Origin of the sequence: Kushneria marisflavi (genome assembly GCF_002157205.1) — a bacterium.
Classification (GTDB): domain Bacteria; phylum Pseudomonadota; class Gammaproteobacteria; order Pseudomonadales; family Halomonadaceae; genus Kushneria; species Kushneria marisflavi.
The window spans coordinates 2,304,096-2,360,538 of the sequence record NZ_CP021358.1 but is presented as its reverse complement, the minus strand read 5'-3'; the positions used below and the strand labels follow the sequence as shown (position 1 = coordinate 2,360,538).

Here is a 56,443-nt window from a genome sequence, read left to right as displayed (position 1 = left end):
CTGGCCGAGAGCACGATGGTCGGCCCCGACGCCACGCCGGTATGAAAGGAGATGTTGAGCCCGATAATGCCGGCCAGAAAGGCCACCAGCATGGCACTGAACATCATGCCCGGCAGGCTTACCGCCCAGAAACGCGCGGCCACGGCCGGCAGCATCATCAGCCCCACCGCCATGAGTGTGCCAAGCGACTGAAACCCCGCCACCAGGTTGAGCACCACCAGCAGCAAAAAGAGCACGTGATAGAGGTGGCCTCGCCCGCCGACGGCCCGCAGGAACCCGGGATCAAAGCACTCCATGACCAGCGGACGATAGATCAGGGCCAGCAACACCAGCGTTAACGACGAGATGCCGGCAATCAGATACAGCGCGTTCTGATCGATGGCCAGAATGGTGCCAAAGAGCACATGCAACAGATCCACGCTGGAGCCCTTGAGCGACACGATCAATACGCCCGCGGCCAGTGAGGTGAGATAGAAGCTGGCGAAGCTGGCGTCCTCGCGCACCGCCGTCGTGCGGCTGACCAGCCCCGACAGCAGCGCCACCGCCAGTCCCACAATCAGACCGCCCAGCCCCATCGCCGGCAGCGACAGCCCGGCGACAAGAAAGCCGACCGCAGCACCCGGCAGCACGGCGTGGCTCATCGCGTCCCCCACCAGACTCATGCGACGCAGCATCAGCAGCACACCAACCGGGCCGGAGCCCAGCCCCAGCGCCATGCAGGCCACCAGCGCCCGGCGCATGAAACCAAATTCGACAAAGGGGGCCAGCGTGGCGTCATAGGCCATGGTCACAAGGCTCATGCCTGCTCCTCATGCAGTTCACAGGTATGGGCATCCTCGATCCACGACTCTTCCATCATGTTGGCCCGACGCAGGTTGTGCGGTTGCAGCACCTCCTCGGTAGGTCCCCAGGCAATGGCCTCACGGGCCATCAACAGCGTCTGAGGGAAGCACTGACGTACCTGAGACATGTCATGCAGCACGGCAATCACGGTGCGACCGTGCTCGTGCCAGTGGCGGATCAGGGCCAGCAAATCGCGGGTGGTGCGCTCATCAATGGCGTTGAAGGGCTCGTCCAGCAGGATGACCGGCGCGTCCTGCAGCAGCAGACGGGCGAAGAGCACGCGCTGAAACTGGCCGGAGGAGAGCTCACTGATACGCCGCTGTTCAAAGCCGGCCAGGCCGACCTTGTCCAGGGCATCGAGCGCCCGGGCCACATCGCGACGCTTCATGCCGCCAAAAATGCCCAGACGATGCCAGTCACCCATGGCGACGGTATCAAACACACTCAGGGGGAAACTGCGGTCGACCTCGGCGGCCTGGGGCAGGTAGCCATAGCGGCTGGCCGACATGCCGGCGCGGTCGATGCGGCCTTCGGATGCCGCCATGGTGCCGGTCAGCGCCTTGATCAGGGTCGACTTGCCGGCCCCATTGGGGCCGATAATGGCGGTCAGACTCCCGGCCTCGAAACTGCCGGCCACATGGTGGACGGCCGGATGGCGCTGATAGGTAATCGTCAGATTATCAAGATGAATGGGCGCACCCTTGAGGTCATCGCAGCTCATGGGACGGCCACCGCCCAGTGCACCATGGCCCAGAGTCCGACCAATCCGACCGCCGCCAGCAACAACCGCCAGCCCACCGATGAGGCCAGTACCGAGCGTCGGCAGCGGCTTATGACATTGTCATCGCGCACGCGCGAAGCGTTTGGCGAATCATCCCTGGTAGAAGAGTGATGAGAGAGTTGACGAGACACGATGTGATTCCATGACGATACGGTGCCGGGCAAGCAACTGCCCGGCACCTTGGATGTTATAAAGTATCATCACACGTGGTCTACGCCAGCGCAATCACGCAGCACCCCGCGATCGTCTGATGCTGCCAATCAACGCCCGGTGATTCTAGTCTTCGAGTCGCGCCAGTAGCCGCTGCCCACGTCGTGATCGGCGGGTACGACGCATGCCGGCCGAGGCTACTTTCCAGCCCACGATGCGGGCAGCACCCACTGCCATGCCGCTGGCCGCCCCCCAAAGGAGTGCCTGGCGCCACTCGACGTCGTCGCGATCGGGATTGATGGGCGGCTCAAAAACGCCATGGCGGAAGGTCTTTTTCATGGCCTGACGCATGGCGATTCCGGTCGCCGCCGCCGTAGCGGTGCCGACGAGGGTCCAGAGGGTTTGAGATTTCATGGCAGTATCCTGTTGATTGATCAGTGACAGCCCTTCAAGCCTGGCCGATCCCGTTTGATGCCACCAGTACCCATGGACAGCGCCACCGCACTCGCGCACCATCCGGTGATCTTCACTAGACCATCTCAGGACATGCCATGACCGAACAGCCCCCCGTCGTCATCGAACCCGAACACACGCCGGCCACTGCCGTGGTTATTATCCTGCATGGTCTTGGGGCCAGTGCCCACGATTTCGACCCGCTCATTCCGGCGCTGTCACTGCCGGACGACCTGGCGGTGCGCTTTGTCTCGCCCAGCGCCCCCATGCTGCCGGTCACCATCAACAACGGCATGACCATGCCGGCCTGGTATGACATCACCAGCATGGCGCTCAATCGCGAGATTGATGAAGCCCAGCTCAAGGCCTCGGCACAACGCATTCATCAATTGATCGATGAGCAGATCGCCAGCGGCATCGACAGCCGGCGCATCGTGCTGGCCGGTTTCTCTCAGGGCGGCGCCGTCGCCTATGAAGCGGCCCTGACCTACCCCGAGCCGCTGGCCGGCGTGCTGGCGATGTCGACCTACTTCGCCACGGCCGACAGCATCAAAACGGATGACGCCAATCGCGGCACACCGATCGAGATTCATCACGGCACCCAGGACCCGGTCGTGGACGAGACGCTCGGCCAACGTGCCGCCGAACGCCTGACCGACATGGGCTACGACGTTGAATATCGTACCTGGCCGATGGCACACACGATCAGCGCCGATCAGGTACCGGCCATTCGACAGTGGCTGATCGAACGACTCGGGGAACAGGGCTAATCCGGCAATAGAGTTACTTGAGGCTTTCCAGACGTACGGCCGCCGGGCGCGCGCCCGGCACGCGATCGATGCTTTCCTGCAGCAGGGTCATAAAGGCTTCTATAACAGGTCCTGGCTGAACCGGACGACGCCACAAACAGCCTAGCTCGCGTGACACGCCCTCGACCCGGTACGTGGTGACCTCACTGCCCAGATTGAACACTTCGATGCACGACGCCGGCAGCAGGGTATAGCCAAGCCCTTCTCTCACCATGGCAATGGCGCTGCTCATCTGAGCCAGCTCCCAGCCCGGCACCAGTGACAGGCCTGCCTGCTTGAGCGCCCTGTCTGCCAGTGGACGAATGCTGGTGTGGGCGGTCAGGGCGATGTAGGGCAGTGCCTGCGAGCAGGTCTGCCAGTCCCGGCCAGCGCCTTGGCCTGCCGGGACAACGGCGATGAGCTCGTCCTGCCAGAGCGGCTGAAAATCCAGCGCGCTGTCCGCCTCGGGTCGAGACGTCAGGCCAATATCCACACTCGCATCACATACCCATGTCTGTATGTCTCCTGCCAGACCATCCCGCACGCTAATGTCCACCTGGGGATGGCGCTCACAAAAGCGTGCCATCACCCCGGGCAACAGGGAGGACGCCACCGACGGCAGCACCGCAAGGCGCAGGCGCCCCTGACGCAGATGCGCCATGTCCCGGGCATCCTCCAGCGCCTGATCCATGTCGGCCAGAATCCGTTGAGCGTGACCCAGAAAATGTCGGCCACCCGACGTCAGCGTCACGCTTCGCGTATCCCGCGTAAACAGGGCAATGCCCAGCAGTGTCTCGAGCTTTCTGATGGAAGATGACAGGGCCGGCTGGGAAAGGTGAACGTATTCAGCAGCGCGAGTGAAGCTGCCCAGCTCCGCCACGCTGACAAAGGCCTGCAACTGCCGCCGTGCGAACATGAGCCGCTCCATAACCATTGCCGATAGGCTCATAAAATAAAGCAGCTGGTCATGGCAGCGGCACTACACCATGGTCAAAGGCCTCCTGATGAATGGATATGAGGCCCATGACGGACGACCATTCGGATCAAACGACACTGCATATCGGTTATGGCGCCGGCTTTGCCGGTGATCGGCCACAGGCGGCGCTGGCGCTGGCCCGGGACCTGGCCACCCGCCGTGGTCCTCGCTATCTGGCGCTTGAACTGCTTGCCGAACGCACGCTGGCCCAGTGTCAGCAAAGGCGCCATGACGATGAGACCTCAGGCTACGCGCTTAGACTATTTGACTTCCTTGAACCGATTCTTCCCACCTGTCTGGCAAGCGGTATTCCCGTCATCACCAACGGCGGGGCGGCCCATCCGGTCGCGGCCGCCCATCGCCTGAGAGGCTGGCTGGACGACCAGGGCTTTCACAATGCCCGCATTGCCTGCGTGCTCGGCGATGATCTTGTCGAGCAGCTGGGCGCCCTGCCCACCCCGGACTGGCTGCCAGAGAATGTGGTGCTCGATGAAGTGGTGTCCTGCAACGTCTATATCGGTGCCGAGCAGATCCAGCAGGCGCTGGAAGAAGGTGCCGACATTGTTCTTTGCGGTCGTGTGGCCGACCCCTCGATGGCCGTCGGTGCCATTCGACACGGGCTGGGATGGTCAGCCGAGGACCCCGAATTGACGGCCATCGCGCTGGCAACCGGTCATCTGCTGGAGTGCTGCACACAGATCACCGGAGGCTATTTTGCCGACCCGATCACCAACCCCGTCCCTGACCCGGCACATCCGGGCTGCCCGATCATCGAGCTGGGGACAGAGGGTCAACTGATCGTCACCAAAACTGCCAGCACCGGCGGCATGGTCAGCGCTCGCACCGTCAAGGAACAGCTGCTGTATGAAATTCATGATCCGGCCGCCTATCTGACGCCGGATGGCGTAATGGACGTCAGCCGGGCACAGGTCATCGATCACGGCAACAACCGGGTAGAAGTCCGCGACATTCATGGTTACCCGCCCCCGGCCACTCTCAAGGGCAACCTGGGGCTAACAGGTCTGTGGTTCGGCGAAGCCGGAATCTCCTATGCCGGCCCTCGCGCCCTGGCTCGAGCGCAACTGGCACGGGAGATCGTGATGACCCGCGCCGCCGAACTGACCCCGAATCTGGCACCGCGACTGGATATTGTCGGCGTTTGCAGCGTGCTCGGCGACGCTGGAGGAGAGGTGATCAGTCAGCGCCTGGACACCGGGGATGGCGTTGAGGACGTCCGCCTTCGCCTGGGAGTAGTGGATCGCGACCGCGGGGCCATTCAGGCACTGCTTGACGACTTCGAATCCCTCTATACCAACGGTCCGGCCGGTGGCGGCGGTATTCGCACCCATCTGGTCGAATCACTGCGCACCGAGGACTTCATGATCGACCGTCACGCCGTTTCCACCTTCCTTGCCTGGTATTAAGGAGCCTCGCCATGTCCTGCGCAGCCAACGCCCTGTCCTCCTCGGTGCTACTGGCGGATTACGCTCATGCCCGGGCCGGTGACAAGGGCAATCATCTCAATATTGCGGTGTTTGTCTTTGAGCCAGGCCACTACGACTGGCTCGTCGCCATGCTCACCCCTGAACGTGTCGCGGATCACTTTCATGCCCGACGCTCCTCTGCCGTGCACTGTCATGCGCTGCCGATGCTCGGTGGTCTCAACATCGTGCTGGAAAACGTGCTCGAAGGCGGCGTCAACCAGAGTGCCGGCCTGGATCGTCACGGCAAGACACTGAGCTATCACCTGCTGGGGCTGTACCTGCCCGCCCCCGCTGCCACGTCGCATCAACAATAAAAGCCATCGATGTCCCGGAGGTAGAATGCCATGGTAACCCTGCTCGGCTTCGTGATGATGGGGTCCATCATCGCCCTGATTCTGGCCAGACGTCTCAGTCCCATCGTGGCCTTTGCCACCATCCCGATTATCATCAGCCTGATGGCAGGGTTTTCAGCAACGCAGATCGGCGAGTTCGTCAAATCCGGACTCACGTCGGTAACGCCGACCGCCACGCTGTTCATTTTTGCCATTCTCTATTTCGGCATCATGCGCGAACGCGGACTGTTCGACCCGCTGGTGACCGTATTGCTGCGCGGCACACGCGGCCAGCCGGTGAGGGTCACCATGGCGACCGTCCTGATTGCCGCCGTGGCACACCTTGACGGCATTGGCGCCGCCACCTTTCTGCTGACCATTCCGGCCCTGTTGCCGCTCTATCAGCGTCTGAACATCAGTCCACTGGTGCTGGTGTGTCTGGTGGGGCTGAGTGCCGGCGTCATGAACATGATGCCCTGGGGCGGCCCCACCGCCCGTGCCGCGGCCGTTTCGGGCATTGATGCCACCGAGCTCTGGATGCCGCTACTGCCGGTGCAGCTGTTTGGACTGGTATTGATGCTGGGGCTGGCCTTCATGTTCGGACGGCGGGCGCTGCAACAGCTTCATCATCAGGGCATCACCGTGGATGAGACCTTCGTGACTCAAATGGCTGCCCGTGAAGGGGGGCTACCCACCAGCCACTGGCGCTACTGGGGCAATCTGGCCCTGACCCTGCTGGTACTGGCGGCACTGTTTACCGGACTGTTTCCGCTCTATCTGACCTTCATGATCGGTCTTGCCATTGCCCTGGTACTCAACTTCCCATCCCTGAAGGATCAGGCGGACGCCGTCGCCCGTCATGCCAGCGATGCGTTGTCCATGGCACTGGTGATGCTGGCTGCCGGCGTACTGCTGGGCATTCTGGCCGGCACCGGCATGTCCGATGGCATGGCGCATCGGCTTCTGGATCTGTTGCCCGGCGGTGCGGTGAGCTCCCTGCACATTATCGTGGGCGTGCTGGGCGTCCCGTTGCAGATGATCTTTTCACCGGACGCCTACTATTTCGCCCTGATGCCGATCGTGCGGGATGTGGCCCAGGCCGGTGGCGTGTCGGTAGAAGCGATCGCCCGCGCCATGTTGATCGGGGAAAATACCGGCTTCAGCGTCAGCCCGGTGGTGCCCAGTGTGTACCTGGCGATTGGCCTTGCCGGTGTCGACCTGCGTGCCCATATCCGTTTTTCCTTTCTGTGGGCATGGGGACTGAGCGTCATCCTGCTGCTGTTTGCCATGCTGATCGGTGCCGTCGCCGCCTGAGCCGGCAGACATCAAAAGGAGGCAAAAAAAGAAGAGGCGGCATGGTCTGTACCATGCCGCCCCTGTTCTCATTCACTCTTTCATTCGCTGGAGCCGTCAGGGCCGCTCTACGGCCATGGCCACTCCCTGACCACCGCCCACACAGAGTGTGGCCAGTCCACGACGAACCTCCCGGCGCCCCATTTCGTGGATCAGACTGACCAGAATTCTCGCCCCGGACGCGCCGATGGGGTGTCCCAGCGCGATGGCACCGCCGTTGACATTGACCCGATCCAGCGACCAGCCCATTTGCTGTTGTACGGCCAGTGCCTGAGCGGCAAAGGCCTCATTGGCCTCAATCAGTTCAAGATCGCTGACAGACCACCGGGCGCGTTCAAGACAGCGCTGCGTGGCCGGTACCGGCCCAATCCCCATGAAGGCCGGATCGACGGCCGCCTCACCGTAGCCTCTGATGACGGCCATGACGGGGAGCCCCAGCGCGTCGGCGCGCTCGCGTGACATGACCAGCACGGCAGCGGCGCCATCGTTGAGCGTGGAAGCATTGCCGGCCGTGACCGTCCCGTCACGGGCAAATGCCGGCTTCAGACGCGACAGTGACTCGGCCGTCACGCTCTCGCGCGGCTGTTCATCCCGATCAAGGGTCGTGGTCTCACCACGCCGGCCCGACACTTCGACCGGAATGATTTCAGCCTCGAAGCGGCCGGTCTCCCGCGCGGCGCAGGCACGACGCTGGGATTCGACGGCCAGATCATCCTGCGCCTGACGGGTAATGCCATAACGCTCGGCCAGATTCTCCGCGGTAATGCCCATGTGATAATCATTGAAGGCATCCCACAGACCATCATGCAGCAGGCTGTCCAACAGCTCGGCATGCCCCATGCGCAATCCCGTACGGGCTTTGGGCAGCACATACGGCGCCAGGCTCATGTTCTCCATGCCACCGGCCACCACGATATCGGCATCACCGCAGCGAATGGCCCGTGCCGCCATCGTCACGGCGCTGAGTCCGGAGCCACAGACCCGATCAATGGTCATGGCCGGCACCGTTTCGGGCAGACCGGCATGAATGGCGGCCTGACGGGCCGTATTCTGTCCGGCACCGGCACGCAGTACGTGCCCCATGATGACCTCATCCACCGAGGCCGGATCAACGTTTCCCAGTACGCCACGAATGACTGTAGCGCCCAGCTCGGCAGCAGGCACGGTAGACAGCCCACCCTGGAAGGCCCCAATGGCGGTGCGTCCGGCTCCTGTGATCACGACCTCACGCATGGTGTTTCTCCCGTTGATCGATCAATTCACAGCCGGTGGCCTCGCGAATCTCGTCCAGCGTCACGTCGGGTGCCAGCTCGACCAGCGCCAGCCCCTCGTCGGTCACATCCATCACCCCCATGTCGCTGATGATGCGATTGACCACACCGACCCCGGTCAGTGGCAGGGTGCATTCAGGCAGAATCTTGTGTTCGCCTTTGGCCGTGTGTCCCATCAGTACCACCACGCGCTGCACGCCGGCCACCAGATCCATCGCGCCGCCCATGCCCTTGACCATTTTCCCCGGGATCATCCAGTTGGCCAGATCACCCTTTTGCGAGACCTGCATGGCCCCCAGGATGGCGAGGTTGATATGCCCACCTCGAATCATGGCAAAGGATTCGGCGTTATCGAAAAAACTGCCGCCGGGCAGCGAGGTTACCGTTTGCTTGCCGGCATTGATCAGATCCGGGTCCACGGTGTCTTCGGTGGGAAACGGGCCGATGCCCAGCATGCCGTTTTCGGATTGCAGCCACACATCCATGCCCGACGGAATATAGTTGGCCACCAGCGTCGGCTGACCGATACCAAGATTGACGTAGAAGCCATCCTGCAGCTCACCGGCGGCGCGTGCCGCCATCTGTTCGCGGGTCCAGGCCATGTCAGCTTGCCTCTCTCAGGGTACGTTTTTCGATGCGCTTTTCCGGTGTTTGGTTGACCACGATACGGTCGACAAAAATGCCCGGAAGATGCACATCGTCCGGGTCGATCTCGCCGGTCTCGACGATCTCCTCGACTTCCGCCACACAGACCCGCCCGGCCATCGCGGCCAGAGGATTGAAATTGCGGGCCGTTTTGGCAAAGCGCAGATTGCCGGCGCGATCTGCGGTCTGTGCCTTGATCAGGGCAACGTCCACCGCAAGCCCCCGCTCCATGATGTAGTGCTGGCCTTCAAATTCGCGGACCTCCTTGCCTTCGGCCACCTTCGTGCCATAGCCCGTGCGGGTGTAAAAGGCTGCAATGCCGGCGCCTCCGGCCCGAAGACGCTCGGCAAGGGTACCCTGCGGGCAGAACTCAAGCTCCAGCTCGCCGGAGAGATACTGACGTTCGAACTCACGGTTTTCACCGACATAGGAAGAGATCATTTTCCGGACCTGTCGTGTGGCCAGCAAAAGCCCCAGCCCGAAGTCATCCACACCGGCGTTGTTGCTTGCAATGGTCAGACCGCGACAGCCAGTCTCCCGCAGCGCCATGATCAGCGCTTCGGGAATGCCACACAGCCCGAAGCCGCCGACGGCCAGTGTCATGTCATCGGTAATGATGTCGGCCAGAGCCACATTGGCACTACCGTACAGCTTGTTCATGTTCTGCCCTCGAGGTCGAAAGGGGGAAACGTTCACTCTGGTGACTCAACCCACACCGCACCAGAAGATTTGTTGAATAGGCTGATTCATATTGATGATGGCCTCTTTTGACACAATAAGTCGAAGGCCCCGAAGGTAGCTGACAGGTTCGCGGCGGCATCCGCGTGACGGTCATTTTTGGTCGGCAAATGATCAAGCGACTGAAATCATCGGATTTTTCATCACGGGCTGATCAGGGGTATCAGCCAAAAGAAACAGGAATTCAGGGATGCCTGCTCATGCCCGTCACCAGAAAAACCATGCTCGCCATGCCAGCGTGATTAAACAGGGCGCTGCCCGGGCTGATCGCCTTTTACGGCACGGATATGAGCCCGCACCAACGTCATCCTTGGGACATCGCTTTCATCGTCTTTCAAGGTGTCGACATGTCCTTTGCCCAGTCCTCGATCATCGAACCCGCCAACGGCCGCCCGGCGGATGCCTGCGTTATCTTCCTGCACGGTCAGGGTGGCAGCGGCTATGACTTCGAACCGCTGTTTCATGCGCTCGCCCTGCCGGCCGGCAGCAATGTGCGCTTCGTGCTGCCCGGCGCCCCGATGCGTCAGCTCGAATGCCGTCAGGGGGCTCGCGCCAGTGCCTGGTATGACGCCGCACCGGGGGAGAACGCCGGCGGTCATGCCCAGCAGCAGATGGTGGATGCCGTGCGTCAGGTCGAGATGCGCATCGAAAGCGCCCTGGCCGAGGGCATTGATGCCAGCCGCATTATTCTGGGCGGGTTTGGTCAGGGGGCCGATATCGCCGCGCAGACCGCGCTGGGCTATCGCAAGGGTCTGGGCGGGCTGATGATGCTTTCCACGGCGCTGGGCACGATGCCTTCCAATACCCATGACGCCAACCGTCACCTGCTGATCACCATGCACCACGGTCGCCAGGACCCGGTGGGGGGCGAAGCCTCGGCACGTCAGCGCGCGGATGCCTTTACTCGCATGGGTTACAGCGTCGACTACCACGCCCACGCCATGGGCAACGAGTTCTGCGCCGATGAACTCTCCCAGCTGCGCGCCTGGCTAGTCACGCGCCTGATCCGCACGCGTCTGGTCGCCTGATGGCCCGTATCGGACAACCCCGCACCTGATAAAAAACGCCGCCCATTGGGCGGCGTTGTCATTACCGGGATCTGCTGTGCTGACGGTTGGCAATCTGCATGAACCGTGCGCCGTCACGAGGCGGCCGGGTCACCAGACTGGCCCCAAGATACAGGATCGTGGCCATCGGCAGCCCCCAGAGCCCCGCCGGCAGTCCCAGCGGCTTGATGCCGGTGACAAAGCTTGCCAGCACCAGCGCCCCGGCACCGACAATGCTCACCAGCGCGCCGGTCGCCGTTCCACGGCGCCAGAAAAAGGCCCCCACGATGGCCGGCACGGCCACCACCAGCCCGCTGGAGGAGGCCACCGACAGCACCGCGATCAGATCAAGGCGCAGCTCGGCAAAGCCCAGCGCGATCAGCGCAATCACGGGCATCACCCATTTACCCAGTTTGAGCTGAGCCTGTTCGCTGCCTTTTGAAGATGAGCGCAGATCGCGTGCAATCATCGATGCCAGCGTCAGCATGATCGAATCAATGGTCGATACCGCCGCGGCCAGGATGCCCACCATCACGATCACCCCCAGCACGGGCGGCACATGGCTGGAGGCCAGAAGCGTCGGCGTGGCCAGATCGGCGCTTTCAAGCGAGGGAAAGGCGACCAGCGCCGAAAACCCCCACAGCACCGACACCAGCGTGTAGATAAAGCCGAACACCAGAAAGCCCAGCAGCATACGCCGCATGGCGGAGAGATCCTTCGGCATGAACAGCCGCTGGCTGACCTGAGGGTTGGACAGGCTGAAAAAGAACCACGGCAGGGTCAGCCCCAGAAAGTTGATCAGGCTGAACACACCGTTGCCCGGCACCACCAGCGACTGCGGATGCTCACGGGCCAGCCGATCGAAGAGGACACCAAACCCGCCCAGCTCATGAACCACCAGCAGCGCGACCAGCGTTGAGGCCACAATCATGAACAGCGCCTGGAGCGAATCGGTCCAGGCCACCGAGCGCATACCGGCAATCCGCGAGAAAAGAATCGCCAGCAGCGTGGCCACCACCACGCCGGTGGTAAACGACACCGCCCCGCCGCTCATGCCGGAGAGCAGATAGCCGACGCCTGCCAGCTGCACCGAGGCATACGGAATCAGAAACAGACAGCTGGTCAGCGTCACCGCCACCGCCACGCCGCGGCTTTCATAGCGATGGCCAAGCATTTCCCCGGGCGTCACAAAACCGAAGTGGCGGCCCACCGCCCAGAAGCGCGGTCCGAAGATCGCCACCAGCGATACGCCGGCAAAATACAAAATCTCGAACCCCAGCGCGCCCACACCGCCGGCGTAGGTCAGTCCAGCCAGCCCGACCATCATGAAGGCACTGTAGGTGGTGGCACTGTAGCTCAACGCCGAGACCATCCCGCCCATCTGACGGTTGCCCAGAAAGTAATCGGCCATGCCAGTGCCCTGCCCCTGCCGCGAACGCCAGGCCACCACCAGTGACACCACCAGATAAAGCGCCACGGCACTCCAGATCAGCAACTCACTCATGCCCGGCACCCTGGTCATCGGCCTGTGCGGCGTCATTGAAATGGCGCGTGGCCAGCGCATTAAGCACGATGACCATTAGCCCCAGTACGCACCAGAGCAGAAAGCTGCCATACCAGGCCTGCACCCTTGAAAGCAGCGTAAAGGGCAACACAATGGCTGGAATTACCAATAGCCATACCACTCCGATCCAGCGCACCGTGGTCATTTTCGCCTTGCTCCCGGGATTAATAGAGGGCCGTCAGCATAGCGCGCCTGACTTATGCTCGAAATAAGCAAATAGCGTGAAATGTGAAAAAAAACCGGGCCCGCCAGGCCCGGCTTTTTGAAAGCACCTTGGATCAGCGCAGCTGGCTGTCCTTGCTGCCGCGACGATTGAAGCCCGAGGTCCGACTCGTGTGGCGGTCCTCCTCGGCCTGGCAGTTCACGCATAGCCGAACGCCCGGCACCAGCTCACGCCGGCGCTCGGGAATGGGCGCCTCGCACGCTTCGCAGTGCGTCAGGCTCTCGCCCTTGTGTTGCAGATGACTGCGCGCCCGTGCGACCCCCTCTTCCACGGTATCGTCGATTTGATCCTGTACTGCGCCATCTCGTGTCCAGCCGCCGGCCATGATGCTCCCTCCTGACGATAAAAGACGTCGCGATAAAGCGTTGCCATCAAGCACGTCGCCATGCCCGCGCCAGCCAGTCACCGGCTCGGGCAATGTCCTGCTCATGACTTCCAGCATAGCCCAGGACCAGCCCGGCCTGCGCAGGTGGCCCTGTAAAATAGCGTGACAGCGGCGAGAGCTGGATGCCCTGGGCGCGACCGGCCGCCACCAGTGTCTGCTCGCAGGCCACACTCTCGAGCCCGGCCAGCAGATGCATACCGGCGTGCCCATCCGAGAGCGTCAGCCCCTTATCAACGGCCGGTGCCAGCGCCCGGCGCAGCGCTGCCTGTCTGGAGCGATAGGCCCGACGCATGCGCGCCACATGTCGGGAAAAATGACCCTGCTCGATAAATTCGGCGAGTGCGGCCTGCACCGCATACTGCCCCTCCCGGTTGATCCGGGCATTGGCCCGCTGGAAGGGTTCGACCAGCGCTTCGGGCAGCACCAGATAGCCGAGCCGCAGCCCCGGATAGAGTACCTTGCTGAACGTTCCCACATAGATGACCGGCGCCTGATCCATCAGCCCCTGAAGCGAGGCCAGCGGTGGCGAGCTGTAGCGAAACTCGCTGTCGTAATCATCCTCGATGATCCAGCTGCCCTGCGCACGCGCCGTTTCCAGCAGCGCCAAGCGCCGCGACAGGCTCAGCGTTACACCCCTGGGGTACTGATGCGACGGCGTCACGTAGATCAGCTTCGGCGGCGCCCCCTGCGGGGCGCGCTCGATATCGATGCCCTCGGCATCGACAGGCACCGGCACCAGCGATAACCCTGCCGCTTTCAGGGCCACCTGTGCGCCAACATAGCCGGGCTCTTCGATCCAGGCGCCGTCACCGGGATCGGTCAGCATCCGCGCGATCAGTTCGAATCCCTGCTGTGCGCCCTGGGTGATCAGAATCTGTTCAGGCGTACAGCGCACCGAGCGCGACAGCCGGAGATAGTCATACAGTGCCGTCTTCAACGCTTTAACGCCGCCGCCACTCTGGTAGGCCAGCCACGACTCGGGGGCACGCTGCTGATGACGGCGCAGCAGGCGCTGCCACTGCTCGCGCGGAAATAGATCCAGCGCCGGGATGCCGGGGGCAAAGGCGCGATGATGTCCGCCCGACAGGGCACAGTCCGCCAGCAGGTCATCACCGCGTCTGGAGAGCTGCCTCTTTTGTGGGGCAATCGGTGCCTGATGAATCGCCTCGGCCAGCGCCAGCCGCGCCACGAACAGCCCCGCTCCCGGTCGGGACACGACAAACCCTTCCGCGGCCAGTCGATCCAGCGCCGAAAGCGCCGTATTGCGGGCAATGGAAAGTTCACGTGCCAGTTGCCGGGACGACGGCAGCGCCTCGCCCGCGGCCAACTCTCCGGATTCGATCCAGCCGCGCAGGGCGACATAAAGCTGTTGACCCAGCCCCTGATCGCGATGACTCGTCAAACGGATGGCGAGCGCTTCGCTCACCCAGGCAGTGCGTGCAAGCCGGCTCAACCGGTTCTCCTGATTTTCCTGAAACTGGCCCTTATGGAAGAACCAGTATGCGGTCACGATGATCGAACGTCATCACCTGCCTGGAGCGATCCATGTCCCCTGTTCGAACGGCCACCCTTTCGGATCTCGATGCCCTGACCACCCTGCTGGACGGTTATCGTGTTTTCTATCAGCAGCAAAGCGATGAAGCGGCCTGTCGCGGCTTTCTTCAGGAGCGCCTTGAGCGCGGCGACTCCTATCTGCTGGTTCACGACGCCGGCCACGGCCCGGACGCTTTCGTGCAGCTCTACCCGGTGCTCTCAACGGTAAGTCTTGCCCCGCGCTGGCTGCTCAATGACCTGTTTGTGGCTCCGACTGTGCGCGGTCGCGGTATCGGCCGAGCATTGATGCAGGCCGCCGCGAACCTGGCCCGAGAGCACGGCGTGGCGTCACTGACGCTGAGCACCCAGATCCACAACCACGCGGCAAAAGCGCTGTATGAATCGCTGGGCTGGGAGAAAAACGAGGCCTTCGACACGTACCTGCTCTCCGTTCCGGGGTCAGGGTCATGACACTCTCTTCATCATCCTCTCCCCCAACAGGCGCTCTGATCCATGACTGGCAGCCGCCGCCAATGCCCGGTCACGACACGCTGAAAGGACGCTATTGTCGGGTGGCACCGCTGAACGTGGCGACACACGGCGAGGCGCTGTTCAACGCCTGGCAGAAGGATGACGCCTCGCGCTGGGTCTATCTCGGCGGGCGCCCCTTCCATGACCGGGACAGCTGTCTTGAATGGCTGGCCGGTCGGGCCATCTCGCGCGACCCGACGTTTCTGGCGCTCATCGACCGGGAGCGTGATCAGGCGATGGGCGTGGCGGCCTGGCTTAACATTGCCTGTGAACACGGCACCCTCGAGCTGGGTCATCTAAACCTTTCCGGGCAGATGGCACGCACCCGTATGGCAACAGAAGCGCTGCATCTTTTGATCGCTCACGCCTTCTCACTGGGCTATCGCCGTGTGGAATGGAAATGTGATGCGCTCAATGCACCGTCACGACGGGCCGCCGAGCGGCTCGGCTTTCGCCATGAAGGCCTTTTTCGCCAGCATCGCGTGGTCTGCGGGCGAAATCGCGATACGACCTGGTATGCCTTGCTTGATCACGAGTGGCCACCTGTCGCGGACGCGCACAGGCAGTGGCTGATGCCGGATAACTTTGACGACACGGGCTATCAGAGCGTCGCGCTATCGACGCTGACCGCGCCCCTGCGACAGGGAGAGTAAGCCATGTATTTACCCCGTCACTTTCGGATGGACAGCCTCGAGGCGCAGCATGCCCTGATGGCGCACTACCCCTTTGCCACCCTTGTCACCGTCTCAAGCGGCGACATCGAGGCCAATCCGTTGCCCCTGTTGCTCAACCCTTATCAGGGAGAGCATGGCGTGCTCGAAGGCCATATCGCTCGCGCCAACCCGCTCTGGAAAACGCCGGCGGCACAGGCCATGGCCATGTTTCATGGGCCTGACAGCTACATTACTCCGAGTTCGTATCCCGCCAAACGCACGCATGGCCGGGTCGTGCTCACCTGGCATTATCTGAGCGTACAGGCACACGGCACGCTTCGATTCATCGAGGGCCCTGACTGGCTCAAGGCACACGTCGCCAGGCTGACCGATCGATTTGAACAGGGCCAGGCCACGCCCTGGTCCATCGGCGATGCCCCGCAGGCGTACATCGATGGGCTGTGTCAGGCGATTGTGGGAATCGAGCTTTCCATTGAGCGCCTGATCGGCAAGCACAAGGCCGCGCAGCACAAGGATGAGGCGGCGCAGCAGGCGGTGTGCAGCGCCCTGAAGCAACAAGGCATGAGCGACTCGGAAGCCGGCTGGCTGAGTGGCGCGCCCTTTACCCGGCATGGGTGAGGGTTCACCGGATATCCATTTTTATCGTTTTTTCCAACACGACTGGCAGGGGGCGTCATGTATCGCGTTTACGGCGATCAGCACTCGGGCAATTGCTACAAGGTCAGGCTCGTCCTGCAATATCTGTCACTGCCTTATGAATGGATAGAGATGTCCATCCTGAACGGGGATACCCGAACGCCGGCCTTTTTACAGCGCAATCCGAATGGCAGGATTCCCGTGCTGGAACTTGAAGACGGCACCTGTCTGGCAGAGTCCAATGCCATCCTCTGTTTTCTCGCTGACGGCAGCACGCTGATCCCGACGGGTCGGCTGGCGCGGGCACGCATGTTTCAATGGTTGTTTTTCGAGCAGTACAGCCACGAACCTTCCGTGGCGTCGGCACGATTTATCGTGCGCTATCTAAACACCCCGGCCGAGCGGCGCCAGGATCTGGCCGATCGACAACAGGAAGGACACGCAGCCCTGGCCGTCATGGAGCAGCAGCTTGTCACCGCCGACTTCCTGACAGGTGAGCGTTTTACGCTGGCCGACATCGCCCTGTATGCCTATACCCATGTGGCGCCTGAAGGGGGTATCGATCTGTCCGGCTACCCGGCCATCAATGCCTGGCTTGCACGAGTGGCATCACAGAAGGGTCATGTCGCCATGGCGAGCTAAAAGATGTCTTGTCGGAGAAATCCCTGGATCATGCCTCCCGCCCAAGGTCCGAATCGGTGGGTATAAGGTCGTTGTCGACATCGCCGTCTGACCGCACACTCTCTACTGTTTCCCTGCGGAAAGCCGGCGATGCACCATACCCTCGATCTCTTGATCCATCCGAACTGTCCGCGATGCCATTTGTTCGGCTCGGGAGGCACATCATGAATCAACCACGTCGATCAACGCCGCTGCCGGCTACGGTCTGGTGGCTGGCCCTTTGCCAGGCACTGCTGGTCAGCGGCAATATCATGCTGATCACCATCAATCCGTTGATCGGCGCGCACCTGTCGCCGTCGACCGCGCTGATCACCCTGCCGGTGGCCGCCCAGATGCTGGGCACGACCTGTGCCACCCTGCCGGCCGGCTGGTTGACCGAGCGCCTTGGGCGACGGCGCACCTTTATCATGGCCAATCTGACCGGGCTTTCCGGCATTGCTCTGGCAGCGCTGTCGCTGGCCGGGGAAAGCTTTGTCGGCTTTAACCTGGGCGCTTTCGGAATCGGCGCCAGCATCGGGGCCGGCATGCTCTATCGCTTTGCCGCAGCGGATGCCGCGCCCGAGCAGCGTGATCGGGCGCTTTCGATGGTGATGGCCGGCGGCGTGCTGGCGGCGCTGTTCGGCCCCTGGCTGGCCGGTATCTCTCGCCATCTGTTCGCCGTGCCCTTTCTGGGGACGCTGGCAGGGCTTGCCGGTCTGTACCTTGTCGCGCTGTTGATTGTGGCCAGCCTGAATCTGACCGACCCGGTGCCGCGCGGCCGCCGGGGCACATCAATCTCAAGGCTTGCGCTGTTGCACCGCCCGCGACTGGCCGCCGCGATGGTGGCCGCCGCCCTGGGTTATACGGTCATGAATCTGGCCATGACCGCCACCCCGCTGGCCATGGCCCACCATGGCCACGGTTTTGAAGCCACGGGACATGTGATCAGTGCGCACGTGCTGGCCATGTTCGCGCCGTCCTTTGTCACCGGCCATCTGATTCGACGGTTTGGTCACGTCCGCATGATCGTGACCGGGGCGATGCTGCTGGGGCTGAGTGCGCTTTGTGCCCTGCTGGCACCGGCTCTGTCCGCCTTCGGCGTGGGGCTTTTGCTGCTGGGACTGGGCTGGAACTTCACCTTTATTCCTGCCAGCGCCTGGCTTGCCAGCACCCATACTCCGGAGGAAGCCCCCCGGGTACAGGCACTCAATGACTGTGTGGTGTTCAGCATGGTGACGCTTTCAGCGCTGGCAGCAGGACCGCTCAATGCGTGGCTGGGCTGGCAGGCGCTCAACCTCTGGCTGCTGGTGCCCGTGGGCGTGATGGCACTGGCCGTGATGTGGCTGAACCGTCGGTCCCACGTGTCCGCTTCGGCCCGCACATCTGCCTCGTCATGAGGCAGAGGTCTCGACCCGACTCAGGGTGATGGCGGAGCGGTGTCATCCTGAGTGCGCTCATCGGGAACCTCGGCGCTACCCTGCGGCGTTTTGGTGGTGTTGTCGTCGTTCATGCTGCCCACACCCTGCTTTTGATGCTGGCGCTCCATTGCGCTGGATGATTCATGAGAATCCTTGAGCTGTTGCTGGCGCTCGCGCTGCATGCTGCCGCTTTGATCCTCCATACCGCTGGCGCCGCCAGGGCGGGAGAGCTCATCAGTATTCTGCACAGACGACACGGAGGGGGATGACTGGGTCGATGACCCGTCCTCTTCCGACGGCGGAGACGTGGCCAGCGCCAGCACGGGCACCAGTGCCAGGCTCAGTCCACAAACCACGATTCGCAATGTCTTCATGACGCTGTTCTCCAGGGCGTGATGCCAGATCCAAGCATAGTGGGCGCACCAGCTTTTACGGCTGCTGCTTTGGTCATGTGACAAGGCCGCTGACGACGATTGGCGTGGCGGCATCTAGACTGACATCATCAGTGTGCCGTCATGTTGACGGTTGCCTGCATCCATCCCTCATGCCCGTTCGTTCGAGATCCCGACCCATGTCCATGTCTGACCACCATTTTTCTCCCGCTCATGGCGGCCGGCGCGCCCTTCACTGGCAGTGTCTGGCGCTGCTGTGTCTGTGTTTGACGCTCTCCGGCTGTGGCATCAACAAGATTCCGACTCTGGATGAGAAGGTCAAATCGGCCTGGTCACAGGTCGAGAACCAGTACCAGCGACGTGCCGATCTGGTCCCCAATCTGGTCGAGACGGTGAAGGGGTATGCCAACCAGGAGCGAGAAACCCTGACGGCGGTCATCGAGGCGCGCTCGAAGGCGACCTCGATTCAGGTCGATGCCGACACGCTCAACAACCCCGAACAGATGCAGCAGTTCCAGCAGGCCCAGCGCCAGCTCAGCGGGGCGTTGAGTCGTCTGATGGCAGTCTCGGAACGCTACCCGGACCTCAAGTCGAATCAGAACTTCCTGGCGCTGCAGTCCCAGCTCGAGGGCACGGAAAATCGGATTGCAGTGGCACGACGCGACTTCATCCAGGCGGTTGAGGCCTACAACACCGAGATTCGTACCTTCCCGGGCAGCATCTGGCACAAGATCATGTACAGCGATCTGCCGATCCGCGAAAACTTCGAAGCCACTGCCGAAAACGCAGAACAGGCCCCACAGGTGAAATTCTGATGCCGCAGGTGATGACGTGAGACGACTGACACGCTCGCTGGCCGTCGGCCTTGTACTGCTGCTGTGTACGGCAGCGGTCCAGGCCGCCCCTGACTTTCCCGAGCTGACCGGGCGCGTGGTAGATAACGCCCAGCTGCTCGATGCGTCTACCGAAACGCAGCTCTCCGAGACGCTGGCGGCCCACGAAAAGGCCACCGGTGAACAGCTGGTGGTGGTCACCCTGCCCGACCTGAGCGGTGAGACCATCGAGCAGTACGGCTATCAGCTCGGCCGTGCCTGGGGCATCGGTCAAAAGGATCAGGACAACGGCGCCCTTCTGATCGTGGCCGTTGATGAGCGCAAGATGCGCATCGAGGTTGGCTATGGCCTTGAAGGGCGTCTGACCGATGCGCAATCTTCCGCCATCATCAATCAGGTCATCACCCCGGCCTTTCGCGACGGCGACTATGCCCGCGGCATTGTGGAAGGCAGTCAGGCGATGATCCAGGTGCTGGGCGGCGATCCGCTGGCCCGGAGCCAGCAGCGCGGCGAACGCGATTCCCGCGAGCTCGGCGGTGCCGGTATCTGGCTGACAATTTTGATGTTCATCGTGCTGATGATCGTTCGAGGTGGTGGCGGTCGTGGCGGACGAGGTCGAGGCGGACTGCTCGGCGGCATGCTGCTGGGTGGCGCGCTTGGCGGTGGTGGCCGCTCGGGAGGCGGTCTCGGCGGCGGTGGTTTCAGTGGCGGTGGCGGCGGCTTCGGCGGCGGCGGCGCGTCCGGCGGCTGGTAACGGTCGCGCTCACACAAGGATAACGTGGTATGTCACTACTCAAAGAGCACGAACAGCGCGAGGTCGGCGAGGCCATTGCCCGCGTCGAACGCGACACCGATGCCGAGATCGTCACGGTCCTGGCCCCGCGGGCAGACGACTACGCCTATATTCCGCTGCTGTGGGCAGGGCTTGTGGCCCTGATCGTGCCCGGGGCGCTGGCCCTGCTGGCCGGCTGGTTCGGGCTCGACGTGTTCTGGACCGGCCCCTGGATCGTACTGCTGGTGCAGTGGGCCCTGTTTGCGGTGCTGGCGATCCTCTTTCGCCGGCCCGGGATCATCACGCACCTGATTCCTCGCCACGTACGGTTCTGGCGCGCGGCCAATCTCGCCCGGCGTCAATTTCTCGAACAGAACCTGCACCGGACCGAGGCCGGCACCGGCGTACTGATCTTTGTTTCGGAAGCCGAGCGCTACGTCGAGATTCTGGTCGATCACGGCATCTCCCAACGGCTGGATAACGCCGTGTGGGCCGAGATCGTGGCCGATTTCACCCAAAAGGTGCGCGAAGGGCATACCCAGAAGGGATTTATCGACTGCGTCGAGGCCTGTGGCATGATTCTGAAAACGCATGTGCCCGCCACCCATGAGCGAGACGAGCTGCCCAATCGTCTGATCGTGCTGGGCCAGAACGACATCAGCTGATCGTTTTATCGCCGGTACTGACGTCCGATATGTCATCACCAAAAGCCATCCTTCGGGGTGGCTTTTTTGCGGGACGACGTTTTGCAGCGAGCAATGACGGCCGTCAAACCATGCTCAAGCTGAAGGCCACATCATCCTCCAACCCTGTCAGGTTGCCGGTCCCGGTCTCGATGGATAACATCTCTTCACGAATAAGAAATATTCTCAATACCAACGTATAACAACCAGACCCCGGGAACCCTCATGCCTTATCAGGGAGACGCCATCACGCCGCTGGCCATGGCGATATCGGCCGGACTGCTGCTGGCGCCATCAATCGCTGCCGCCGAAGCGCCTTCATCGGCCGCCACCACCACGGCCACCACGGCCAGCCTTGCGTCAACGTCCGAGTCACCGCCTTCCGAGACCATGGTGGTGGTAGGCTCACGCACGCCAGCCTCACCGGATCAGATCCCCGGGGCCGTCTGGCTCGTGGATCAAGAGCAGATCGAGCGCCGGGCTCAGGCCGGCGAGGATCTCAAGACCATGCTGGGCAAGCTGATCCCGGGACTCGATTTCGCCCCTGAAGGGCGCACCGAGTACGGCCAGAACCTGCGGGGGCGCAGCCCCCAGATCCTGATCGACGGCGTCTCGATGACCAGCTCCCGGGGGCTGTCGCGCCAGTTCGACTCAATTGACCCGTTCAATGTCGAGCGCATCGAGGTGCTTTCCGGCGCCAACAGCCTTTACGGCGGCAATGCCACCGGCGGCACCATCAACATCGTCACCAAAACGCCCGAGGCGGGCGGGCCACATTTTGAAACCCGGGTAGGCGCCACCTCCGGGTTTAATAACCACCGCGATGTTGACCGCCGCGTGGCGCAGTCGGTTTCGGGCGGCAGCGAGCGGATACGCGGTCGGTTGAGCGTGGCCTACGAGGAGAACGGGCGCTTTTATGACGGTGACAATCAGGAAATCTTTCCGGATCTGGCCCAGACCGATCTACAGGACAACCGCGCCCTCGACATGCTGGGACGGGTGGACATCGATCTGACCGAGGAGCAGAGCCTGTCCCTGCTGGCCCAGCATTACGACTCGGGCTTTGAAGGTGATCGTGGCGTGCGCTTCCCTGATCTGGATCAGGGCAGCCTTGCCAGCGCCGACATCCGCGGCGGCTATCACGCCGATCGCGACCCGCGTACCCGGCGAAAGCTCTACAACGCCAACTATCATCACGCCGATCTGCTGGGGCAGGATTTCTACTTTCAGGCGTATTACCGCGAAGAAGACAGCAGCTTCTCGCCCTTCCCCTACTACGTGGATGACAACACCGCCGTCGAGTTTCGTGCCTCCGAGCAGCGCACCGATCTGGGCGGCGCCAAGGCCCTGTTTGTGGCGGCGCTGCGAGATGACCTCGATCTGACCTACGGGGTGGACTACTACCACGAGCGCTTCAATTCCGATCAGGCCTTCTTTGACCGCGATATTTCCGATGTCACCGAGGGCCTGAGGCTGGCCACGGATCGGACCGGACCGCGCTACCCGGGCTACTCGATCGACGGGCTGGCCGGCTTCGCTCAACTGGAGTGGCAGGCCACCGAACATCTCAAGGTCCAGGGGGGCGTGCGCCAGGAGCATGCCGACGTGGAAGTCGATGCCTTCGACAATGGCACCCCTGGCGGCAACGCAGGCGGACGCAACAGCTACAGCAATACGCTCTATAACCTGGGGGTGGTGCAGGAGTACGACAGCGGCCACCGCTTCTGGTCAAGCTACAGCCAGGGCTTTGAGCTGCCCAACGTGGGCGCGGTGTATAACAACGCGCGGTTCGATATCGGAGATAACGCCGTTGAAGGCATCCAGACCGATCAGGTCGAGCTGGGCTGGGGCTATCGCAGTCGACACTGGAACTCCCAGGTCGCGCTGTATTACGCATGGTCGGATCGGGCGCTGGAAAATGACCGCCAGCTGGGCACCAGCATCATCGATGAAAAACGCCGCGACTACGGCATCGAGGCGGCGACTTCCCGTTTTCTGGGCGATCACTGGGAGCTGGGAGGCACGGCCCATCTGACCCGCTCCGAACAGCTCGGCGAAGACGGCGACTGGCACAGGCGCGATGCGCGCTACGCCTCGCTATCCAGCGCCACCGCCTTTGTCGAGTGGGCCGACAGCGACCGCTCCGTGCGCCTGCAGGGCAATCACGCCTTTGACCTGTCCGACGATGCCTCAGAGCTTGGCGCCTCAAGCGATAACGACATCGACGGCTTCACGACGTTTGATCTGATCGCCCAACAGCGTACCGATGGTTACGGCACCTTCACGGCCGGCATCGATAACCTGCTGGACAAGCGCTACGCCACCGTCTGGGGTCAGCGCGCCGCGATCTTCTATTCACCGGCCTATGGCCCCGAGGAGCTTTACGAGTTTCAGGGCCGCGGCCGCACCTTCTCGCTGGGCTGGAACATGGACTGGTAGCGCACCCTTCCTACCGTGGCGGCTCACGCCGAGCCGCCACCGCTCCATAGACCCATCCCCTTGTAGATCAGATAGCCGGCCACCGCGACGCCCAGCAGGACCATCATGGTCCGCTCGTTGCGCTTCCAGAGCTTGAGGGCCTTGTCACCGAAGAAGTGCACCAAAAGCGCCAGACCGAAATAGCGGGCGCCCCGGGCCAGCAGCGCGGCCAGCATGAACAGGAAAAAGGAGTAGCCGGTGCTGCCGGCCACCAGCATGGCAATCTGAAACGGAATGGGGATCACGCCGATCGACAGCACGGCCAGAAAGCCATTGTCGCTGAAGCGCTGATCAAACGCGTTGAACGCCTGCTGCCCGCCAAACAGTCCGATCAGTTGATCATTAAACTGACCCATCGCCCAGACACCGAGCCCGTAGCCAACCGCAGCGGCCAGCAGATTTCCCGCCAGCGCGACCGAGGCCAGCCACCAGCGCTTTTGTGGACGCAACACCATCCATGGAATCAGGATTGTTTCGATGGGGATGGGGACGATCAGGGTTTCCAGTATCGACGCCACGAACAGCAACCAGACCGCACGCCGATGATCCATCAGCGCCGCCAGCCGATGACCGAGGCGCTGCTTCTTTTGATGCCAGGACCCTGCCATGATGCCTCGTTTCCTGTTGTAAAGTGGCACTGCGATCTCTTTCAGATATTTGCAGACCACGGGCCCAACAGTCTGGCACAGCCGGAAAAGGACGAGGCCGCGCTCTTCAGACGATAATTGGCCAGTCCGACCGCTGTCTCTCAAACGCAAATGCCCCGAAGACCAGCGACAGAATACCCGGACACGGCACACCCGAGCCGCACCGGGACGTTCGATGGACGCTGATGTACGGCGAGCTTATGCACCCGTCAGGGTGCGCTGTTATACTCGCCCTGATCGGATCGCTGGCCCATGTGTGCTTATCCGCCATCTCCGCATGGAGTCCGGGCGCTTCGCAGGCAAGACGTATCGTCGGGCGAGTGGGTGTAAAGACAGACGACAGACTGCCCTTGCACGACCACTGCGTACCGCTCCAGCTTCATGCAACCGTCATGTCCCCATCATGCAATCGCAGTGACAAGAGAGGTTTATACCAGGATGTCCAACACGCCGAAAATCATCTACACCCTCACCGACGAAGCACCTGCGCTGGCCACCCATTCGCTGCTCCCCATTATCGATGCCTTTACCGATTCGGCCGGCATCATCGTTGAAACCCGCGACATCTCGCTGGCCGGCCGCATCCTGGCGCAGTTCCCCGACTACCTGAAAGACGACCAGAAGATGGGTGACCATCTGGCAGAACTTGGCGATCTGGCCAAGACGCCGGAAGCCAACATCATCAAGCTGCCCAACATCAGCGCCTCGGTGCCCCAGCTCAAGGCCGCGGTCAAGGAACTGCAGGCACAGGGCTACGCCATCCCCGACTATCCCGAGTCGCCGCAAAGCGATGAGGAAAAGGATATTCGCGCCCGCTTTGACCGCGTCAAGGGCAGCGCCGTCAACCCGGTCCTGCGCGAAGGCAACTCCGACCGTCGCGCGCCGAAGTCGGTCAAGAACTACGCCAAGAAGTACCCGCACCGCATGGGCGAGTGGTCGAAGGACTCGAAGTCCCACGTGGCGCACATGAGTGAAGGCGACTTCTACGGCAGTGAACAGTCCGCCGTGATCGACCGCGCCGGCAACCTGAAGATCGAACTGGTCCAGAAGGACGGCACCACCACCGTGCTCAAGGAAAAGGTGGCCGTCACCGAAGGCGAAATCGTCGATGGCGCCAGCATGAGCAGCCGCCAGCTGCGTGCGTTCATCCGCGAGCAGATCGAGGACGCCCGCCAGAAGGGTGTGCTGTTCTCTCTGCACCTGAAGGCCACCATGATGAAGGTCTCTGACCCGATCATGTTCGGCATCGTGGTCGACGAGTTCTATCGCGACGTGCTGGAAAAGCACGGCGAGGCCCTCAAGAACGCGGGTTTCAGCCCCAACAGCGGTGTGGGTGATCTCTATTCTGCCCTCTCCTCGCTGCCGGCAGATCAGCAGGACGCCATCAAGTCCGATATCGAGGCGCTCTACAAGGCGCGTCCGTCACTGGCGATGGTCGATTCCAGCAAGGGCATCACCAATCTGCACGTGCCGTCTGATGTCATCATCGATGCGTCCATGCCGGCGATGATTCGCGACTCCGGCAAGATGTGGGGCGCCGATGACGCCCGTCACGATGCCAAGGCCGTGATTCCCGATCGCTGCTACGCCACCATCTATCAGGCCACCATCGAGGAGTGCCAGAAAAACGGCGCCTTTGACCCGACCACCATGGGCAGCGTGCCCAACGTCGGTCTGATGGCCCAGAAGGCCGAAGAGTACGGCTCCCACGACAAGACCTTCCAGATTCCGGCCGATGGCACCGTGCGCGTCACCGATGAGGCAGGCAATGTGCTGTTCGAGCACTCGGTCGAGCGCGAAGACATCTGGCGCATGTGCCAGACCAAGGATGCGCCGATTCAGGACTGGGTGAAGCTCGCCGTCACGCGCGCCCGTGACAGCCAGACCCCGGCCATTTTCTGGCTCGACAGCGCGCGTGCCCACGACGCGCAGATGATCAAAAAGGTCGAGCAGTACCTGAAGGATCACGACACCAGCGGTCTGGACATCCAGATCATGACGCCGGTCGAAGCCATGCAGTACACGCTGGCACGTACGCGCCGCGGCGAGGACACCATCTCGGTGACCGGTAACGTCCTGCGTGACTACCTCACCGATCTGTTCCCGATCATGGAGCTGGGCACCAGCGCCAAGATGCTCTCGATCGTCCCGCTGATGAACGGTGGCGGCCTGTTCGAGACCGGTGCCGGCGGCAGCGCGCCCAAGCACGTGCAGCAGCTGGTGGAAGAAAACCACTTGCGCTGGGATTCACTCGGTGAATTCCTGGCGCTGGCCGCCTCGCTCGAGCACCTGGGCAAGACGTTTGATAACCAGCGCGCCATCGTGCTGGCCAACGCTCTGGATCGCGCCAACGGCGAGTTCCTGGACAGCGACAAGTCGCCCAAGCGCAAGACCGGCGAGCTGGACAACCGTGGCAGCCACTTCTATCTGGCGCTCTACTGGGCTCAGGCACTGGCCGAGCAAAACGACGATGCCGAACTCAAAAAGCTCTTCGGCGAGCTTTATGAAACGCTCAGCAACAACGAGCAGGCGATCCTCGATGAGCTCAACGGCGTGCAGGGCAAGGCCGTCGAGATCAAGGGGTATTACCATCCGGATATCGAACTGGCCGGTCAGGCCATGCGTCCGAGCAAGATCCTCAACGACGCACTTGCCACGCTCTCCAAAAAGAGCTGATGCATTGATAACAACCTGTCCATCATGACAGGCCATCACGAAACCGGCGCCTCAGGGCGCCGGTTTTTTATTATCCTTGAGACTTTCTCAAAACTTAAAAATCAGGGAGCGTCTTCCATGCCCCATCGCTGGATCGCATCGATCATATTCATGTGTTTGTCGCCGACCGGGCCGCCGCCGAGCGCTGGTATCAGGGCGTATTGGGGCTTAAGCGCGTGACGGCCCTTGAGGTCTGGGCCGAAGACCCGAACGGCCCGCTGATCATGGCCAATAGTGGCCACACCGTCTGCCTGTCGCTGTTCGAGCGGGCGCCCGAGCCCTGTCGCACCACCATCGCACTGCGGGTCAGCGGCGAGCCGTTTTTACAGTGGCAGGACTGGCTGTCAAAAAGGCTCCCCGAACCGCCGCGACTCGAGGATCACCAGTTGGCATGGTCGCTTTATTTCAGCGACCCGGACGGCAACCCTTTCGAAATCACGACCTATGACCGCGATATACCGATCAGGCGTGCGTGACCCGCAGGTCAGATCGCACCGGAGGAAAACAGTGTCACCATCACTGCTCGCACGGCCAGCCCGATCAGTGCAAGGGTCGAGACCAGAAACAGGGGAAAGCGCACCGCCACGCGATTGACGGTGGCCTGATACACGGAGTGGATGATGCGAAACAGTACATAGGCCCAGGCAAGGAACACATCCACGGGACTGGCGCCCATCACGGCCAGAATGATGACCGCCGGATAAAAGATCGTGGGCTGTTCCATCAGATGGGTGTAGTTGTGCGCCTTCCAGTTGGCGCGCTCGGGCAACACGCCCTCCAGATCCTGACCGCGCCCGCTAGGCTGAGCGCTTCTCAGATCGCCGCCGGCTTCCTTCATCGCCCTGAAACGGCTGAAGGCCATCCAGAACAGCATGATCAGTGACCACAGGATCAGTACGGCAGCAGGCGCGAGCATGGCGGCTTTCATCAATGTTCTCCGGAAAATGGTCTGACGTGACAGGCGCCGCGCGGCCCCTGCCAGGGCGTTACCGACTCAGATCCACTCTGACCGAGCCGCCGTTTTTCACCCGTACCTGCTTGAGGATGAACGGGCTGCGGCCCTGCCCGTTGGGGAGCGCCACGGTGCCGGCGACGTAAAAGGTGCCGGCCGGAATGTCGGTCGCCGTAAAATAGCCGTTGGCGTCGGTGGTGGTCACATGGGTATAGGCCTGAGCGCGTGGGTCCGCCGGCTCAACGCGCTGACCCGCCAGTGCCTTGTCGGCGGCTTCCGCCGAGTACTCGGTGGCCGGTGCAATCGAGACCTTCTCCCGGTTGCCGTAAACGGTCTGCCCCGACGTCAGTTTGTAGGCCAGCCGGCCCTTGATGGTCGCGGTACCGGTTTTGGGCAGTGCCGCGTAGGTTTCCGCCGGGAAGGGCACCTGCCTGGGGACGGTCGTCTCGACCGGACCGGAACTGGAAAGTCCGGGAATATGCTCGGCGCCCGGAATGTTCTGCGCCATTCGCTGCACGCTTTCACAGCCGGCCAGCCCCATCATCAATACGGCACCTGCCCATACCTGCCACTGACGCATTCCAATACTCTCCTGTCACTGCCCACTGTTTGATCGGCCCAGCTTATCGCACCCTTCAGCGGCGTCCATGTCTTTTGTTTTCCCGCCCTGTTCGGATCTTGCCTGTGGGTGCTCGCGCATCTCGGCCAGCTGGATCAATGCATGATCCAGCTTGTCGTGGAGCTGGCGAATTTCCAGCTCGGCCATAAGGTTGATGCGGTAGTCACTCTCTGCTCGGGCCCGATCCTTCTCTTCCTGACGTCGCTGGCTCATCATGATGACCGGCGCCTGCAGCGCCGCCAGCGATGAGAGCACCAGATTGAGCAGAATGAAGGGGTAGGGATCAAAGGGGCGTGCCAGAAGACCGATTGTATTGAGCACCATCCAGCCGATCAGAAGCACGGTAAAACTCAGGATAAAGCCCCAGCTACCACCAAGATTGGCCAGGCGGTCGGCGGCGCGATCTCCTAGGCCTGCACGCTCGGGCATGACCTCCTGCGGTGGACGTGAGACGGGCTCATCGCTCTCGATGGCGGCGATGAGTGCCTGATCCGGCGGTGCGCCCCGGTGATGGCGATGCAGCCAGGCATGCAGGTGGTGACGCCGAACACGCGCCAGATCCGCATGGCAGATATAACAGCCGGGCTGCCAGCCGGCTGCCAGCGTTTCGATCTCGGCATGCAGTGCCGGGCGAACGGCGCGCTGTGGAACCAGATCGACTTCGGGCGGGCGCCGGTCACAGAGATGACAGGCGGGTACCGAAGGATCGCGTTGTGATGATGGCCGGGAAAGGGTCATGGCAAGTCTTGTGTCTGGCCGGTAGCGGAAGTCTCAATATCGCCTGTCCGCATTCGAGGTACAATCAGGGCCTGATCCACGCATTTAATCGCCGGCTCGTTTATCAGGGATTGCCGCCTCTCATGATCATTCGTTGATAGAATGCCACGACCACTCGAAGGTTGAGCTACCACTGATCGGCAAGCGTCGTTCACACATCAATATGCCCGAACGCTCGGTCTTGCCCGACATTGACAGGAGCCCCCGTGCCGCTTCGCGATTTCTATCTGGTCCTGGCCGTCATTCTGATATGGGCGTTCAACAACATCATGATCAAGCTCGGCCTTGATGAGATGCCGCCGCTTTTGATGACCACCCTTCGCTTTGCGCTGGTAGCAGCGCTGATCGTACCCTTTACCCGCATTACGCGCGTACAGCTGCCGCTGGTGCTCAAGCTCGCCGCCAGTTTCGGCTTGATGCATTTCGGGTTTCTGTTCATCGGGCTCAACTACGCCGAGGCCGGCACCGGGGCACTGCTGGTCCAGCTGGGCACGCCCTTTGCCACGATTCTGGCCGCCATCTTTTTGAAGGAGCGTCTGCGGCTGAAGCCGGTCATCGGCATGCTGGTCTCCTTTTCCGGCGTGGTGGTACTGGCCGGTGGCCCCACCCTGCCCGGCCCACTGGCGCTGACGCTTTTACTGTTGAGCGCGCTGGGCTGGGCGATTACCAATCTGCTGGTCAAGACGGGACCGGAGATCGAGCCGCTGACCATGGCCGGCTGGCTGTCGATGTTCGCCATTCCGCTGGTCGGGGTGGGCTCACTGCTGTTTGAACAGCATCAGTGGACGGCCATGACCGAGGCCGGCTGGCGAGGCTGGGGCGCCGTGACCTATAGCGCCGTGATGTCCTCGATTCTCGCCTATGGCCTTTGGAACACCCTGCTGCGACGACACTCGGTGTCACGCCTCATTCCGCTGTCACTTCTGACGCCACTGGTGGTGGTACTGCTGGGCATACTGATGCTGGGCGAGAGCCTGGCGCTCAGCAAGCTGATCGGCGGTGCCCTGGTGGTGGGCGGGATCGCCATTATCAATGTGAAGCGGCCCAAAAGGGCGCCCCGTGAAGCGCTTACCGACGAAGACGCCCCGCCTCCCTCATCAAAGAAGTGATCAGGTCGGCGCCGGCCCAACCGTATCGCGCTCGATCAGCGTGGGCATGAAAGGCGTCGAGGGCGGCAGCGAAACGCCTGCCACCAGCTTGAGCAGCCGTTCGGCGGCTTCCTGCGCCATTTCTTCGAGCGGGGCATGAACGGTCGTCAGGGCCGGGACGACATGTCGGGCGCAGGCTTCGTTGTCATACCCTACCAGCGACATGTCACGGGGAATCGAGTATCCCTGTGCGCGCAGCACTGACATGGCACCCAGCGCCATGTCGTCGTTGCCGGCCACCAGCGCCGTGACTGGCACCTTCTGCGCCAGCAGGGCAGCCATGCCCTGCTCCCCCGCCTGCTCGGTAAAATCGCCCTCGATGATGGCCTGCTCATCCATCTCGATCCCCTGCTCGCGCAGGGCCCTTTGATAACCGGCCAGCCGTCCGGCGGCATCCTGCTGGCGCAGCGGTCCGGTCAGACAGCCAATGTGGCGATGTCCCTGATCCAGCAGATGCCGCGTGGCCAGATAGCCCCCGTACTCATTGTCCAGATGAATGCAGTGCGCCTCGATTTCCGGCACTCGGCGGTTGAACACCACCAGCGGGGTTGCCGTGGCAAGCGTTGCCAGCGCCGCATCGGACAGCGCATTGGCATGCACGATCAACCCGTCACAGCGCCGACCGCGCAGAAAATCGACGGCGTCGCGCTCGCGCTCGACCTCTCCCCCACCGCTGGCGACCAGCAGGGACACGTTGGCACGGCGCAGCGTCGCCTCCAGCGTCATCATGACCCGGCCCATGAAGGGACCGGCCAGATGCGAGATGACAAGCCCCACCCCGCCCAGCCGATTGGACGCCAGCGAGCGGGCGAAGGCGTTGGGGGCATATCCCATCGCATCGATGGCGGCTTTAACGCGTGCGCGGGTCTCGGCATTGACCGGCACCTCCCCCTTCATGACGCGGGACACCGTGGCAGGAGAGACACCGGCATAAGCGGCAACCTCGCGAATGGTCGGCATAATGTTGTCCTTTAAATGATGCGGCTACTTGACCAGATGCCACGCGTCACGGCAAGCGGCCTGCTGCCACACCCAGGCCGCTTTCGCTGATCATGGTGATGACGCCTTTCCTGCCAAGGTCGCATGGCGCGAAGCAGATTGAGACGGCACCATGAAACCGGTTTCATGGACGCCCATCGACGACAAGGATGTCTCAATGCTTAACGTGCAGGAGAAGCTGAGCTACGGGCTGGGTGACTTTGCCAGCGCCTTCACATGGGCCTCGCTGTCGTTGTATCTGATGTACTTCTATACCGACGTCTTTGGCCTTAGCCCGGCACTGGTCGGGACGCTATTTCTGGTGACCCGGCTCTGGGACGCCGTGACCGACCCGGCCGTGGGTCTGCTGGCTGATCGCACCCGCACCCGTTTTGGCCGGCTACGCCCTTATCTGCTGTTTTTCTCGCTGCCACTCGGGGCCATGCTGGCCCTGACCTTTACCACGCCGTCACTGAGTGAAAACGGCCGCATCCTTTACGCCTTTGTCACCTACATTGCCCTGATGGGGCTCTATACCCTGGTGAATATCCCCTATTCGGCGCTACCGGTCTCGATGACGACCGACAACGACGAGCGGCGTCAGCTGACCAACTACCGCATGCTGCTGTCCTACATTGCCTTTGTCCTGATCAGCTACGCCACATTGCCACTGGTGGAACTGCTGGGCAACGGTGACGAGCAGCGCGGCTTTGCCCTGACCTATGCCCTTTACGGCGTCATCACCTTTCTGGTGTTTTTGCTGACCTTCAAGGGTGTACGCGAGCGTTATGTAGAAGGCGACAGCGCCAGCAACCCGCTCAAAAGCCTTGCCCACATTGCCCGCGCCCGTCCGTTCTGGATCATGTTCGCGACCAGTATCCTGATCTTCACCCTCATGCTGATGCCGGACTCGGCCGCCATCTATTTCTTCAAGTATTACCTCGGCCAGGAGTCTTCCGTCTCGCTGTTTCTGGCCATGGGCTACACCAGCATGGTGGCCGGCGTGATCTTCAATCAGCTGGTGATGCGCCGCTTTTGCAAGCGTCGCGTCATGATCGGGGCCAACCTGGCCTATGGCCTTGCCCTGGCGAGCTTTTTCGTGGCCGCCGATCATGGGATGCCGTTCTACTTCGCGGCCTTCATGGCCGCCAAATTCATCAACGGCGTCATCGCCCCGACCATGTGGGCCATGGTGGGCGATATCGCCGACTACGTGGAATACGAAAGTGGCCGCCGCGCGACCGGCACGACCACCAGCGCCGTCACCTTCAGCCAGAAATTCGGCATGAGCATCGGCGGATTGCTGACCGGCGTGCTGTTCAGCCTCTATGGCTATATCCCCAATACCGAGCAGAGCGAGACCGTGCTGGTACTGATCAAATCGATGATGAGCGTAATGCCGGCCGTGGGCGCACTTGGCGTGGCGGTGCTGATGCTGATCTATCCGCTCGGCGATCGTCGCATGGCCGAGATCCGTACCGCCAAACCCACGGCCGCCTGAGTTATCCCTCCATCCCTTTATTCCTCTCCCCCTTCAAGCGACAAGGACATCCAGCACATGCGCGACTGGCAGACACTGATCGAACAGATGACCCTGGAGGAAAAGGCCGGCCTGTGCTCGGGCGAGAACTTCTGGCGCACGAAAGCCATCGAGCGTCTGGGTATCCCCGCGATCAACCTCTCCGACGGCCCGCACGGGCTGCGCGCCCAGGGTGAGGAGCAGGATCATCTGGGCGTCAACGACAGCAAGCCGGCCACCTGCTTTCCCACTGCGGCAGGGCTTGCCAGCTCGTGGAGCATCGAGCGGCTCGAACAGCTTGGTGCCGCGCTGGGCGATGAAGCCCAGGCCGAAGGACTGCATGTGGTGCTGGGGCCGGGGGCCAACATCAAGCGCTCGCCGCTGTGCGGACGCAATTTCGAGTACTTCTCCGAAGACCCGCTGCTCTCCTCGCATCTGGCGGCCGCCCATATTCGTGGCACCCAGTCACGCGGCGTAGGCAGCTCGCTCAAGCACTTTGTCGCCAATAATCAGGAGCATCGCCGCATGTCGGTGGATGCCCGCATCGATGAGCGCACCCTGCGCGAAATCTATCTGGCAAGCTTTGAACATGCGGTGAAGCAGGCTCAGCCCTGGACGGTGATGTGCGCCTATAACCGGGTCAACGGCGATTACTGCAGCGAACATCGCAGGCTTCTGACCGATATCCTGCGCGATGAGTGGGGGTTCGAGGGGGTTGTGGTCTCCGACTGGGGCGCGGTCAACGAGCGCGTGCCCGGGCTTGAGGCCGGCATGGAGCTGGAAATGCCTGCCCCCATCGGCGAGCGCGACGCGCAGATCGCTGCAGCGGTCAGAGAGGGCCGCCTGGAAGAAGCGGTGCTGGATCGTGCCGTCGAGCGCCTGCTGCGCCTTATCTTTCAAGCCCATGATGCCCGCCTCGAGCAGGCACACTTCGACACCGAGGCCCATCATCAGCTGGCCCGCCACATTGCACGCGACAGCATGGTGCTGCTGCAAAACGATGGCACCCTGCCGCTGACGGACACACAGCGCGTGGCGGTGATCGGTGAATTTGCCGAGCGACCGCGCTATCAGGGTGGCGGCAGCTCACACGTCAACGCCACCCGCGTCGAAACCCTGCTGGAGGCGCTCAAGACCCGGAACGCGAGCTTTGACTATACAAAAGGCTTCGAGATTGACCGCGATGCGCCCGATCAGCCGCTCGAGCAGGACGCAGCGACCGCCGCAAGCCACGCCGACGTTGCCGTGCTCTGTCTGGGTCTGCCCGAGCGTCACGAGTCCGAAGGCTATGACCGTACGCATCTGAACCTGCCGGCCAATCAGCTCGCCCTGATCGAAGCGGTCACCCGCGCGCAGCCCAATACCGTGGTGGTGCTGGCCAACGGCTCACCGATCGCGATGCCCTGGGCCGGTCGGGTCAGCGCCATTCTGGAAGGCTATCTGGGCGGTCAGGCCGTCGGCGCGGCGCTGGCCGATCTGCTTTATGGCGAGGTCTCGCCGAGCGGCAAGCTGGCCGAAACCTTTCCGCGGCGGCTGGAAGACACACCGGCCTATCTCAATTTCCCCGGGGAAGGCGATGTGGTGCGCTACGGCGAGGGCATTTTTGTCGGCTATCGTCACTACGACACTCTGGGCACCGAGCCACTGTTTCCCTTCGGTCACGGGCTGAGCTATAGCCGCTTTGACTACGCCAACCTGGCGCTCTCTGCCAGCGTCTACGACGGTCAGGGCGCTCTGACGGTCAGCTGTGACATCACCAACAGCGGTGAGATCGAAGCCAGCGAGATTGTGCAGCTTTACCTGAGCGACCGGACGCAAACCGTGCCGGTGGCCGAGCAGACCCTGCGCGGTTTCGACCGGGTGACGCTGGCGCCAGGTGAGACCGCGCGAATCGAGCTGTCACTCACCCGTCGGGATTTCTGCTGGTATGACGCCGAGCGCGCCGAGTGGCGCCTGCCGACCGGCACTTTCGAGGTGCGCATCGGCGCTTCCTCGCGTGACATTCGTCTGAGCCGCTGCCTTGAAGTGCAGGGTGATGAGACGCCGCTGCCGGATATTGATCGCAACACCCTGCTGGGGGATTTACAGCGTCGCGACGACACCACCCGGGTACTGCGCGAGCACCTGGCCGACATTGCCGATGAGCTGCCGATGCTCAACGGTCTGATGGGGCGAAGCGGCGGTGACGACCTGATGGATGCCATGGGCCACTACCTGCCGTTACGGGCGCTGGTCTCCTTTTCGAGCTTTACCGAGGCGCGGCTCGAGACGCTGCTGAAGGATCTCGGAGCGCTGGCGTCACCGTAACGGTAAAGTCCGGGATGGCTTGGGTTCTCCCTAATATAGCTGTATATTTAAACAGTATTCAGGGAGAGCTTTGTCATGTCGGGTGGACCCATTATCGGCCGCGGTGCCAGCGGCAATCTGCATCACCGCTTTGAGCGTATTCACATCGAGGCGGTGGATGACGGCTGGTGGCAGGACGAGGCGCCTGCCAGCCGGGCCACCGAGGTGCGCCAGGAGCATAGCCGCACGGCCATCTCGCGCAACCAGTCGCCGGACATGCCCTTCTCCTCCTCACTCAATCCTTATCGGGGCTGCGAGCATGGCTGCATCTACTGCTTTGCCCGGCCCTCGCATGCGTACTGGGACCTGTCGCCGGGGCTTGATTTTGAAACGCGCCTGATCGCCCGTACCAACATGGCCGCCCTGCTGGCCGAGGAACTTGCCCGCCCCGGCTACGTCTGCGAGCCCCTGGCGCTCGGCGCCAACACCGATCCGTATCAACCCATCGAGCGCCAGCATCAGTTGAGCCGACAGCTGCTCAAGGTGCTGTTGCAACATCGCCATCCGCTCACGATCACCACGCGCAGTGCGCTGATCCTGCGCGATCTCGATCTACTCACCGAGCTGGCCCGCCATCGGCTGGTACGGGTCATTATCAGCTTTACCACGCTGGAGCCGGGCCTCAAGCGGATCATGGAGCCCCGGGCCGCTTCCCCCGGCACGCGCTTGAGGGTCATTCGCTCGCTCCGGGCAGCAGAAATCCCTGTCGGCATCATCACCGCGCCGATGATTCCCATGATCAACGACATGGAGCTCGAAAGGCTCTTGAAGGCAGGATTCGAGGCCGGCGCCACCAGCGCCGGCTATACCCTGCTGCGCCTGCCCCTTGAAGTGCGTCCCCTGTTCGAGCAGTGGCTGAGTGAGCATTTCCCGGAGCGGGCTGAACATGTCATGAGCCTGATTCGCCAGTCGCGTGGCGGACGCGAATACGACAACCGCTTTGGCCACCGTCTGCGTGGTGAAGGTCCCTTCGCCGACCTGCTCGCCCAGCGCTTTCGACTGGCCATTCGCCGCCTCGGGCTCAATCGGCGCCGCGAGGAAGAACGCCTCGATACCACACGATTTGCGCCGCCCCATCAGCAGATCGATCTGTTTTAACCACAATAATTCAAAAGGAGAATCTTCCATGACGGCTGCCAATGCCCACGTCGACATGTCGATCAATATGCCGGCCCCTGCGTTGCGTTATCACCGTTTTGGCTCACCGCTGAACGTCCTGCACCTTGAGCCACGATCCGACGGCCCCCTCGCCCGGGAACTCATGCGCGTGCGCATGCGCTGTGCGCCCGTCAACCCTTCGGATCTGATCCCGATTGCCGGCGCCTATCGTCACAGGATCACCCCACCACTGGTGGCCGGACATGAGGGCGTAGGCGTGGTGACCGAGGCATACGGACCATGGCAGGCGCTTGAGGGGCGCCGGGTGCTGCCGCTCCGCGGCCCCGGCACCTGGCAGCAATCGCTGGACTGCAATCCGGAACTGGCCATCCCCGTGCCTGACGATATCCCCGATCATGTGGCGGCGCGTGCCTGGATCAATCCGATGACGGCCATGACCATGCTTCAGCGCTGGCCGGTCGAGGGGTGTGATGTACTCCTGACGGCCGCCGGCTCAAACTGTGCTCGCCTTCTGGCGCAGTGGGCGCTGTGCTGTGGCGCCCGCTCGGTGACCGGCATCTGTCGCAGCGACCATCATCGCGAGGCGCTGACGGCCATGGGGGTCAATGTACTGGACCAGAAGGATCATGCCGCCATTGATGCTGCCGCCGCGCGCGCCAGACGCATCTTTGACGCGGCCGGCGGCCGGCTGGCTGATCGACTGCTGGCCGGCATGGCGCCCGACGGCGTATTTATCACCTATGGCCTGCTCTCCGGCGTGCCCATCAGCCCGCACCACATGGACGCTCGCATACGTCACTTTCATCTGCGCGATCACATTGCCGGACTGGACCGTTATCAGTGGCAGGAAAGCTTTAAAACGCTCTGGGCACTGTTGCGTGACATCGAGATGCCGGCAACACGGGATTTCAGGCTTACCGACTGGCGTCAGGCATTGATCTGGCACGACCGTCATCCAGAGGTAAAACCGATGCTGATTCTCTCCTGATCATGGCAACCTGCCCGGGCGATAGGCGGGCATGAAAAGGGCCGCCCGCTCGGGCGGCCCTTTTTGACCTGACGGGCCATGACAGGCCTGAACGTCATGGCGGCAGGCTCAATCGCCGCTGATGGTCTCAACGCTGACCACTTCCGGCGGCTCGACCGGCGTCAGTCGACGGACCTGATCCGGCCGAATGCGCTCACGGTAGTCGAGCGGTTCGAGCGTCTGTGGCTGACCGGTTTCCAGAGCCCGTTCGATGGCTTCCAGAATGCGCACGTCGCGCAGCCCTTCCGTGCCATCGGCTTCGGGGTCGATGTCATTGAGAATGCAGTGGGAGAAATAGTCCGTCTGCCCGCCGAACTGCTCGACCGGACCGGGCGAATGCGTGGTGGTTTTACCGTCAACGCTCAGGTCATAGTCGATCGAGACCGTTGGGCCAAACATGTAGCTGGGCCTTGCCATCAGCGCGCCGCGCTCGCCAATCACCGAGAGATGATTGTGGCCGCTGGTGGCGTAGCTGACGAAAAACTGGGCCAGCCGCCCTTCAGGAAACCGCAGGCTGACGGTCACGCTGTCATCGCAGGTGTAGTCACGCCCCGGAGTATTGTCACTCATGGCACTGACTTCGATCGGCTCGGCGCCGAAAAGATGGCGCACGGCATTGATCGGATAAGCACCCATGTCGGGCACCGGCCCGGCCCAGTAGCCGTGCAGGGCGCGATGGTTTTTCGGATTAAGGTCCTGAGTGAGCTGCGAGGAGAAGGTACGCGGCGCACCGATGGTGCCCTCTCGCATGTGCTGGATCATCTCCAGCGTGCCCGGCTCGTGATGCAGTCGATAGGCAATCATGAGCTTGGCATTACCGCGCTCGGCGGCCTCGATCATCGCCTGGCAATCTTCAATGCTGGTCGCCATCGGCTTTTCCAGCAGCACGTGAATGCCGGCACTCAGCGCCGGAACGGTGTCCTGGCGGTGACGGAAGTTGGGCGTGGCGATATAAACCGCGTCAATCTCGCCGGAGTTTAAAAGCGTCTCGTAGTCATCGTAGCCGTAGACCTTGAGGTTGTAGCGCTTGCCTAGCACCTCGGCCTTTTTGGGGTCGCCAGTCACCAGCGCCGTCATTTCCGAGTGATCGCTGGCCGCAATACCCGGCATGAATGCGCCCTGTGAAATTTCGCCACCGCCGACCACGGCGTAACGCACCCTTCCCTGTGCCATGTGAGCTCCTGATGTGTTCGTAAATGACAACGATCCCATCAAGCATGGCGCACGCTTTCGATACTGTCAGGCAGACCTGCGAGATTCACCCTGTATCAGGCCGTTCTCGGCAGGCACCCATATCCGGACGGGTCAGATCCTCGATGCTCACCCGGTTGCGCCCGGCCGCCTTGGCACGATAAAGCGCGGCGTCGGCCGTCTCGAAAAGCGCCTCAATATCCGAGGTTTCCGGACACCCCAACGCCACCCCGACACTAATGGTCATGACACTGGCCGTAGCGCTGTGATGATGTACCAGCGCCTGACGCTGCACGCTGGCACGCAGACGCTCGGCATAAAGGACCAGCTCATGACCGGTGATGCCCGGAATGAACACGGCAAACTCCTCACCGCCCATCCGCCCGACGCGCCCGATTGGTCGAGCGGCCTCCCTGAGCGCTCGAGCCACGCGCCTGAGCGCTTCATCACCGGCGCCGTGGCCGTAGTGGTCGTTATAGGTCTTGAAATGGTCGATATCGATCATGGCCATTGCCACCAGCGACCCTGGCGCCAGACGATCAAGGTCACCCGCGATGCCGGCATGAAAACCGCGCCGGTTGGCCAGCTCGGTCAGGGGATCAAGCGCGGCCAGACGCGCCAGCATATCGCGCTGCTCGGCTAGCAGGCGCTGTCGATACCGTTCACGCTCCATCAGCAGAAAGTGCCGCCGGCGATCATTTTCCAGCGCCCGATTGGCAAAGGTCGCAGGCCCGATGATCACAATGGCAATCATCAGATTATGCAGCTCAAGCGCCGGGTACATGAGTGGTCCGTGGGCAATCGCCACCGCCTGGATCAGCACCACAAAGGTGGCCAGTACCGCCACCAGTGATAGGGGAAGCGCCATGCTGATCACCATGAACATCAGCAGGGCGTAGCTGGCAAAGACAAATCCCAGCGCATTGACGGAGTCGGAGAGCACCACAAGCAGCGCCAGCAGCGCCACCACCACCAGATGAAAGCCACAGGCCACGACCTGCTGCAGGATCAACGCACAGCGCGTACGGCGAAGCCAGCAGACCACCATCAGTCCCAGCGGCAGGATGATGGCAAAACGAAAGGTCAGCGCCAGTTCAAGTCGGTCCGGAACGGCGAAAGCGTCACCCAGCGCAAAGGCCTCATAAAATCCCAGCCCGATGACTACGGACTTCGACAGGGCACGGCGACGCACGGTCAGGGTGGCGTCAGCAAAGGCGCGCGACAGTTCAGGGGGTATCGAAACCCGATCCAGCTGTCCTCCGCCCTCCAGGGCCTGATCCAGCTCGGTGGCATCATCCTGCATGGTGGTTTCCATTGTCCGCGGTACCGGCCTGCGGCGGTTGAATGCCTTGCCACTGCCGATAAGGGCGCGCCATCCTTCCATTGGAAAGGCCCCACCCGGGCCGGACAATTCAGGCGGGCATGAAGGACTTATCGACCGGGTCAATGGCGACCTTGAGACGCCGAATCACAGGCACAAAAAAGCCCCGCAAAAGCGGGGCAGGCCTCACGAGAAACCGGGATTAAAACGTGTATTCGATACCAATGACGGCGACCGGGTAGATGTTGTACTTGTTCAGCTCATCACGCAGATCATCTTCCTGTTCACGTACATACGGCTCTGCAAGCTGTCTGGCGGTAGCGCCGGTCGCAGGATTATCGAAGGCTTCGCCTCTGGGTGTCAGAGACACGCTGGGGTCGATCCAGAAAGCGCCGGCCTCGGCATAGAAGCCCAGCCCCTGCTTCGAACTGTTGCGCCAGCCGATGCCCAGATAGGGCTCAACACTATCGGAAAGCTTGCCGTGACCATTCAGGCGAGCGCTATCGGGATCCAGGGAAAGGCCGCCGATATCGTCAAATGTATCGTCCCCGGTATAACGACCAACGGCTCTGAGCTGAACATCGGGCTTGACCGCACCTGCCGAGATGAAAAAGCCGCTGTTCACCCACGGATAGATATCCAGCTTGAGGCTGTAGATATCCATGTCGACCTCACCCTTGTAGGTCACGTCGCCGTTGGTATGATCCAGATCATCATAGTTGTAGCCGCTGTAGCCTGCCGTCAGGGCGAAGTGATCATGAAAGCGCCAGCTCACATTGGCACCCAGACCGGTCGTACCGGCACTGCCGGCGACCGACCAGTGTTCTTCGGCGTTGGCGGCGGCGCTGGTGACCAGCAGCAGTGATCCGGTAATGACAGCGGTTGCGATACGTCGCATGACGAGCCCTCGTGGAGAATGATCAAAGTTCCGGTGCGTCGATGAACTCGACGTCATTGAATGATCATGAGTTTACCCAGCCCCCCCGGGATCAATTGAACAAAAAGGGCCGCTTTGGGTCTGTATTTCTCACGTGTAGACGCTCGTGCATTTCGAAGGACGCCGGCGCTGCGCTATTCTTGGGGGTTCATGAGGCAAGCAGGAGTCGGACAATGTCATCACTGCGCGATCAGTTGAGCTGCAAGGTGTATTCCACTGAAACCGGAGACATGCGCAAGCATGACGAGAATGATGCACAAAAGACGCAGGAAGCGGCGCGTCTGGCATCACTTGATGGCATCGTACGCCTCAAACGGGAAACGGCCGGCCGCAAGGGCAAGGGCGTGACCACCCTGCATGGCATACCGCTGCCGGATGATGAGCTGAAGCGCCTGATGCAGGCACTCAAGAAACGTTGTGGCAGTGGCGGGGCGCTCAAGGATGGGGTCGTCGAGATCCAGGGCGATCATCGCGATACGCTACGCGCCGAGCTGGAAAAGCGCGGCTATACCGTCAAACTGGCAGGAGGCTGAGCATGCAGATCCGCCGTTGTCGCCCCCTGCTGGCCGCCGCGCCACTGATCATGACCGGGCTTTTGAGCGGTTGCTCGCTGTTTGCCGGTGACCCCGATTTCGCCACGCTTTCGGGTAACGCGGTCAGTGACGAGCAGGCACCGATTGCCGATGATGCCCGGCTGGAGATTCGTCTGCTGGACATGACCCAGGGTCGCACCACTGTTGCCCAGGTCGATCAGAACACCCACGGCCGCTGGCCGGTGCCCTTCGCGCTGCAGTTTGACCGCCAGCGTATCGACAGCGACCGCCGTTACGCGCTCAGCGCGGCCCTGCTCGAAGGAGAGAGCACGCGCTATATGACTCTGGAACCGCTTCCGGTGCTGACCCACGGCGCCCTCTCACAGCAGGTGCGTGTGCCGCTGACCCCGGTCAACCGGTAATCCGCGAAGCGGGCGCGTCTGACAGCCCGTTCAGCAGGGCGGTCAGACTCTCATCGATCGGGGCCTCGCACTTGAGGGTATACAGCGTATCGGCGCGAGTATGCCCTCGATTAAGGCATGCCACCGGCATCCCCTTCGAGGCGGCATGTCGGGCAAAACGAAAGCCTGAAAACACCATCAGCGATGACCCCACCACCAGCAGGGCCTGGCTGTTATCGAGTATCGACATGGCCCGCTCAAGCCGTCCACGCGGTACATTGTCACCGAAAAAGACCACATCGGGCTTCAAGATGCCGTGCCCACAGCGTGGACAGTCCGGCAATCTGAAGGTCGAAAAGTCCACCTCATCGAGATAGGCATCACCATCCGGGGCAATCTCGGCCTCCATGCCCACCCAGTCGGGATTGAGCGTGGCCAGATGATCGTGCAGCACATGGCGTCTCACCAGCAGCTGACACTGCATGCAGCGCACCAGATCGGCTCGGCCGTGCAAATCCACGACCCGCCGGCTGCCCGCCTTCTGATGCAGACGATCAACGTTTTGCGTAATGATTCCCTCAATAACCCCCTGCGCTTCCAGCGCGGCCAGGGCCTGGTGTGCCCGCCCGGGCGTGGCGTGTGCGAGCAAACGAAAGCCAACCAGACTGCGCGCCCAGTAGCGCTGACGCCCCAAATGGCTTGTCATGTAGACCTGATGGGTCATGGGCGGCGGCCGCTTCCACTCGCCCTTTTCATCCCGGTAATCGGGAATGCCGCTGTCGGTACTGACCCCGGCCCCGGTCAGAACACACAGACGAGGATGGCGCCGTACCAGATCAATCAGTGCCTGTTGATCGGCACCCAATACACTACTCATGATGACTCCCTGTAACCTGACGGCCGAACGCAAAACGGTGTCAGCAAAATCTCTGCCGGGCATGGATGCCAACTCGACAGGACGCTAGACTAACCCTCAATCTATCGGGATGACGTCATGCGCTGGCTGGAATATCTACTTCCCCTGATTTTTCTGACTCCCCTGTTCGCCACCGCCGTCGTGGTGCTGGGACTTCGCCACCTTTTTCAGGACAAGCCCGGGTTTTCTCCCTCCGGCCAGCGGCTCAGACAGTCCGGCAACCGCTTCCGCGAGCGTCTGGCCGAAGCCCGCGTCAGACTCTTTCTGGCGGGGGCACTTGGCCCCATCCTTGCGATCACACCCTTGATCTACGGCATGGGACGCATGCTCTTTTCGTCCTATCAGGACTGGATCGAATGGAGCATCTATGGATTGGTCACCACGGTCGCAGCAATGATCGTGGGTGCTTTCATGATGGCACTTTCCTACCGGATTTCTAATCTTCGCCTGCGGCTGGCCGGCGCCATGAACGTGGCGCATGACCTGCAGGGCCTGTTGCGCGAGCAGCATCAGGGAACCTGCATATTTCATGACGTGCCTGCCGAGGGCTTCACCATTGACCATGTCGTGGTCACCGATCACGGTATCTTTTCCCTGCTGGTGCGCACCCGCCAGCCCGGCCCCGAAGCCGTCGCAAACAGCCCCCGAACGCTCAAGCTTGATGGGGAGCGCCTTGTTTTCCCTGATCGCGAAGAAACCCGCCCCACGCGCGAGGCTCAGCGTGCCCGGCGCTGGCTGCAGGAGCGTCTGAGCCGTGACTGCAAGCGAGAGGTGCCGGTCAAGGCCGTGCTGGCCATGCCGGGCTGGCATCTCGAGCGCGTCCGCGACAATGAGGATGTCAAAGTGGTGGGCGATAATGAACTGGTGAGTTTTTTGCAGCGCGGTGAACAGCCGGTGCTGCCACAGCCACTGCATGACGACGTCATCAAGGCACTGATTCGCCTGACCGATGATCATCAGACCCATCACGCCCTTTCGCCGACAGGACGCTAGTCCGAATCGACAACCAGCGTGCATGATGGCTGCATGTCAGACACCACAGAACAGCAATAACCCTTTCCAACCATCGCCTTGATGCAGACAGGGCGCCCCTGCCGACGGGCAGTCACGGGCGCACCCTGTCGAACCATGTGACAAGGAGTGCTTCATGAGTGACCCTGCCGGCGAGAGCATGACGGCTCATGCGCCCGCCAGCCGCGCCGCCATTGCCTGGTTTTTTGCCCTGTCGGGACTGTCCTTTTCCAACTGGGCGGTGCGCATTCCGGATATTCGTAATCTGCTGGAGCTGTCTCAATCCCAGCTTGGCGCCCTGCTGCTGTGTCCGGTGATCGGGTCGCTGGGCCTGACGCTGCTGTCGAACTATCTCAACACACGCTTTGGCAGTCGACGCATGACGCGTGTGGCTGCCTGCGCCATCGTGGTCTCACTGGTGCTGATCGGCGCGGCGGTTTCAATGCTGACGCTGGGTCTGGCGCTGGTGGTGTTTGGCGCTGGCATGGGGCTGCTCAATATCGCCATGAACGATCAGGCGGCCACCCTGGAGCGGCGTTACCGACGCTCCATCATGTCCTCCTTTCACGGGCTGTTCAGCCTGGGCGGCATGGCCGGCTCGCTGGTGGGCGGAGGGCTGGCCACGCTGGGGCTGACCCCGCGCTGGCATCTGCTGCTGGTGGCTGGTCTCTTGATGGTGGGCATTCTGATCAGCCATCGCCATCTGCTGGCCCCGCCACCACGCGCCGAGCGCCCGGTCGGCGCCCTCTTCGTGCGTCCGAAGGGCCGGGTCTGGCTATTGGGCATCATTGCCGCAGCCGTGGTCTTTATCGAAGGATCGATGGCGGACTGGTCGGCGCTCTTTCTCACCGAGCTGGGTGCCTCACGTGGGCATGCCGCCCTCGGGCTTGCCGTATTTACCGGCACCATGGCCGTTGGCCGCCTGCTGGGAGATCGCTGGCTGGATCGGGTGGGCGCCATACGCGCACTCGAGATTGGCAGCGCACTGGCCCTTGTCGGACTGGGGCTGGCCATTGTAGCGGCCAGCCCCATGGCCGCCCTGGCGGGGTTTGCGCTGGCCGGCATTGGCATGTCGACCCTGTTTCCGTGTCTTTTGAGCCTGGCCGGGCGCAATCGATCAATGTCTCCTTCAGGGGCAATCGCATCGGTCGCCATGCTGGGCTATCTGAGCATGCTCGGCGGCCCGCCGATGCTGGGCTTTCTGGCAGAAGCCATCACGCTGCATTACGCCTTTGTGGCGCTGGTCGTGGCCGCAGCGCTTGCCATCGCGCTGGCGCGTCCGGCCGCCCGTTCCTGATCTCAAGGATCATTGACGTCCGAACCATGAAACAGGCCGTGCCCGTGATACCGCACTCATGACAAGGGGCCCGACCATGATGATCGGACCCCTTTTGTTGTCAGCAGACACGGTCTTCTCAGACCGGCGGCTGCTCCGGGCTGTCCGGCATGTTGATGCTGCCGGGTTCCATACGGTTGAGATGCAGAAACTGCAGGTGGCGCTCGTACTGATCGAGAATGTCGTCGATCACCTGCTGCTCGCTATAGCCCATTAGATCGTACCCCTGACTCCCTTCCAGAAGGTGCACTTCAAGGCGGTAGTAATTGCTTGAAGCCTTTCGGGTACGCATGGCAAAGGCCGGCGTGGCAAAGGCACGCGTCCAGACCTGATAGGTGAAGTTCTGCTCCTCACCAAAATCGACGTTGAGTGCCAGATAGTCATGCTCATTCTGCTCGCCGCCGTTGACGTGAACCCCCACATCCTGATGCTCAAGCCGATCCTTGATGGCCATCATGGCCGGGCGAACGCGCTCTTCAAGAAAGCCCTGCGCTTCACTGCGATCCGGGAAATTCATCGCCCGATCAAGACGCTGCTCCCAGTTGCCACGACCACCACGACTGCTTCCCATGCGCCCGGACAGGGACCCGGCCAGACTCAGGCGATAGCTTTCCTCCTTGAAGGCCTCGACCTTGAGCGCCTTGTAGAGCCCCGCCATCATGAAAAAGAGCACGACCGAAAACGGCAGGCCCGTGATCACCACCGCACTTTGCAGCGTGGAGAGTCCACCGGCCAACAGCAGCGCCAGGGTCAGAATACCGATCACCGCCGACCAGAGAATGCGCATCCAGACCGGTGCATCGCTGCTGACATCCTTGAGAACCGAGGTGAAGTTGGACAGCACCAGGGCGCCGGAGTCGCCCGAAGTGACAAAGAACACGATCGCCAGAACGCTTACGGCAATCGTGGTCACTACCGGGAAGGGGTACTCCTGCAGGAAGAGATAGATGCCCGACGGCGGATTAGCCATGACCTGCTGACCGAAATCGGTCGCACCGTTGATCGCCATGTCGATGGCGCTGTTCCCCAGCAGTGACATCCAGATCATCATGAAGGCGATCGGCAGCGTCAGCGTGCCGGCCACAAAGGTACGGATGGTGCGCCCACGTGAGATACGCGCCAGGAAGAGGCCGACAAACGGGCCCCATGCAATCCACCAGGCCCAGAAGAACAGCGTCCAGCCATTGAGCCATTCCGTCGGGCGATCAAAGGCGTAGGTGTCAAACGACATCCTCACGAAAGAGGAGAGATAATCGCCGATGTTCATCACCAGCGCATTGAGCAGGAAGATGGTCTTGCCGGCAAAGAGCACAAACAGCAACAGCGCCACGGCCAGCAGAATGTTGAATTCAGACAGCCGACGGATGCCCCGCTCGACCCCGGTGACTGCAGAAATGGTGGCAAACAGCACGATCATCAGCACCAGAATGGTCTGGGTCCAGGCGCTCTCGGTAATGCCAAACATGAAATTCAGCCCGTAGTTGAGCTGAATGACCCCGATGCCAAGACTGGCCGCGATCCCGAACACGGTCCCCAGTACCGCCGCGATGTCCACGGCATGACCGATGGGGCCATAGATTTTCTTGCCAAAGATGGGATAGAGCGCGCTCGAGATGGTGAGCGGCAGATTATGGCGATAGCTGAAAAAGGCCAGCGACATCCCGACCAGCGTATAGATCCCCCAGCCCGAAAGCCCCCAGTGCAGAAAGGTCAACTGCATGGCGTACCGCGCGGCCTCGATCTGATCCTCGGGCGCGCCGGGTGCCTTATAGAACTGCGTCAACGGCTCGGCCAGAGCAAAGAAGATCACGCCAATCCCGATCCCGGCGGAAAACAGCATGGCCGACCAGGAAAAGATATTGAAATCCGGGCGGGCGTGCTCCGGCCCCAGACGGATCTTGCCAAAGCGGGAGACACCAAGAAATATGACGAAGGCGAGATAGACGACAACGGTCAGGAAGTAGTACCAGCCAAAAGTGTTGGCGATCCAGCCCAGAACGGCGTTGATGACCCTGTTGGCCTGTTCTGTGGCGATCATCGCCCATAGCGAGAACCCCACAATGCCTATGAACGATCCGTAAAAGACGGTCTTGTTGAGTCTGTCCTCTGAAGAGGAGTGATCCCTGGTTGCTTCACTCATGTGTCTTCCTGATTGATATTGGAAATTGGAAGAGAGCCCGGAAAACGTTTGATGCTGCCTCTTCTCGGTGTTGGTTCAGAGCGACATTAGCCCAGTTTGAACCATCGTTCAAAAAAAAGCTTATCGGAAAGCGAAATTTTGGAAAGGCATGATTATCCGGGAAGACGCGAAGTGCGTACCGATAATAGACAACCCTGTACCGGCAGAGAGTTACAGTTTCAGGCACGGGGAGCTCGGAGCAACGAAGGTCAGGTGTCGCCGTAGATCAGCCAGACGGGGTGCGCCACATCGTGTTCCCGGCATTCGCCGGTCACCATGCGCGCGGCCTTGACCCCCTTGGCGTGGCTGTCCTGATACACCGTGGTCAGCATGGGTCGGCGGCGCTGACCTTCGGCAATGCCATCAAAGCCGGTCAGTCGTAACGTTTCGGGTACGGCGATTCCGCGCTGCTCGGCCAGCGTCAATGCCGTGAGCGCCAGTCGGTCCGACATGCACAACAAAAGATCCGGGCCGGACTCGTCCAGCAGCGTTTCGATGACCGGCGCGGCAGCCTCAAAGGTATTACCGGCAACGTTCCACAGCGGCACCTGATCCGGGTCGTGACCGGCCTCCTCGAGCGCCTGATCAAATCCGGCCAGCCGCTCCATGGCCACCGAATTGGGTTGGGACCATTGCGAACGACGCGCCAGCCGCCCACCCGGTGCATCCAGCGTCATGCGCAGGGCCAGAATGGCCGGGCGACGCGCGCCGCCGGCCAGTGCATGACGGGCGATGGTCAGCGCCCCGGCACGATGATCGATCCGGACCGAGGCCAGTCCCGGCAGACGCATGTCCACGGTCACCAGCGGCTGATGCTGATGGCGCAGCAGCGCCAGCGTCCCCGCCTCGGGGATTGAGCCATAAACCAGATAGCCATCGGCGACGCCATTGAAGGAAGCCCCCTGCCGATCCGTTTTGGCCGCGTCGGTCAGCAGCAGCATGTGATACCCCAGCCCATCAAGCACCTCGGCAATGCCGGCCAGCAAGCCGCCGGCGACGCTGTCACCAAGGCTGTAACCCAGACCATCCGAGAGCATCACACCGATAACGCAGGTACGCCCGGTGCGCAGCGTTTGGCCCTGACGGCTTGGACCGTCATATCCCAGCATTCGGGCCGCCGTCAGGATCTCCTCGCGACGCTTTGACGAGAGCTGATCAGGCCGATTAAAGGCGTTGGAAACCGTGGCCGTCGACACGCCCAGATGCGCTGCGACCGCCTTGAGCGTCATGGGACGACGTCGACTCATGCCCTGCCCCGAGGAGCAGCGTCTCGCCAGTCATGCCCATCCGGTCCTGCTGAAATGATCAAGGCGTCGTCATCCAGACAGCCGCATTGCCGGCCAGCTGACCGTTGACGACGCCGTCCGTCACGCTCTGCAGGGCCACCTGCCCCTCGGGCAGCGCCACCGGTGTCTCGCCCAGATTCAGCACCAGGGTCACGCCGCCATTGGTCAGACTCAGCACGTCCTGGCGTGACGTCGCCTGCCAGACCAGTTCGCCATGGCCCAGCCCGTATTCGTGGCGCATGGCCAGCAGCCGGCGATAGAGTTCGAGCGTCGAGTGCTCATCTTCCAGCTGAAGATCAGCAGCATAGCGGGCGTAGCTTTCCGGCTGCGGCAGCCAGCACTCGCCGGTGGTGTTGAAGCCAAAGGCCGGTGCATTGGCACGCCAGGGAAGCGGCACTCGGCAGCCGTCGCGACCGAGCTGCTCGCCGTTGGTGCGATGAAAGGTCGGGTCCTGACGATAGCGCGCCGGCATGGTGGTGTGATCCGGAAGGCCCAGCTCCTCGCCCTGATAGAGATAGGCCGAGCCTGGAAGGGCCAGCGTCAGCATGATCAGGGCGCGTGCCCGACGCAGCCCCAGCGCCTCGTCAGGCTGTTCGCCGTCGGCATCGATACCGTTGGGCCGCGCCCCCGGGTGCGACAGCCCCAGCCGCGAGGCGTGACGCACGCCGTCATGGTTGGACATCACCCAGGTGGTAGGAGCCCCGACCGCACCGTAGCTTTCAAGCGAGATATCGATGACTTCCCTGAGTTTTTCAGCATCCCAGGGAGCCAGCAGATAGTCAAAGTTGAACGCCTGCTGCATCTCGTCAGACCGCACGTAACGCGCAGTTCGCGCCGGTGGATGTACCCAGGCTTCGGCCACCATCATCCGGTCACGGCCGAATTCGCTCAGCACCCGATTCCAGCGACGATAAATCTCGTGCACCTCTTCCTGATCCCACATGGGGCCGCGGTTGCCGCCCTCGATCATTTCCTGACTGCCTTCCCAGTCCGGCAGTTCCGGTGCCTTGATCATGCCGTGAGCGACATCGATGCGAAAGCCATCCACCCCGCGCTCGAGCCAGAACCGCAGCACGTTGTCGAACTCTTCGAGCACTTCGGGATTGCGCCAGTCAAGATCGGGCTGACGCGTATCAAACAGGTGTAGATACCATTCGCGCTCACCCGGCACCTGCGTCCAGGCCGGGCCGCCAAAGACACTTTGCCAGTTGTTGGGCGGCTGCTCGCCGTTATCACCGCGACCCTCGCGAAAAATGTAGCGCGCCCGCGCCCGGCTGCCGGAAGGCGAAGCCAGCGCCTCCTGAAACCAGACGTGCTCGCTGGAAGTGTGGTTGGGCACGATGTCGACGATGATTCTCATGGCCCGCTCGTGGGCTCCCGACAGCATCGAATCGAAATCCTCGAGCGTGCCGAATAGTGGATCGACGTCGCGATAATCGGCCACGTCATAACCGGCATCCGCCTGGGGGGAGCGGTAAAAGGGCGACAGCCAGAGCGCATCGACCCCCAGATTGGCCAGATAATCGAGTCGCTGGATAACGCCGTTCAGATCGCCGATGCCGTCGCCGCTGGCGTCCATGAAGCTGCGCGGATAGATCTGATAGATCACGGCGTCATGCCACCACTGTGGCCGGGAATGCTGTTGAGTCATATGGGAGTCCGTCGTGTGGGGAAAAATCAGGACATGGTGGCCGACACCCTGGTCTCACTGGCGTCGACCGGCGGCAACGCCCGGCCCTCCTGGTCAAAAAGATGGGCGCGATGGGGGGCGAAATCCAGAGTGACGCGATCACCGCGTGCAAAGGGCGCCGGGGCCTCGGTGCGACATACCAGCGCTTCGCCTTCCGGGGCTTCCAGATAAAGATAGGCCTCACTGCCCAGATACTCGACGTTGAGGATCTTAAACCCGGCCTCACCTTCCGCTGCTACCGGGGCTAGATGCTCCGGACGCACGCCCAGCGTCAGGGACGCTTCTCGCTCGCCGGCCGGTAATTGACGTGGCAGCACGTGCTCTCCGAGCCCGGGAATGCTGATCCGACAGCCTGCATCGCCCTCGGCGCGCGCCGCCACGGAGAGGAAATTCATTTTGGGTGAACCGATAAAGCCGGCGACAAAGCGCGACGCAGGCTGCTCGTAAAGCTCGCGTGGCGAGCCGGTCTGTTCGACGTGCCCTGCCCTGAGCACCACGATGCGATCGGCCAGCGTCATCGCCTCGACCTGATCATGGGTGACATAGATCATGGTGGAGCCAAGGCGCTCGTGCAGGTGAGCAATCTCGTTGCGTGTCTGCACCCGCAGTGCGGCGTCCAGGTTGGACAGCGGCTCGTCAAACAGCAGAATTTTCGGTTCACGTGCCATGGCCCGTCCGATTGCCACACGCTGGCGCTGACCGCCGGAGAGTGCCTTCGGCAACCGGTCCAGCAGGCCATCGAGCTGCAGGATCTTCGCAGTCTGGCGTACCCGCTCATCCACCGTCTGCCGATCGGATTTCGCAAGTTTCAGGCCGAAGGCGATATTGTCATACACGCTCATGTGCGGATAAAGCGCGTAGGACTGAAACACCATGCCGATGCCACGCTCCGGTGGCGTGAGGTGATTGACCCTCTGGCCATCGATATTGAGATCGCCATGAGTAATTGATTCAAGGCCTGCGATCAGACGCAGCAGGGTCGACTTGCCACAGCCCGAGGGGCCGACAAAGACAACGAATTCGCCATCACCGATATCGAGCGACACATCCTCGATCACCCGGGTCGAACCAAAGCGTTTATTGACCTTCTCAAGCATCACGGAAGCCATGTGTCTCTCCTGCAGATCGCCGCGCCCGGGCGCGGCGAAGGGTTCGGTATCAGCCCTTGACGGCCCCGGCGGTGAGTCCGGAGACAATACGGCGCTGGAAGATCACCACCAGAATCACCAGTGGCACGGTGACGATCACCGAGGCCGCCATGATCGGCCCCCAGGGCAGTTCGTACTGACTGCCACCGGAAATCAGCGCGATCGCCACCGGCACGGTGCGCTGGCTGTCGGTCAGCGTGAAAGTCAGGGCAAACAGAAACTCGTTCCAGGCCGCAATGAAGGCCAGAAGCCCGGTGGTGGCCATGGCCGGCCACAACAGCGGCATGAACACCTTCGTCAGCGTCACCCAGGGCGAGGCACCATCGACAATGGCCGCTTCTTCAAGCTCATCGGGGAGCTGACGCATGAAGGTGGTCAGAATCCATACCGTAAACGGCAGGGTAAAAATGGTGTAGCTCAGGATCAGTCCGCCCGGTGAGTTGTAGAGATCAAGCGTGCGAATCACCTCGAAAAGTCCGGAAAGCACCGCCACCTGAGGGAACATCGACACGCCCAGCACCAGCATCATGACCGTGGTACGACCGCGAAAGCGCACCCGTCCGAGCGCCCAGGCAGCGGTCAGCCCCAGCAACAACGCGATGATCACAACGCTGACGGCCACGATCACCGAATTGCGGATGGCCGCCAGAAAGGCCGGCTGGGAGAGCACCGCGACATAGTTGGAAACATCGAGGCTGTCGACCCAGTAGCTCACTTCAAACAGCTGGCTTGAAGGTTTCAGCGAGGTAATGACCGCGTAGTAAAAGGGAAAAATGGCGTAGAGCATCAAAACGCCCACCAGCATCCAGAAACCGATTTTCAACACGACGGCTTTAAGGATACGTAGCCTCATGACTCTCCTCCCAGCTGGCGGCGTCCCAGATAGAGATAGACCACCGTGACCAGCGCGATAATCATGAACAAAAGCGTTGACGCCGCACTGCCATACCCCACGTCCTGAAACTCGACCAGCTGCTGGCGGGCATAGATCGACATGGTCATGGTCGAGGCAGCATTGGACGTCAGCACGTAGATCACATCGAACACGCGCAGCGCATCCAGTGCCCGAAAGATCACCGCTACCAGCAGTGCCGGCGTGATCAGAGGCAGCGTGACACGGAAAAACACTCGTACCGGATGAATGCCGTCGACCTTCGCGGCTTCATAGCAGTCGCTGGGCAACATCTGAAGGGCTGCGAGCACTAAAAGCGCCACGAAAGGTGTGGCCTTCCAGACATCGACCATGATGACGGCCCACATGGAGAGACTGGCGTCTGCCGTCCAGGACAGCGGCGCGTCAATTACTCCGATACCCAGCAGCATGTGATTGATGATCCCGAACTGATCGTTGAGCATCCATGCCCAGATCTTGGCCGATACCACGGTGGGGATCGCCCAGGGAATCAGCATCGCAGCGCGCACCAGCGTGCGGCCGCGAAAATGAGCGTTGAGCACCAGCGCCACGATCACGCCCAGCACCGCCTCGAGCGATACCGACACCAGGGTGAAGTAGAGCGTATTCCAGACCGACTGCCACCATAGCGGATCGGCCAGAATGCCGTACCAGCCGTTATCGAAGACCAGATAGTTCTCCAGCCCGATAAAGTGCGCACCCTCAAGGCTTGAGAGACTGGCATCGGTCAGGCTGAACCAGAAGGTGCGAAACAGCGGCCAGCCGGCGACCGCGGCCAGCACGATCAGCATGGGCGTGAGAAAAAGCCAGGCCGCGCGCACCCGCTGACGCCGCACCCGGGTACCGCGCTCGCGACGTAGCGATCCGGACGCCCTGCCATCGCGGGCGTAACGGGCATTGTCAGACAGCGCGCTCTGCGATTCTCGTACGGTCATGGTGTGATCCCCCGGCCCCTTTACCAGCGACGGCGCTTGATACGCTCAAGCTCTCCCTGGAGACGCTCAAGCCCCTGATCGGCAGCGACATTACCGGAAAGCACTTCATGGACGGTGTTGAAAAAGGCATTGGAGACGCGCGGATAGTTGTCGCCGGTGACGGCCGCCGGACGCGGTACTGCCGAGGTAAAGGTGTCATAGAGCGTGCCGAAAAAGGGCACCGCGGCCAGCACCTCATCATCCTGATAGAGCGCCGGCAGGGTCGGGTTATAGGCCCCGTCAATGGCGCGGCGCTTTTGCTCATCAAACGAGGTCAGAAAGGCGACCAGATCGGCGGCCATGTCCGGGTTATCACTGTAACGCGATACCGCCAGGTTCCAGCCGCCCAGTACGCCCGCGCTCTCTCCGTCCGGGCCTCCGGCGGGAAGCGGGGCAACCTCGACCTTGTCACGGATGCTGCTCTGCTCCGACTGCACGAGATCCCAAGCATAGGGCCAGTTGCGCATGAACAGGGCATTGCCTGACTGGAAGACGCCGCGCGCCTCCTCTTCGGTGTAATTGAGTACGCCGTGTGGCGAAATATCGTCGATCCAGCCGGCCGCCTGTGACAGTGCCCTGACCGCCTGAGGGTTGTTGACGGTGATGGTGCCATCATCGTCCACGATGGTGCCCCCATCGGGGTAGCTGGCAATCCATTCCAGTGCATTGACGGTCAGCCCTTCATAGGCGCGCCCCTGAAACACGTAGCCCCAGAAATCCTTGTGGCCGGCCTTGCGCTCGCCGGCCTGTACAGTGTGCGCCGCCTCGGTCAGCGCCTCCCAGGTGGCAGGCACCTCAAGGTCATATTTCTCGAGCAGATCCTTGCGGTAATAAAGCACGCCGGCATCGGTAAACCAGGGCATCGCCACCAACTGGCCATCGACGGTGTTGTTGTCGACGATGGCCTCGAAAAAGCCATCAGTGGCCCCCTTGGGCAGATGCTTATTCAGATCAATCAGATGCGGCGCCAGCATGCCGGGCCAGACCACATCGATCTGGAACACGTCGATATCGCCGGAGTGCGAGCCGAGAATCTGCTGATAAAGCGACAGCCGTTCGGTGGCCGAATTGGGCGTGGAGACCACCTCGACGCTATGACCGCTTTTGGCTTCCCAGCGTTCGACACCAGCCTGACAAAGCTGTAGTTCGGCACCCACGGCGCCACACGAGATGGTGAGATCAGCGGCCTGAGCCTGTGAAATCCCGCCAAGGACCATCAATACAGAGCCTGCACATATCAATCCGGATTTCATGACAACGCCTCCGAGGCTGCAACATCAAACGGCTGTCTTAATCGTTTAAGTCAAACTCAAAAGGTACGTTTCGCTGCACGTTAGCGACATTGGACAATGGATTGATAACCTTTTGTCATAGAGACGAATGTATGAGTGAAAGCTTATCTTCTCCTCGGTAAGTTCCCTTTACGATCCCGCGCCCGGCGCATCCATAACAAGACTTTCGATCCCTCGAGCAGCCGGATCACGACAATAATCACGAACAAGGGACACCCTCATGCCTTCGCCTCATCGCTTCACGCGTCATCCACTGGCTGTTGCCGTCGCGCTGGCCCTGGCGCTGCCCACCGGTGTCAGCGCCGCTGACAAATCCATCGAAGAACGTCTGGCTGAGCTCGAAGCGCGGGTGGCCGCCTCGGAGCAACGGGCCAGTCAGGCCGAGCAGCGTGCCGACCGGGCGGAAGCGGCGCTGGAAAGACAGCAAAGCTCGCCGCAACTGGTGCAGCAATCCGCTGGGGAAGAGGAACTTTCGGCAGGCAGCATCCCTTCCGAAGTGCGCGAGGAAGAAGGCGAAGGCGAAGGGCTGTCCATGAGTGTCTATGCCCGTTCAGGCCTTTTGATCGGCAGCGATCGCAAGAGCGCGCCCGGCGGACCCTACCTGACGCCGGCCGGTCGCTCGGGCGGTGCCGTGGGTCGACTGGGCAATGAACCGGACACCTACGTTGAAACGGTCCTTGATTACAATCAACGCTTTGAAAACGGCGCCCATTCGCTCTATCGCATCATGCTGGCCGATGGCACCACTACCAGCAACGACTGGACCGCCGATGAATCGGATCTTAACGTGCGCCAGGCCTTTGTCGAGTTCAGCGATCTGCCGAGCTTTACCGGCGCATTTGAAAACGCCTCGATCTGGGCGGGCAAGCGCTTTGACCGCGACAACTTCGATATCCACTGGCTCGACAGCGATATCATCTTCCTGGCCGGCACCGGTGCGGGGATCTATGACATCAGCGTGACCGACGGCTGGGATACCAGTTTCTCGCTCTATGGCCGCAGCTTCAGCAACTATCCCGTCGTCACCGATGAGCAGCCTGATCTGCAGGGCGATACCGACAACCTGGTTCTGACGTCCAACAACCGCTTCGGCCCTTGGCAGTGGATGGTCAGCGGCATGTCGGCCAACGACAACGACGAGCGGGACAATGATCCCCGCGGCGGCATACCGGGCGACAACGTCGCCGAAGACGGCTTCCATACCATGCTGGCCTACCACGGCGACAGCTTCTTTGGCATGGGTGAAGGCACCTTCAAGGCCGCTCTGATGTACGGCCACGGGCTGGGCGCCGAGGTCAAGGCACTGGGGTCTGACGGCAATCTGACCGAGGATGCCAACACCGGCCGACTGGCCATCTACGGCACCACCTATCTCGCGCCCAAATGGCGCATTGCCCCGGCGCTGCTGGCCCAGACCAGCCACGACCGCTACGCCGATGGCGACCGCTACGACTGGGTCACCCTCAGCGCTCGGCTGGCCAACGAGCTGACCGACAACTTCGAGATGCAGTACGAGGCGAGCTACCAGTGGATGGATCTAGACCCCTCGGGGTATGGATATGAAGATGGCAACGGCAATCCTCAGGTCTTTCAAAGCGTCAACGGCGGCTATACCCGTCTGACTGTAGCCCCGACCTTCAAGCCGCAGGTCGGCGGCTTCTGGAATCGCCCCGAGATCCGCCTGTTCGCCACCTGGAGCGACTGGGACGATGACCTCAACAACTTCTCCAATGATGACGCACTGGGCAGCGACGGCTTTACCGGCAGCGAGTGGACCTTCGGCACCCAGATGGAGGTATGGTTCTAAAAGAACGCGGAATTTCCAA

The 56,443-nt window shown here is 61.8% G+C and carries 55 protein-coding genes (1 of these 55 running past the window's edge); 26 read left to right on the top strand and 29 right to left on the bottom strand.

Going from position 1 to position 56,443, the window contains the following annotated elements; all coding sequences use genetic code 11:
* The 4 genes from B9H00_RS10715 to B9H00_RS10705 all read right to left on the bottom strand — a co-directional run.
* Positions 1 to 800: the 5' portion of a metal ABC transporter permease gene (locus tag B9H00_RS10715; protein WP_236944256.1), read on the bottom strand. 82 nt of this gene lie to the left of the window's left edge; the window shows 800 of its 882 coding nt (coding positions 1–800); it begins with the start codon at positions 798 to 800; its stop codon lies off the left edge, out of view.
* Positions 797 to 1,564, bottom strand: a complete 768-nt coding sequence (locus tag B9H00_RS10710; protein ID WP_086900656.1) for a metal ABC transporter ATP-binding protein — start codon at positions 1,562 to 1,564, stop codon at positions 797 to 799. The genes B9H00_RS10715 and B9H00_RS10710 overlap by 4 nt, the downstream gene beginning before the upstream one ends.
* Entirely contained in the window at positions 1,561 to 1,755 is a 195-nt protein-coding gene (locus tag B9H00_RS16790) for a hypothetical protein (RefSeq protein WP_147376575.1), read from the bottom strand. The genes B9H00_RS10710 and B9H00_RS16790 overlap by 4 nt, the downstream gene beginning before the upstream one ends.
* Positions 1,756 to 1,900: 145 nt before the next feature.
* Positions 1,901 to 2,188 carry a DUF4235 domain-containing protein gene (locus B9H00_RS10705; RefSeq protein ID WP_120211736.1) on the bottom strand — a complete coding sequence of 96 codons (288 nt, stop codon included), beginning with the start codon at positions 2,186 to 2,188 and terminating at the stop codon, positions 1,901 to 1,903.
* A gap of 137 nt (positions 2,189 to 2,325) precedes the next feature.
* Here B9H00_RS10705 and B9H00_RS10700 point away from each other — a divergent pair, with 137 nt between their 5' ends.
* Positions 2,326 to 2,997, top strand: coding sequence for an alpha/beta hydrolase (locus B9H00_RS10700; RefSeq protein ID WP_086900654.1), 672 nt, complete (start codon positions 2,326 to 2,328; stop codon positions 2,995 to 2,997).
* A gap of 13 nt (positions 2,998 to 3,010) precedes the next feature.
* Here B9H00_RS10700 and B9H00_RS10695 read toward each other — a convergent pair whose 3' ends face one another.
* The gene (locus B9H00_RS10695; protein WP_211329631.1) at positions 3,011 to 3,931 is read right to left on the bottom strand and encodes a LysR family transcriptional regulator; all 921 of its coding nucleotides are present in this window, start codon (positions 3,929 to 3,931) and stop codon (positions 3,011 to 3,013) included.
* A gap of 107 nt (positions 3,932 to 4,038) precedes the next feature.
* Between B9H00_RS10695 and B9H00_RS10690 the strand changes: the two genes are divergently transcribed.
* The 3 genes from B9H00_RS10690 to B9H00_RS10680 are packed head-to-tail and all read left to right on the top strand — an operon-like array spanning position 4,039 to position 7,121.
* Entirely contained in the window at positions 4,039 to 5,415 is a 1,377-nt protein-coding gene (locus B9H00_RS10690; RefSeq protein WP_086900652.1) for an acyclic terpene utilization AtuA family protein, read from the top strand.
* A gap of 11 nt (positions 5,416 to 5,426) precedes the next feature.
* On the top strand, positions 5,427 to 5,789 hold the full coding sequence (locus B9H00_RS10685) for an AtuA-related protein (RefSeq protein ID WP_086900651.1): 363 nt from the start codon (positions 5,427 to 5,429) through the stop codon (positions 5,787 to 5,789).
* Positions 5,790 to 5,819: 30 nt separating this feature from the next.
* On the top strand, positions 5,820 to 7,121 hold the full coding sequence (locus B9H00_RS10680; protein ID WP_086900650.1) for a CitMHS family transporter: 1,302 nt from the start codon (positions 5,820 to 5,822) through the stop codon (positions 7,119 to 7,121).
* Positions 7,122 to 7,217: 96 nt separating this feature from the next.
* On the opposite strand, the gene B9H00_RS10675 is transcribed toward B9H00_RS10680, so the two are convergent.
* The 3 genes from B9H00_RS10675 to B9H00_RS10665 are packed head-to-tail and all read right to left on the bottom strand — an operon-like array spanning position 7,218 to position 9,736.
* Entirely contained in the window at positions 7,218 to 8,393 is a 1,176-nt protein-coding gene (locus B9H00_RS10675; protein ID WP_086900649.1) for an acetyl-CoA C-acetyltransferase, read from the bottom strand.
* Entirely contained in the window at positions 8,386 to 9,033 is a 648-nt protein-coding gene (locus tag B9H00_RS10670; RefSeq protein WP_086900648.1) for a CoA transferase subunit B, read from the bottom strand. Before B9H00_RS10670 ends, B9H00_RS10675 begins: the two co-directional genes overlap by 8 nt.
* A gap of 1 nt (position 9,034) precedes the next feature.
* On the bottom strand, positions 9,035 to 9,736 hold the full coding sequence (locus B9H00_RS10665; RefSeq protein ID WP_086900647.1) for a CoA transferase subunit A: 702 nt from the start codon (positions 9,734 to 9,736) through the stop codon (positions 9,035 to 9,037).
* A 425-nt stretch (positions 9,737 to 10,161) separates the two neighbouring features.
* On the opposite strand from B9H00_RS10665, the gene B9H00_RS10660 reads away from it, so the two are divergent.
* The gene (locus tag B9H00_RS10660; protein ID WP_157663214.1) at positions 10,162 to 10,842 is read left to right on the top strand and encodes an alpha/beta hydrolase; all 681 of its coding nucleotides are present in this window, start codon (positions 10,162 to 10,164) and stop codon (positions 10,840 to 10,842) included.
* A gap of 61 nt (positions 10,843 to 10,903) precedes the next feature.
* Here the strand turns inward: B9H00_RS10660 and B9H00_RS10655 are convergent, their stop codons facing one another.
* From B9H00_RS10655 to pdxR, 4 genes are all read right to left on the bottom strand, one after another.
* Entirely contained in the window at positions 10,904 to 12,364 is a 1,461-nt protein-coding gene (locus B9H00_RS10655; protein ID WP_086900645.1) for a sodium:solute symporter family protein, read from the bottom strand.
* Positions 12,357 to 12,569, bottom strand: a complete 213-nt coding sequence (locus tag B9H00_RS10650; RefSeq protein ID WP_086900644.1) for a hypothetical protein — start codon at positions 12,567 to 12,569, stop codon at positions 12,357 to 12,359. Before B9H00_RS10650 ends, B9H00_RS10655 begins: the two co-directional genes overlap by 8 nt.
* Before the next feature lie 133 nt (positions 12,570 to 12,702).
* Entirely contained in the window at positions 12,703 to 12,972 is a 270-nt protein-coding gene (locus B9H00_RS10645; RefSeq protein ID WP_086900643.1) for a DksA/TraR family C4-type zinc finger protein, read from the bottom strand.
* A gap of 46 nt (positions 12,973 to 13,018) precedes the next feature.
* Positions 13,019 to 14,485 (bottom strand): MocR-like pyridoxine biosynthesis transcription factor PdxR, encoded by a 1,467-nt coding sequence (pdxR, locus tag B9H00_RS10640; protein WP_086900642.1) that lies wholly within the window; start codon positions 14,483 to 14,485, stop codon positions 13,019 to 13,021.
* Between the two features lie 92 nt (positions 14,486 to 14,577).
* On the opposite strand from pdxR, the gene B9H00_RS10635 reads away from it, so the two are divergent.
* The 5 genes from B9H00_RS10635 to B9H00_RS10615 all read left to right on the top strand — a co-directional run bounded on the left by B9H00_RS10635 (position 14,578) and on the right by B9H00_RS10615 (position 18,463).
* Positions 14,578 to 15,036 (top strand): GNAT family N-acetyltransferase, encoded by a 459-nt coding sequence (locus B9H00_RS10635; RefSeq protein WP_086900641.1) that lies wholly within the window; start codon positions 14,578 to 14,580, stop codon positions 15,034 to 15,036.
* Entirely contained in the window at positions 15,033 to 15,749 is a 717-nt protein-coding gene (locus B9H00_RS10630) for a GNAT family N-acetyltransferase (protein WP_086900640.1), read from the top strand. Before B9H00_RS10635 ends, B9H00_RS10630 begins: the two co-directional genes overlap by 4 nt.
* Positions 15,750 to 15,752: 3 nt before the next feature.
* Positions 15,753 to 16,388 carry an FMN-binding negative transcriptional regulator gene (locus tag B9H00_RS10625; RefSeq protein ID WP_086900639.1) on the top strand — a complete coding sequence of 212 codons (636 nt, stop codon included), beginning with the start codon at positions 15,753 to 15,755 and terminating at the stop codon, positions 16,386 to 16,388.
* A gap of 57 nt (positions 16,389 to 16,445) precedes the next feature.
* The gene (locus B9H00_RS10620) at positions 16,446 to 17,048 is read left to right on the top strand and encodes a glutathione S-transferase family protein (RefSeq protein WP_086900638.1); all 603 of its coding nucleotides are present in this window, start codon (positions 16,446 to 16,448) and stop codon (positions 17,046 to 17,048) included.
* A gap of 203 nt (positions 17,049 to 17,251) precedes the next feature.
* On the top strand, positions 17,252 to 18,463 hold the full coding sequence (locus B9H00_RS10615) for an MFS transporter (RefSeq protein WP_236944255.1): 1,212 nt from the start codon (positions 17,252 to 17,254) through the stop codon (positions 18,461 to 18,463).
* 20 nt (positions 18,464 to 18,483) lie between these two features.
* Here the strand turns inward: B9H00_RS10615 and B9H00_RS10610 are convergent, their stop codons facing one another.
* Entirely contained in the window at positions 18,484 to 18,858 is a 375-nt protein-coding gene (locus tag B9H00_RS10610; RefSeq protein ID WP_086900637.1) for a hypothetical protein, read from the bottom strand.
* A gap of 197 nt (positions 18,859 to 19,055) precedes the next feature.
* Here B9H00_RS10610 and B9H00_RS10605 point away from each other — a divergent pair, with 197 nt between their 5' ends.
* The 4 genes from B9H00_RS10605 to B9H00_RS10590 all read left to right on the top strand — a co-directional run bounded on the left by B9H00_RS10605 (position 19,056) and on the right by B9H00_RS10590 (position 23,603).
* On the top strand, positions 19,056 to 19,691 hold the full coding sequence (locus tag B9H00_RS10605; protein ID WP_236944254.1) for a LemA family protein: 636 nt from the start codon (positions 19,056 to 19,058) through the stop codon (positions 19,689 to 19,691).
* Positions 19,692 to 19,707: 16 nt separating this feature from the next.
* Positions 19,708 to 20,463 carry a TPM domain-containing protein gene (locus B9H00_RS10600; RefSeq protein WP_086900636.1) on the top strand — a complete coding sequence of 252 codons (756 nt, stop codon included), beginning with the start codon at positions 19,708 to 19,710 and terminating at the stop codon, positions 20,461 to 20,463.
* A 29-nt stretch (positions 20,464 to 20,492) separates the two neighbouring features.
* Complete coding sequence (locus B9H00_RS10595; RefSeq protein WP_086900635.1) at positions 20,493 to 21,146, top strand: TPM domain-containing protein; 654 nt, start codon at positions 20,493 to 20,495, stop codon at positions 21,144 to 21,146.
* Between the two features lie 243 nt (positions 21,147 to 21,389).
* Entirely contained in the window at positions 21,390 to 23,603 is a 2,214-nt protein-coding gene (locus B9H00_RS10590; RefSeq protein ID WP_236944253.1) for a TonB-dependent receptor, read from the top strand.
* Positions 23,604 to 23,626: 23 nt separating this feature from the next.
* Here B9H00_RS10590 and B9H00_RS10585 read toward each other — a convergent pair whose 3' ends face one another.
* Positions 23,627 to 24,250, bottom strand: coding sequence for a YqaA family protein (locus B9H00_RS10585; RefSeq protein WP_086900634.1), 624 nt, complete (start codon positions 24,248 to 24,250; stop codon positions 23,627 to 23,629).
* Positions 24,251 to 24,727: 477 nt separating this feature from the next.
* Between B9H00_RS10585 and B9H00_RS10580 the strand changes: the two genes are divergently transcribed.
* Both B9H00_RS10580 and B9H00_RS10575 read left to right on the top strand, forming a co-directional pair.
* Positions 24,728 to 26,965, top strand: a complete 2,238-nt coding sequence (locus B9H00_RS10580; RefSeq protein ID WP_086900633.1) for an NADP-dependent isocitrate dehydrogenase — start codon at positions 24,728 to 24,730, stop codon at positions 26,963 to 26,965.
* Positions 26,966 to 27,093: 128 nt separating this feature from the next.
* Positions 27,094 to 27,480 (top strand): VOC family protein, encoded by a 387-nt coding sequence (locus tag B9H00_RS10575; RefSeq protein ID WP_086900632.1) that lies wholly within the window; start codon positions 27,094 to 27,096, stop codon positions 27,478 to 27,480.
* A gap of 8 nt (positions 27,481 to 27,488) precedes the next feature.
* On the opposite strand, the gene B9H00_RS10570 is transcribed toward B9H00_RS10575, so the two are convergent.
* From B9H00_RS10570 to B9H00_RS10560, 3 genes are read right to left on the bottom strand one after another with little or no spacing between them, the layout of a single operon-like run.
* Entirely contained in the window at positions 27,489 to 27,932 is a 444-nt protein-coding gene (locus B9H00_RS10570; protein WP_086900631.1) for an MAPEG family protein, read from the bottom strand.
* A gap of 58 nt (positions 27,933 to 27,990) precedes the next feature.
* Positions 27,991 to 28,536: a collagen binding domain-containing protein gene (locus B9H00_RS10565; protein WP_086900630.1), complete on the bottom strand. Its 546-nt coding sequence runs from the start codon at positions 28,534 to 28,536 to the stop codon at positions 27,991 to 27,993.
* Positions 28,537 to 28,551: 15 nt separating this feature from the next.
* Complete coding sequence (locus B9H00_RS10560; RefSeq protein ID WP_086900629.1) at positions 28,552 to 29,313, bottom strand: DUF1003 domain-containing protein; 762 nt, start codon at positions 29,311 to 29,313, stop codon at positions 28,552 to 28,554.
* 245 nt (positions 29,314 to 29,558) lie between these two features.
* On the opposite strand from B9H00_RS10560, the gene B9H00_RS10555 reads away from it, so the two are divergent.
* Positions 29,559 to 30,461: a DMT family transporter gene (locus tag B9H00_RS10555; RefSeq protein WP_086900628.1), complete on the top strand. Its 903-nt coding sequence runs from the start codon at positions 29,559 to 29,561 to the stop codon at positions 30,459 to 30,461.
* On the opposite strand, the gene B9H00_RS10550 is transcribed toward B9H00_RS10555, so the two are convergent.
* Positions 30,462 to 31,460, bottom strand: a complete 999-nt coding sequence (locus B9H00_RS10550; RefSeq protein WP_086900627.1) for a LacI family DNA-binding transcriptional regulator — start codon at positions 31,458 to 31,460, stop codon at positions 30,462 to 30,464. It abuts the gene before it with no gap.
* Between the two features lie 151 nt (positions 31,461 to 31,611).
* On the opposite strand from B9H00_RS10550, the gene B9H00_RS10545 reads away from it, so the two are divergent.
* The 4 genes from B9H00_RS10545 (at position 31,612) to B9H00_RS10530 (ending at position 37,450) form a co-directional block, all read left to right on the top strand.
* Positions 31,612 to 32,979 carry an MFS transporter gene (locus B9H00_RS10545; protein ID WP_086900626.1) on the top strand — a complete coding sequence of 456 codons (1,368 nt, stop codon included), beginning with the start codon at positions 31,612 to 31,614 and terminating at the stop codon, positions 32,977 to 32,979.
* Between the two features lie 57 nt (positions 32,980 to 33,036).
* Entirely contained in the window at positions 33,037 to 35,304 is a 2,268-nt protein-coding gene (locus tag B9H00_RS10540; RefSeq protein ID WP_086900625.1) for a glycoside hydrolase family 3 C-terminal domain-containing protein, read from the top strand.
* Positions 35,305 to 35,379: 75 nt separating this feature from the next.
* On the top strand, positions 35,380 to 36,441 hold the full coding sequence (locus B9H00_RS10535; RefSeq protein ID WP_086900624.1) for a PA0069 family radical SAM protein: 1,062 nt from the start codon (positions 35,380 to 35,382) through the stop codon (positions 36,439 to 36,441).
* 28 nt (positions 36,442 to 36,469) lie between these two features.
* A complete protein-coding gene (locus B9H00_RS10530) occupies positions 36,470 to 37,450 on the top strand; it encodes a zinc-dependent alcohol dehydrogenase family protein (protein WP_211329630.1) in 981 nt (326 codons plus the stop codon).
* Between the two features lie 108 nt (positions 37,451 to 37,558).
* Here B9H00_RS10530 and B9H00_RS10525 read toward each other — a convergent pair whose 3' ends face one another.
* The 3 genes from B9H00_RS10525 to B9H00_RS10515 form a co-directional block, all read right to left on the bottom strand.
* Positions 37,559 to 38,662 (bottom strand): Gfo/Idh/MocA family protein, encoded by a 1,104-nt coding sequence (locus B9H00_RS10525; protein WP_086900623.1) that lies wholly within the window; start codon positions 38,660 to 38,662, stop codon positions 37,559 to 37,561.
* Positions 38,663 to 38,747: 85 nt separating this feature from the next.
* On the bottom strand, positions 38,748 to 39,983 hold the full coding sequence (locus B9H00_RS10520) for a GGDEF domain-containing protein (RefSeq protein WP_157663212.1): 1,236 nt from the start codon (positions 39,981 to 39,983) through the stop codon (positions 38,748 to 38,750).
* Positions 39,984 to 40,203: 220 nt separating this feature from the next.
* Positions 40,204 to 40,899 carry a hypothetical protein gene (locus tag B9H00_RS10515; protein WP_086900621.1) on the bottom strand — a complete coding sequence of 232 codons (696 nt, stop codon included), beginning with the start codon at positions 40,897 to 40,899 and terminating at the stop codon, positions 40,204 to 40,206.
* Between the two features lie 212 nt (positions 40,900 to 41,111).
* Here B9H00_RS10515 and B9H00_RS10510 point away from each other — a divergent pair, with 212 nt between their 5' ends.
* Both B9H00_RS10510 and B9H00_RS10505 read left to right on the top strand, forming a co-directional pair.
* Positions 41,112 to 41,471, top strand: coding sequence for a translation initiation factor (locus tag B9H00_RS10510; protein ID WP_086900620.1), 360 nt, complete (start codon positions 41,112 to 41,114; stop codon positions 41,469 to 41,471).
* Between the two features lie 2 nt (positions 41,472 to 41,473).
* Complete coding sequence (locus tag B9H00_RS10505) at positions 41,474 to 41,893, top strand: YbaY family lipoprotein (protein WP_086900619.1); 420 nt, start codon at positions 41,474 to 41,476, stop codon at positions 41,891 to 41,893.
* Here the strand turns inward: B9H00_RS10505 and B9H00_RS10500 are convergent.
* The gene (locus B9H00_RS10500; protein ID WP_086900618.1) at positions 41,883 to 42,749 is read right to left on the bottom strand and encodes an NAD-dependent protein deacetylase; all 867 of its coding nucleotides are present in this window, start codon (positions 42,747 to 42,749) and stop codon (positions 41,883 to 41,885) included. The two genes, B9H00_RS10505 and B9H00_RS10500, sit on opposite strands and share 11 nt — an antisense overlap.
* Before the next feature lie 117 nt (positions 42,750 to 42,866).
* Here B9H00_RS10500 and B9H00_RS10495 point away from each other — a divergent pair, with 117 nt between their 5' ends.
* Complete coding sequence (locus B9H00_RS10495; RefSeq protein ID WP_086900617.1) at positions 42,867 to 43,781, top strand: NERD domain-containing protein; 915 nt, start codon at positions 42,867 to 42,869, stop codon at positions 43,779 to 43,781.
* A 154-nt stretch (positions 43,782 to 43,935) separates the two neighbouring features.
* Positions 43,936 to 45,096, top strand: a complete 1,161-nt coding sequence (locus B9H00_RS10490; RefSeq protein WP_086900616.1) for an MFS transporter — start codon at positions 43,936 to 43,938, stop codon at positions 45,094 to 45,096.
* Positions 45,097 to 45,214: 118 nt separating this feature from the next.
* Here the strand turns inward: B9H00_RS10490 and betT are convergent, their stop codons facing one another.
* The 7 genes from betT to B9H00_RS10455 all read right to left on the bottom strand — a co-directional run bounded on the left by betT (position 45,215) and on the right by B9H00_RS10455 (position 54,578).
* The gene (betT, locus tag B9H00_RS10485) at positions 45,215 to 47,275 is read right to left on the bottom strand and encodes a choline BCCT transporter BetT (RefSeq protein WP_086900615.1); all 2,061 of its coding nucleotides are present in this window, start codon (positions 47,273 to 47,275) and stop codon (positions 45,215 to 45,217) included.
* Positions 47,276 to 47,523: 248 nt separating this feature from the next.
* Positions 47,524 to 48,561 carry a LacI family DNA-binding transcriptional regulator gene (locus tag B9H00_RS10480; protein ID WP_086900614.1) on the bottom strand — a complete coding sequence of 346 codons (1,038 nt, stop codon included), beginning with the start codon at positions 48,559 to 48,561 and terminating at the stop codon, positions 47,524 to 47,526.
* A 58-nt stretch (positions 48,562 to 48,619) separates the two neighbouring features.
* Complete coding sequence (locus B9H00_RS10475; RefSeq protein WP_086900613.1) at positions 48,620 to 50,251, bottom strand: glycoside hydrolase family 13 protein; 1,632 nt, start codon at positions 50,249 to 50,251, stop codon at positions 48,620 to 48,622.
* 26 nt (positions 50,252 to 50,277) lie between these two features.
* A complete protein-coding gene (locus tag B9H00_RS10470; protein WP_086900612.1) occupies positions 50,278 to 51,399 on the bottom strand; it encodes an ABC transporter ATP-binding protein in 1,122 nt (373 codons plus the stop codon).
* 49 nt (positions 51,400 to 51,448) lie between these two features.
* The gene (locus B9H00_RS10465; RefSeq protein ID WP_086900611.1) at positions 51,449 to 52,291 is read right to left on the bottom strand and encodes a carbohydrate ABC transporter permease; all 843 of its coding nucleotides are present in this window, start codon (positions 52,289 to 52,291) and stop codon (positions 51,449 to 51,451) included.
* A complete protein-coding gene (locus B9H00_RS10460; RefSeq protein WP_086900610.1) occupies positions 52,288 to 53,286 on the bottom strand; it encodes a carbohydrate ABC transporter permease in 999 nt (332 codons plus the stop codon). The genes B9H00_RS10465 and B9H00_RS10460 overlap by 4 nt, the downstream gene beginning before the upstream one ends.
* A 20-nt stretch (positions 53,287 to 53,306) precedes the next feature.
* Positions 53,307 to 54,578, bottom strand: a complete 1,272-nt coding sequence (locus B9H00_RS10455; RefSeq protein WP_086900609.1) for an ABC transporter substrate-binding protein — start codon at positions 54,576 to 54,578, stop codon at positions 53,307 to 53,309.
* A 259-nt stretch (positions 54,579 to 54,837) separates the two neighbouring features.
* Here B9H00_RS10455 and B9H00_RS10450 point away from each other — a divergent pair, with 259 nt between their 5' ends.
* Complete coding sequence (locus B9H00_RS10450) at positions 54,838 to 56,424, top strand: carbohydrate porin (protein ID WP_086900608.1); 1,587 nt, start codon at positions 54,838 to 54,840, stop codon at positions 56,422 to 56,424.
* Positions 56,425 to 56,443 lie beyond the last annotated feature (19 nt).

Bases quoted from the DNA above. Each gene is read 5' to 3' on its own strand.
- B9H00_RS10710 (WP_086900656.1), bottom strand. From the start codon at position 1,564: ATGAGCTGCGATGACCTCAAGGGTGCGCCCATTCATCTTGATAATCTG.
- B9H00_RS10705 (WP_120211736.1), bottom strand. From the start codon at position 2,188: ATGAAATCTCAAACCCTCTGGACCCTCGTCGGCACCGCTACGGCGGCG.
- B9H00_RS10700 (WP_086900654.1), top strand. From the start codon at position 2,326: ATGACCGAACAGCCCCCCGTCGTCATCGAACCCGAACACACGCCGGCC.
- B9H00_RS10695 (WP_211329631.1), bottom strand. From the start codon at position 3,931: ATGTTCGCACGGCGGCAGTTGCAGGCCTTTGTCAGCGTGGCGGAGCTG.
- B9H00_RS10690 (WP_086900652.1), top strand. From the start codon at position 4,039: ATGACGGACGACCATTCGGATCAAACGACACTGCATATCGGTTATGGC.
- B9H00_RS10685 (WP_086900651.1), top strand. From the start codon at position 5,427: ATGTCCTGCGCAGCCAACGCCCTGTCCTCCTCGGTGCTACTGGCGGAT.
- B9H00_RS10680 (WP_086900650.1), top strand. From the start codon at position 5,820: ATGGTAACCCTGCTCGGCTTCGTGATGATGGGGTCCATCATCGCCCTG.
- B9H00_RS10675 (WP_086900649.1), bottom strand. From the start codon at position 8,393: ATGCGTGAGGTCGTGATCACAGGAGCCGGACGCACCGCCATTGGGGCC.
- B9H00_RS10670 (WP_086900648.1), bottom strand. From the start codon at position 9,033: ATGGCCTGGACCCGCGAACAGATGGCGGCACGCGCCGCCGGTGAGCTG.
- B9H00_RS10665 (WP_086900647.1), bottom strand. From the start codon at position 9,736: ATGAACAAGCTGTACGGTAGTGCCAATGTGGCTCTGGCCGACATCATT.
- B9H00_RS10660 (WP_157663214.1), top strand. From the start codon at position 10,162: ATGTCCTTTGCCCAGTCCTCGATCATCGAACCCGCCAACGGCCGCCCG.
- B9H00_RS10655 (WP_086900645.1), bottom strand. From the start codon at position 12,364: ATGAGTGAGTTGCTGATCTGGAGTGCCGTGGCGCTTTATCTGGTGGTG.
- B9H00_RS10650 (WP_086900644.1), bottom strand. From the start codon at position 12,569: ATGACCACGGTGCGCTGGATCGGAGTGGTATGGCTATTGGTAATTCCA.
- B9H00_RS10645 (WP_086900643.1), bottom strand. From the start codon at position 12,972: ATGGCCGGCGGCTGGACACGAGATGGCGCAGTACAGGATCAAATCGAC.
- B9H00_RS10635 (WP_086900641.1), top strand. From the start codon at position 14,578: ATGTCCCCTGTTCGAACGGCCACCCTTTCGGATCTCGATGCCCTGACC.
- B9H00_RS10630 (WP_086900640.1), top strand. From the start codon at position 15,033: ATGACACTCTCTTCATCATCCTCTCCCCCAACAGGCGCTCTGATCCAT.
- B9H00_RS10625 (WP_086900639.1), top strand. From the start codon at position 15,753: ATGTATTTACCCCGTCACTTTCGGATGGACAGCCTCGAGGCGCAGCAT.
- B9H00_RS10620 (WP_086900638.1), top strand. From the start codon at position 16,446: ATGTATCGCGTTTACGGCGATCAGCACTCGGGCAATTGCTACAAGGTC.
- B9H00_RS10615 (WP_236944255.1), top strand. From the start codon at position 17,252: ATGAATCAACCACGTCGATCAACGCCGCTGCCGGCTACGGTCTGGTGG.
- B9H00_RS10610 (WP_086900637.1), bottom strand. From the start codon at position 18,858: ATGAAGACATTGCGAATCGTGGTTTGTGGACTGAGCCTGGCACTGGTG.
- B9H00_RS10605 (WP_236944254.1), top strand. From the start codon at position 19,056: ATGTCCATGTCTGACCACCATTTTTCTCCCGCTCATGGCGGCCGGCGC.
- B9H00_RS10595 (WP_086900635.1), top strand. From the start codon at position 20,493: ATGTCACTACTCAAAGAGCACGAACAGCGCGAGGTCGGCGAGGCCATT.
- B9H00_RS10590 (WP_236944253.1), top strand. From the start codon at position 21,390: ATGCCTTATCAGGGAGACGCCATCACGCCGCTGGCCATGGCGATATCG.
- B9H00_RS10585 (WP_086900634.1), bottom strand. From the start codon at position 24,250: ATGGCAGGGTCCTGGCATCAAAAGAAGCAGCGCCTCGGTCATCGGCTG.
- B9H00_RS10580 (WP_086900633.1), top strand. From the start codon at position 24,728: ATGTCCAACACGCCGAAAATCATCTACACCCTCACCGACGAAGCACCT.
- B9H00_RS10570 (WP_086900631.1), bottom strand. From the start codon at position 27,932: ATGAAAGCCGCCATGCTCGCGCCTGCTGCCGTACTGATCCTGTGGTCA.
- B9H00_RS10565 (WP_086900630.1), bottom strand. From the start codon at position 28,536: ATGCGTCAGTGGCAGGTATGGGCAGGTGCCGTATTGATGATGGGGCTG.
- B9H00_RS10560 (WP_086900629.1), bottom strand. From the start codon at position 29,313: ATGACCCTTTCCCGGCCATCATCACAACGCGATCCTTCGGTACCCGCC.
- B9H00_RS10550 (WP_086900627.1), bottom strand. From the start codon at position 31,460: ATGCCGACCATTCGCGAGGTTGCCGCTTATGCCGGTGTCTCTCCTGCC.
- B9H00_RS10545 (WP_086900626.1), top strand. From the start codon at position 31,612: ATGAAACCGGTTTCATGGACGCCCATCGACGACAAGGATGTCTCAATG.
- B9H00_RS10540 (WP_086900625.1), top strand. From the start codon at position 33,037: ATGCGCGACTGGCAGACACTGATCGAACAGATGACCCTGGAGGAAAAG.
- B9H00_RS10535 (WP_086900624.1), top strand. From the start codon at position 35,380: ATGTCGGGTGGACCCATTATCGGCCGCGGTGCCAGCGGCAATCTGCAT.
- B9H00_RS10530 (WP_211329630.1), top strand. From the start codon at position 36,470: ATGACGGCTGCCAATGCCCACGTCGACATGTCGATCAATATGCCGGCC.
- B9H00_RS10525 (WP_086900623.1), bottom strand. From the start codon at position 38,662: ATGGCACAGGGAAGGGTGCGTTACGCCGTGGTCGGCGGTGGCGAAATT.
- B9H00_RS10520 (WP_157663212.1), bottom strand. From the start codon at position 39,983: ATGCAGGATGATGCCACCGAGCTGGATCAGGCCCTGGAGGGCGGAGGA.
- B9H00_RS10515 (WP_086900621.1), bottom strand. From the start codon at position 40,899: ATGCGACGTATCGCAACCGCTGTCATTACCGGATCACTGCTGCTGGTC.
- B9H00_RS10510 (WP_086900620.1), top strand. From the start codon at position 41,112: ATGTCATCACTGCGCGATCAGTTGAGCTGCAAGGTGTATTCCACTGAA.
- B9H00_RS10505 (WP_086900619.1), top strand. From the start codon at position 41,474: ATGCAGATCCGCCGTTGTCGCCCCCTGCTGGCCGCCGCGCCACTGATC.
- B9H00_RS10500 (WP_086900618.1), bottom strand. From the start codon at position 42,749: ATGAGTAGTGTATTGGGTGCCGATCAACAGGCACTGATTGATCTGGTA.
- B9H00_RS10495 (WP_086900617.1), top strand. From the start codon at position 42,867: ATGCGCTGGCTGGAATATCTACTTCCCCTGATTTTTCTGACTCCCCTG.
- B9H00_RS10490 (WP_086900616.1), top strand. From the start codon at position 43,936: ATGAGTGACCCTGCCGGCGAGAGCATGACGGCTCATGCGCCCGCCAGC.
- betT (WP_086900615.1), bottom strand. From the start codon at position 47,275: ATGAGTGAAGCAACCAGGGATCACTCCTCTTCAGAGGACAGACTCAAC.
- B9H00_RS10480 (WP_086900614.1), bottom strand. From the start codon at position 48,561: ATGAGTCGACGTCGTCCCATGACGCTCAAGGCGGTCGCAGCGCATCTG.
- B9H00_RS10475 (WP_086900613.1), bottom strand. From the start codon at position 50,251: ATGACTCAACAGCATTCCCGGCCACAGTGGTGGCATGACGCCGTGATC.
- B9H00_RS10470 (WP_086900612.1), bottom strand. From the start codon at position 51,399: ATGGCTTCCGTGATGCTTGAGAAGGTCAATAAACGCTTTGGTTCGACC.
- B9H00_RS10465 (WP_086900611.1), bottom strand. From the start codon at position 52,291: ATGAGGCTACGTATCCTTAAAGCCGTCGTGTTGAAAATCGGTTTCTGG.
- B9H00_RS10460 (WP_086900610.1), bottom strand. From the start codon at position 53,286: ATGACCGTACGAGAATCGCAGAGCGCGCTGTCTGACAATGCCCGTTAC.
- B9H00_RS10455 (WP_086900609.1), bottom strand. From the start codon at position 54,578: ATGAAATCCGGATTGATATGTGCAGGCTCTGTATTGATGGTCCTTGGC.
- B9H00_RS10450 (WP_086900608.1), top strand. From the start codon at position 54,838: ATGCCTTCGCCTCATCGCTTCACGCGTCATCCACTGGCTGTTGCCGTC.